The 44,984-nt window shown below is 55.2% G+C and carries 47 protein-coding genes, 2 pseudogenes and 1 riboswitch; of the genes and pseudogenes, 20 read left to right on the plus strand and 29 right to left on the minus strand.

What is annotated here, in order from left to right; genetic code table 11:
- The first annotated feature begins 61 nt into the window (after positions 1-61).
- Entirely contained in the window at positions 62-1,036 is a 975-nt protein-coding gene (locus tag ACSZO4_RS08270) for a LacI family DNA-binding transcriptional regulator (protein ID WP_437888449.1), read from the plus strand.
- Between the two features lie 9 nt (positions 1,037-1,045).
- Here ACSZO4_RS08270 and ACSZO4_RS08275 read toward each other — a convergent pair whose 3' ends face one another.
- The 13 genes from ACSZO4_RS08275 to ACSZO4_RS08335 all read right to left on the minus strand — a co-directional run bounded on the left by ACSZO4_RS08275 (position 1,046) and on the right by ACSZO4_RS08335 (position 14,088).
- Positions 1,046-1,867 (minus strand): cytochrome c1, encoded by an 822-nt coding sequence (locus tag ACSZO4_RS08275; protein WP_437888407.1) that lies wholly within the window; start codon positions 1,865-1,867, stop codon positions 1,046-1,048.
- 2 nt (positions 1,868-1,869) lie between these two features.
- Positions 1,870-3,060, minus strand: coding sequence for a cytochrome b (locus ACSZO4_RS08280; RefSeq protein ID WP_437888408.1), 1,191 nt, complete (start codon positions 3,058-3,060; stop codon positions 1,870-1,872).
- Between the two features lies 1 nt (position 3,061).
- Positions 3,062-3,628 carry a ubiquinol-cytochrome c reductase iron-sulfur subunit gene (gene petA / locus ACSZO4_RS08285; RefSeq protein WP_437888409.1) on the minus strand — a complete coding sequence of 189 codons (567 nt, stop codon included), beginning with the start codon at positions 3,626-3,628 and terminating at the stop codon, positions 3,062-3,064.
- 23 nt (positions 3,629-3,651) lie between these two features.
- A complete protein-coding gene (locus ACSZO4_RS08290; protein ID WP_437888410.1) occupies positions 3,652-4,092 on the minus strand; it encodes a pseudoazurin in 441 nt (146 codons plus the stop codon).
- Positions 4,093-4,106: 14 nt separating this feature from the next.
- Positions 4,107-4,946 (minus strand): ABC transporter ATP-binding protein, encoded by an 840-nt coding sequence (locus tag ACSZO4_RS08295; RefSeq protein ID WP_437888411.1) that lies wholly within the window; start codon positions 4,944-4,946, stop codon positions 4,107-4,109.
- Positions 4,943-6,007, minus strand: a complete 1,065-nt coding sequence (locus tag ACSZO4_RS08300) for a FecCD family ABC transporter permease (RefSeq protein ID WP_437888412.1) — start codon at positions 6,005-6,007, stop codon at positions 4,943-4,945. Before ACSZO4_RS08300 ends, ACSZO4_RS08295 begins: the two co-directional genes overlap by 4 nt.
- Positions 6,008-6,071: 64 nt before the next feature.
- On the minus strand, positions 6,072-7,073 hold the full coding sequence (locus ACSZO4_RS08305; protein ID WP_437888450.1) for an ABC transporter substrate-binding protein: 1,002 nt from the start codon (positions 7,071-7,073) through the stop codon (positions 6,072-6,074).
- A gap of 272 nt (positions 7,074-7,345) precedes the next feature.
- Positions 7,346-7,563, minus strand: a riboswitch (cobalamin riboswitch).
- A 230-nt stretch (positions 7,564-7,793) separates the two neighbouring features.
- Positions 7,794-9,131 carry an MATE family efflux transporter gene (locus tag ACSZO4_RS08310; protein WP_437888413.1) on the minus strand — a complete coding sequence of 446 codons (1,338 nt, stop codon included), beginning with the start codon at positions 9,129-9,131 and terminating at the stop codon, positions 7,794-7,796.
- 37 nt (positions 9,132-9,168) lie between these two features.
- Positions 9,169-10,587, minus strand: coding sequence for a multicopper oxidase family protein (locus ACSZO4_RS08315; protein WP_437888414.1), 1,419 nt, complete (start codon positions 10,585-10,587; stop codon positions 9,169-9,171).
- Between the two features lie 17 nt (positions 10,588-10,604).
- The gene (locus ACSZO4_RS08320; RefSeq protein ID WP_437888415.1) at positions 10,605-11,045 is read right to left on the minus strand and encodes a pseudoazurin; all 441 of its coding nucleotides are present in this window, start codon (positions 11,043-11,045) and stop codon (positions 10,605-10,607) included.
- A complete protein-coding gene (locus tag ACSZO4_RS08325; RefSeq protein WP_437888416.1) occupies positions 11,042-11,863 on the minus strand; it encodes an ABC transporter ATP-binding protein in 822 nt (273 codons plus the stop codon). Before ACSZO4_RS08325 ends, ACSZO4_RS08320 begins: the two co-directional genes overlap by 4 nt.
- The gene (locus ACSZO4_RS08330) at positions 11,860-12,915 is read right to left on the minus strand and encodes a FecCD family ABC transporter permease (RefSeq protein ID WP_437888417.1); all 1,056 of its coding nucleotides are present in this window, start codon (positions 12,913-12,915) and stop codon (positions 11,860-11,862) included. Before ACSZO4_RS08330 ends, ACSZO4_RS08325 begins: the two co-directional genes overlap by 4 nt.
- Positions 12,916-12,975: 60 nt before the next feature.
- Entirely contained in the window at positions 12,976-14,088 is a 1,113-nt protein-coding gene (locus ACSZO4_RS08335; protein WP_437888418.1) for an ABC transporter substrate-binding protein, read from the minus strand.
- Between the two features lie 420 nt (positions 14,089-14,508).
- Between ACSZO4_RS08335 and agp the strand changes: the two genes are divergently transcribed.
- Complete coding sequence (gene agp, locus ACSZO4_RS08340; RefSeq protein ID WP_437888419.1) at positions 14,509-15,750, plus strand: bifunctional glucose-1-phosphatase/inositol phosphatase; 1,242 nt, start codon at positions 14,509-14,511, stop codon at positions 15,748-15,750.
- A 40-nt stretch (positions 15,751-15,790) separates the two neighbouring features.
- On the opposite strand, the gene ACSZO4_RS08345 is transcribed toward agp, so the two are convergent.
- Both ACSZO4_RS08345 and wrbA read right to left on the minus strand, forming a co-directional pair.
- Positions 15,791-16,018, minus strand: a complete 228-nt coding sequence (locus ACSZO4_RS08345; RefSeq protein ID WP_437888420.1) for a YccJ family protein — start codon at positions 16,016-16,018, stop codon at positions 15,791-15,793.
- A gap of 20 nt (positions 16,019-16,038) precedes the next feature.
- Positions 16,039-16,635 carry an NAD(P)H:quinone oxidoreductase gene (wrbA, locus tag ACSZO4_RS08350; protein WP_437888421.1) on the minus strand — a complete coding sequence of 199 codons (597 nt, stop codon included), beginning with the start codon at positions 16,633-16,635 and terminating at the stop codon, positions 16,039-16,041.
- Positions 16,636-17,028: 393 nt separating this feature from the next.
- Between wrbA and ACSZO4_RS08355 the strand changes: the two genes are divergently transcribed.
- The 6 genes from ACSZO4_RS08355 to ACSZO4_RS08380 all read left to right on the plus strand — a co-directional run bounded on the left by ACSZO4_RS08355 (position 17,029) and on the right by ACSZO4_RS08380 (position 21,764).
- Positions 17,029-17,205: a general stress protein gene (locus ACSZO4_RS08355; protein ID WP_437888422.1), complete on the plus strand. Its 177-nt coding sequence runs from the start codon at positions 17,029-17,031 to the stop codon at positions 17,203-17,205.
- A gap of 333 nt (positions 17,206-17,538) precedes the next feature.
- Positions 17,539-18,201 (plus strand): DUF3313 domain-containing protein, encoded by a 663-nt coding sequence (locus ACSZO4_RS08360; RefSeq protein WP_437888423.1) that lies wholly within the window; start codon positions 17,539-17,541, stop codon positions 18,199-18,201.
- Positions 18,202-18,288: 87 nt separating this feature from the next.
- On the plus strand, positions 18,289-18,915 hold the full coding sequence (locus ACSZO4_RS08365) for a paraquat-inducible protein A (RefSeq protein WP_437888424.1): 627 nt from the start codon (positions 18,289-18,291) through the stop codon (positions 18,913-18,915).
- Positions 18,908-19,528: a paraquat-inducible protein A gene (locus ACSZO4_RS08370; protein WP_437888425.1), complete on the plus strand. Its 621-nt coding sequence runs from the start codon at positions 18,908-18,910 to the stop codon at positions 19,526-19,528. Before ACSZO4_RS08365 ends, ACSZO4_RS08370 begins: the two co-directional genes overlap by 8 nt.
- Entirely contained in the window at positions 19,525-21,156 is a 1,632-nt protein-coding gene (locus ACSZO4_RS08375) for an intermembrane transport protein PqiB (protein WP_437888426.1), read from the plus strand. Before ACSZO4_RS08370 ends, ACSZO4_RS08375 begins: the two co-directional genes overlap by 4 nt.
- A gap of 2 nt (positions 21,157-21,158) precedes the next feature.
- Entirely contained in the window at positions 21,159-21,764 is a 606-nt protein-coding gene (locus tag ACSZO4_RS08380) for a PqiC family protein (protein WP_437888427.1), read from the plus strand.
- Positions 21,765-21,819: 55 nt separating this feature from the next.
- Here the strand turns inward: ACSZO4_RS08380 and ACSZO4_RS08385 are convergent, their stop codons facing one another.
- Positions 21,820-22,437 (minus strand): TetR/AcrR family transcriptional regulator, encoded by a 618-nt coding sequence (locus ACSZO4_RS08385; protein ID WP_437888428.1) that lies wholly within the window; start codon positions 22,435-22,437, stop codon positions 21,820-21,822.
- A gap of 176 nt (positions 22,438-22,613) precedes the next feature.
- Here ACSZO4_RS08385 and ACSZO4_RS08390 point away from each other — a divergent pair, with 176 nt between their 5' ends.
- Positions 22,614-23,312 (plus strand): RluA family pseudouridine synthase, encoded by a 699-nt coding sequence (locus tag ACSZO4_RS08390; RefSeq protein WP_437888429.1) that lies wholly within the window; start codon positions 22,614-22,616, stop codon positions 23,310-23,312.
- Positions 23,313-23,336: 24 nt separating this feature from the next.
- On the opposite strand, the gene ACSZO4_RS08395 is transcribed toward ACSZO4_RS08390, so the two are convergent.
- The gene (locus tag ACSZO4_RS08395) at positions 23,337-23,876 is read right to left on the minus strand and encodes a DUF2058 domain-containing protein (RefSeq protein WP_437888430.1); all 540 of its coding nucleotides are present in this window, start codon (positions 23,874-23,876) and stop codon (positions 23,337-23,339) included.
- A 97-nt stretch (positions 23,877-23,973) separates the two neighbouring features.
- On the minus strand, positions 23,974-24,855 hold the full coding sequence (locus ACSZO4_RS08400) for a LysR family transcriptional regulator ArgP (RefSeq protein WP_437888431.1): 882 nt from the start codon (positions 24,853-24,855) through the stop codon (positions 23,974-23,976).
- Between the two features lie 101 nt (positions 24,856-24,956).
- Here ACSZO4_RS08400 and ACSZO4_RS08405 point away from each other — a divergent pair, with 101 nt between their 5' ends.
- Positions 24,957-25,778, plus strand: coding sequence for an arginase family protein (locus tag ACSZO4_RS08405; RefSeq protein ID WP_437888432.1), 822 nt, complete (start codon positions 24,957-24,959; stop codon positions 25,776-25,778).
- A gap of 52 nt (positions 25,779-25,830) precedes the next feature.
- Here the strand turns inward: ACSZO4_RS08405 and ACSZO4_RS08410 are convergent.
- Positions 25,831-26,085, minus strand: a pseudogene (locus tag ACSZO4_RS08410) (LysR family transcriptional regulator); the annotation flags it as partial.
- A 29-nt stretch (positions 26,086-26,114) separates the two neighbouring features.
- On the opposite strand from ACSZO4_RS08410, the gene ACSZO4_RS08415 reads away from it, so the two are divergent.
- Positions 26,115-26,378: a YciI family protein gene (locus tag ACSZO4_RS08415; RefSeq protein ID WP_437888433.1), complete on the plus strand. Its 264-nt coding sequence runs from the start codon at positions 26,115-26,117 to the stop codon at positions 26,376-26,378.
- A 151-nt stretch (positions 26,379-26,529) separates the two neighbouring features.
- Here the strand turns inward: ACSZO4_RS08415 and ACSZO4_RS08420 are convergent, their stop codons facing one another.
- From ACSZO4_RS08420 to ACSZO4_RS08430, 3 genes are all read right to left on the minus strand, one after another.
- Positions 26,530-27,198 (minus strand): DUF2931 family protein, encoded by a 669-nt coding sequence (locus tag ACSZO4_RS08420; RefSeq protein ID WP_437888434.1) that lies wholly within the window; start codon positions 27,196-27,198, stop codon positions 26,530-26,532.
- Between the two features lie 65 nt (positions 27,199-27,263).
- A complete protein-coding gene (locus ACSZO4_RS08425) occupies positions 27,264-27,926 on the minus strand; it encodes a DUF2931 family protein (protein WP_437888435.1) in 663 nt (220 codons plus the stop codon).
- Entirely contained in the window at positions 27,917-29,788 is a 1,872-nt protein-coding gene (locus ACSZO4_RS08430) for a phospholipase effector Tle1 domain-containing protein (protein WP_437888451.1), read from the minus strand. Before ACSZO4_RS08430 ends, ACSZO4_RS08425 begins: the two co-directional genes overlap by 10 nt.
- A gap of 353 nt (positions 29,789-30,141) precedes the next feature.
- On the opposite strand from ACSZO4_RS08430, the gene ACSZO4_RS08435 reads away from it, so the two are divergent.
- Both ACSZO4_RS08435 and ACSZO4_RS08440 read left to right on the plus strand, forming a co-directional pair.
- On the plus strand, positions 30,142-31,164 hold the full coding sequence (locus ACSZO4_RS08435; protein ID WP_437888436.1) for an aldo/keto reductase: 1,023 nt from the start codon (positions 30,142-30,144) through the stop codon (positions 31,162-31,164).
- 179 nt (positions 31,165-31,343) lie between these two features.
- A pseudogene (locus ACSZO4_RS08440) lies at positions 31,344-32,270 on the plus strand (DMT family transporter).
- A 3-nt stretch (positions 32,271-32,273) separates the two neighbouring features.
- Here the strand turns inward: ACSZO4_RS08440 and rutF are convergent.
- The 6 genes from rutF to rutA are packed head-to-tail and all read right to left on the minus strand — an operon-like array spanning position 32,274 to position 36,363.
- Positions 32,274-32,765 carry an NADH-dependent FMN reductase RutF gene (gene rutF / locus ACSZO4_RS08445; protein ID WP_437888437.1) on the minus strand — a complete coding sequence of 164 codons (492 nt, stop codon included), beginning with the start codon at positions 32,763-32,765 and terminating at the stop codon, positions 32,274-32,276.
- Positions 32,766-32,774: 9 nt separating this feature from the next.
- Positions 32,775-33,365 (minus strand): malonic semialdehyde reductase, encoded by a 591-nt coding sequence (locus ACSZO4_RS08450; RefSeq protein WP_437888438.1) that lies wholly within the window; start codon positions 33,363-33,365, stop codon positions 32,775-32,777.
- The gene (gene rutD / locus ACSZO4_RS08455; protein ID WP_437888452.1) at positions 33,362-34,174 is read right to left on the minus strand and encodes a pyrimidine utilization protein D; all 813 of its coding nucleotides are present in this window, start codon (positions 34,172-34,174) and stop codon (positions 33,362-33,364) included. The genes ACSZO4_RS08450 and rutD overlap by 4 nt, the downstream gene beginning before the upstream one ends.
- A gap of 7 nt (positions 34,175-34,181) precedes the next feature.
- Positions 34,182-34,568 (minus strand): pyrimidine utilization protein C, encoded by a 387-nt coding sequence (gene rutC, locus ACSZO4_RS08460; RefSeq protein WP_437888439.1) that lies wholly within the window; start codon positions 34,566-34,568, stop codon positions 34,182-34,184.
- Between the two features lie 11 nt (positions 34,569-34,579).
- Entirely contained in the window at positions 34,580-35,272 is a 693-nt protein-coding gene (rutB, locus tag ACSZO4_RS08465; RefSeq protein WP_437888440.1) for a pyrimidine utilization protein B, read from the minus strand.
- Positions 35,272-36,363 (minus strand): pyrimidine utilization protein A, encoded by a 1,092-nt coding sequence (gene rutA, locus ACSZO4_RS08470; protein ID WP_437888441.1) that lies wholly within the window; start codon positions 36,361-36,363, stop codon positions 35,272-35,274. The genes rutB and rutA overlap by 1 nt, the downstream gene beginning before the upstream one ends.
- Positions 36,364-36,642: 279 nt before the next feature.
- Here rutA and rutR point away from each other — a divergent pair, with 279 nt between their 5' ends.
- Entirely contained in the window at positions 36,643-37,281 is a 639-nt protein-coding gene (rutR, locus tag ACSZO4_RS08475) for an HTH-type transcriptional regulator RutR (protein ID WP_437888442.1), read from the plus strand.
- On the opposite strand, the gene ACSZO4_RS08480 is transcribed toward rutR, so the two are convergent.
- Positions 37,278-37,673, minus strand: coding sequence for a lysozyme inhibitor LprI family protein (locus ACSZO4_RS08480; RefSeq protein ID WP_437888443.1), 396 nt, complete (start codon positions 37,671-37,673; stop codon positions 37,278-37,280). The genes rutR and ACSZO4_RS08480 overlap by 4 nt on opposite strands.
- Positions 37,674-38,088: 415 nt before the next feature.
- On the opposite strand from ACSZO4_RS08480, the gene ACSZO4_RS08485 reads away from it, so the two are divergent.
- The 6 genes from ACSZO4_RS08485 (at position 38,089) to ACSZO4_RS08510 (ending at position 44,862) form a co-directional block, all read left to right on the plus strand.
- A complete protein-coding gene (locus tag ACSZO4_RS08485) occupies positions 38,089-39,072 on the plus strand; it encodes an autoinducer 2 ABC transporter substrate-binding protein (RefSeq protein WP_437888444.1) in 984 nt (327 codons plus the stop codon).
- 100 nt (positions 39,073-39,172) lie between these two features.
- Positions 39,173-40,672 carry a sugar ABC transporter ATP-binding protein gene (locus ACSZO4_RS08490; protein ID WP_437888453.1) on the plus strand — a complete coding sequence of 500 codons (1,500 nt, stop codon included), beginning with the start codon at positions 39,173-39,175 and terminating at the stop codon, positions 40,670-40,672.
- On the plus strand, positions 40,665-41,654 hold the full coding sequence (locus ACSZO4_RS08495) for an ABC transporter permease (protein ID WP_437888445.1): 990 nt from the start codon (positions 40,665-40,667) through the stop codon (positions 41,652-41,654). Before ACSZO4_RS08490 ends, ACSZO4_RS08495 begins: the two co-directional genes overlap by 8 nt.
- A gap of 1 nt (position 41,655) precedes the next feature.
- Entirely contained in the window at positions 41,656-42,609 is a 954-nt protein-coding gene (locus tag ACSZO4_RS08500) for an ABC transporter permease (protein WP_437888446.1), read from the plus strand.
- 16 nt (positions 42,610-42,625) lie between these two features.
- Complete coding sequence (locus ACSZO4_RS08505; RefSeq protein ID WP_437888447.1) at positions 42,626-44,263, plus strand: FGGY-family carbohydrate kinase; 1,638 nt, start codon at positions 42,626-42,628, stop codon at positions 44,261-44,263.
- On the plus strand, positions 44,260-44,862 hold the full coding sequence (locus ACSZO4_RS08510) for an SIS domain-containing protein (RefSeq protein WP_437888448.1): 603 nt from the start codon (positions 44,260-44,262) through the stop codon (positions 44,860-44,862). Before ACSZO4_RS08505 ends, ACSZO4_RS08510 begins: the two co-directional genes overlap by 4 nt.
- The last annotated feature ends 122 nt before the right edge of the window (positions 44,863-44,984 follow it).

Here is a 44,984-nt window from a genome sequence, read left to right on the forward strand (position 1 = left end):
TGCGGGCATCGTGAAAAATCTATGGCAAAGAAAGCCTTATGTTCTCATAACTGACGATTAAATCGCACCTTCCTTAGCCAATGTTTCCCGGGTCACGGTGACACGCGTTCTTAATGAACCGGATAAAGTCAAAGAAGAAACCCGGATCCGTGTTGAAGAAGCGATAAAAACGCTCAATTATACGCCCAATTTAAGCGCCCGCTCGCTGGTGAGTAAAAGCAGCGGCGTGATTGGCATGCTGGTGCCTGATAATATCTCCGGCTTCTTCGGATCGGTGATGAGCGCGGTGCACAAACAGGTCAATGCCAAAGGCAAAATGCTGATGGTGCTTGAGAGCACCGGGGCCAGCGAAGAAGAGAACGCCCTGCGTAAGTTAGATGAAATTAACTGCGATGGTTTTCTTCTTTATGTGCGCCACCTTTCCACGGAAAAAATCAAAACCTACACCCGTTCCAAGCCGGTGGTCTTGCTCGATGCCGCAGAGGCATCGGCCATTGCCGCCATCACCTTTGGCCATTACCAGGCCGCGTTTGACGCCACCCGGAAGCTGACTGACGCCGGGCATCGTCATATTGCTGTTGTTGGCGGTCCGGCATCGCGCCGCAGCGCCATCGCCCGTCTTAACGGCTGCGTCGACGCTATCCGACAGGTTAATGACGGCTGGGATCTGAGCTTTACCGCATCCGGCAGCTATGGTCAGGAGTTTGGCGAAGCCGCCACCCTTGAGCTGATCGGCCGCAAGCCGGAGATAACCGCCATAGTCTACTGCGGTGAACGCGCATGCTCAGGTGGGTTGCGTGGGCTAAGGACGCTGGGGAAAAATGCCCCGGAAGATATTTCGATTATCTCTTTCGACAGCTTCGGGCTGACGCAGTATCTGGCTCCCCATATCGACAGCGTGATTTATCCGGTCAAAGAGATGGCCGAATACGGCGTCAGCGAAGTGCTCAATCAGCTCTTTCATAAGGACTATGCCATCAGGCCCAAAGAGTTTGCCCACTATTTTATTGCCGGTGACTCGATAAGGCCCTGTTAAGGCCCGTTATCACTTTATTTCCCGCCGCCTGTACAGGCGCTTTGTTAACAGACACAGCGCCAGGAAAACCAGCAAATAGAGAAAGACATAACCCCCGGTTTGCTGGCGGTTTTCCCGCTCAGGATCCGCCGCCCAGCTTAAAAATGCCGTCACGTCTTTGGCGTACTGCGCTTCGGTTTGCGGCACAACGGGCTGCCCGTTCGCGCCTATTGGATAGCTGAACTCATTATCAGCCAGAGGGCGCGTCATGCTGGTTACCCCGCCGGGGAAAAAGCGGTTTTTCGTCATCTGCGGATCCTGATCGTCATACCCGGTGAGAACAGCATACACATAGTCGCTGCCCTGCTCGTTGTACGGGATAAACAGATCAAAGATAAACTGCGGGAAGCCGCGATCGTAGCTGCGCGCCCGGGTGATATAGGTCAGATCAACCGGCACAATGCCGTTATGCATAAATTTTGCCTGCTGAGGATTGGCAAAGGGCGGCAGCATCTTGTCACCCAGCCGTCCGCTGCGCTCCATCGGTTCACCCTCATCGTCGATATCGGCAAATACATAGCCGCTGGCTAATTCTCTGGCGGCTTCCATGCTGAGCTGCGGCCCGCCAGGACGGGTGAGGGAGCGAAAATCAAGGTACGCCATCCCATGGCAGGCGCGGCACTTTTCGCTGTAGATCTGCAAACCACGTCTGAGCTGGTCCTGGTCATATTTGCCGTTCACCCCGGCAAAGCTCCAGCTCTGGCGCTCGGGCGTGGCGGCCTGTTCAGCCGCCCTTGCGGTAAAGGCTGCGCTTAACAGGGACAGCGCGATAACAAAAAGAGATTTCAGCATGCTTAACTCTGTTTTTCCAGAAAACGGCGGCAGGGGAGCAGAAGCAAAAACCAGGCGAAATAGATAATTGTTGAGAGCTGCGACGCCGGGCGGATCCACCCCTGCTCATCAGAGCGCCCGCTCAGCCAGTCGATCAGATCCGGCCCGACCAGCGCCTTCGATCCCAGCCAGCCCAGAAAGAGGGCATTGAGCACCCACAGCAGAAAACAAATTTTGACGATGATGCTGTGGTGGCGAAAACGTGACGTTGAGGTGTCGAGCCAGGGCAGGAGATAGAACACCAGCACCGCGCCGCCCATCAGCGAGATGCCCAACAGTTCGCCAGGGAAACAGCGCAGAATGGAAAAGAGCGGCAGGAAATACCACTCCGGGGCGACGATTAACGGTGTGACGGTGGGATCTGCCGGAATGTAGTTATCCGCACTACTCAGGTAATTCGGCGCGAAGAACAGCAGCCAGCTGAACAGCATCAGGAAGAGGGTGATTTTGACGGCATCGTCATGGGTCATTTTATAGTCGAACAGCAGGCGGCATTTATCCTTCGCACTGAACTCCCTTTTCATCGCATCGGCATAGGCGTGGCGGACGGTGCGAATATGGACCACGGTCATCAGGATAATGATAAACGGCAGAATAAAATGCAGGACGTAAAAGCGGCCCAGCGTCGGCGTTCCCAGGGCGTAACCGCCAATCAGCAGGCTATGCAGGTCATCGCCGATAACGGGAACGGCGTGAGCGAATTCGGTTATCACCGTTGCCGCCCAGTAACTTTTTTGCCCCCAGATAAGGCTGTAACCCAAAAAGGCGGTCACCATCAGCAGCAGATAGAGGGTGACGCTTATCATCCACATTTTCAGATAAGGTTTACGATAGACCACGTAATACATGCTGCGCAGCATATGCAGATAGCAGGCGAAGAAAAACAGCGAAGCGCCAATCATATGCGCATCGCGGATAAGCTCCCCGTGTTTCACATTGCGCATAATGTGAATAATGGAGGCGTAAGCGGATTCCACGGTGGAGATATAAAACATCGCCAGGATGATCCCGCTGAGGGTTTGCACCAGCAGCATCAGTAATAACAGCGCTCCGGCGGAGAAAAGCCAGATCCCACGCACGGTTTTAGGCAACGGAAGACGCTGTAGCCAGCGGGTAACGGGCCGGGAGGTCAGCGGAGGGGAATTATCGACCATCTTAAACGTCCTTCACGCCAATGCGCAGTGTCTGGCCGTCCGGGTGAAAAGCATAATCCGGGATCGCCATATTTTCTTCCGCCGGTCCCCGGGTCACCCGGCCGGACAAATCAAACTCTGAGCCGTGGCAGGGGCACAGCCAGCCGCTTTTCTCGCCGGTCTGCTCATTAGGAATACAGCCCGCATGGGGGCAATAGCCGTAAACCACCAGCCACTGCTCATGACCGGGTTTTACCCGCTGCGCATCCGCCTGGGGCTGGATCCGGCTTACCCCGTCAAGGGCGTTGGCCAGTTTGATCTCCTGCTCGGTGCGATGACGAATAAACACCAGTTTTCCCCGCCAGACGCGACGCAGGGTTTCCCCAGGCGCGACATTGCCAAGGGGAATATCCATCGGCTCGCCGTCTGCCTGGGTTTGTTCATCCGGCCCGAGGGCGGCGACCAGGGGCCACATTGCCGCAGCCACGCCCGCGGCGCCGACAAATTTTGTCAACTTACATAAACATTCACGCCGCTGCTCATGGATAACCTCGGCCGCGTCGTCAGGGTTTTTACCGGGTCCGGTCATGATCACCGCCTCCTTGTGGCGATTTACTGGGCATCCATACGGGCAAAAATGGCTTTCAGGCGCTTATCGGCAACCCCTGGCGCTTTGAAATTACGGTAAGCATCGGTCAGTTTCGCATCGCCGACCTTAATCAGCATCACCATGCCCATGGCGTAATGCGGCGAACACTTGATGCCGTACAGTCCTGGCTTGTCATATTTGACTTCGATCTCTTCGTCGATTTTCCCGATAAAGCCCTGGTAGCCCTCCGGGGAGAGCTCCGCAATCGAGGCGGCGTTATGGCTGCGGTGGGTGCGAATAAATTTCACGCTGTCGCCGGGCTGGATATCCAGAAAGTCCGGCTCGTAAACCATTGGCCCGGCAGTGCCACGGTTTTTCATCAGGACTTCGTGTACCTGGGCAAAGGCAGGCGCGGTCAGCGCCAGCAGGCAAACCACTTTCAGCATCGTTAAAAGGTATTTCATGGTATTTCCCTTGATTAAGAAAAGACGTCTACCGGGCAACGGTAGCGAATAAAACAGCCTGCTTCGCCGGGAGAGGCATCGACAATCGCCTCCACCCCAAACCAGCGGCGAATGTTTTCCGTGGTGAAGAGCGCCCTGGGCGTACCGATGCTGACGATTTTCCCGTCCTGCATCGCAATAATGCGATCGCAAAACATCGCCGCATGATTCAGGTCATGCAGGGCGGCAATCACCGTCAGCTTTTGTTTTTTCACCAGGCTAAGCAGGCCAATCTGGTGCTGAATATCGAGGTGGTTGGTCGGCTCATCCATCAACAGCAGATCCGGTTGCTGGGCGAGGGCGCGGGCAATATGCAGGCGCTGGCGTTCGCCGCCGGAGAAGGTATGCCAGCAGCGTTCCCGCAGATGGCAGGCGGCGGTTTTCACAAAAATATCGCTGACCACCGCCTCATCCGTTGCGGACCAGGGCCGGAGCGCGCTGAGGTAAGGCGTGCGCCCTAACGCCACCGCCTGCCAGGCGGTCAGCCTTTCACTGGTATCGGCCTGTTGTTCAACCAGCGCCACTTTGCGGGCAAACTCCCGCCGCGACCAGTCGTTCAGCGCTTTACCCTCAAGGCTGATGGTGCCGCGTGTCGGTCTGGTCAGCCCGGCGATCAGCGAAATAAGTGACGTTTTCCCGGAGCCGTTTGGCCCGACAATACCGATAAACTCACCCTGATGGACGCGAAAGGAGACGTCATCAACAATGGTTTTCTGCCGGATATCCCGCCCGACACGGTGAACATCGACACACACCGGCGCATGGATCTGCGGGGAGATATCAGGCGACTGAAGCGAAGCCGGGTTGCGGGTCATTGGGTTTTGCTCCCACGAATAAGGATAAAGGAAAACGCGGGCGCGCCGACCAGCGCGGTGATCACCCCAATCGGCAGCACCTGCCCGCTGAGCAGAGTGCGGGAAACCACATCGGCGACGATCAGAAAAATGGCGCCGGCGAGGGCGCTGGCGGGCAACAGGCGCGCATGTTGATTGCCGACAATCAGCCGTGCCGCATGGGGGATAACCAGCCCCACAAAGCCAATGGCGCCGACGATCGACACCATAATGGCGGTCATGGCGGTGACGGCGCCAATCAGCACAATGCGGGTGCGTTTTACCGGAATACCCAGCGAGGCCGCCGAGTCGATACCAAAGGTAAAGGCATCAAGATGGCGGGCGTGCCAGAGGCAAATCATCACCCCCACAATGGCGGTGGGGACCGCCAGCGACACGTCCGGCCAGCGGATGCCGCTCAGGTTGCCTAACAGCCAGAACATGATCCCTCGCGCCTGCTCGGCGTTGGCCGATTTGGTAATAATGAGCGAGGTGAGGGCGTTAAACAGTTGAGAGCTGGCGATCCCGGCAAGAATAATATGGGTGGCGGACGCGCTGCGCTGGCCCCGTGCGGCCATCGCCAGCAGGGCCACAAATAAAAACGCGGTCAGGGCGCCAATAAATGCGCCAAAGGACATGGAGATGGCTCCTGCGCCCAGCCCCGTGAGGGCGACCAGCACCGCACCCGTTGAGGCACCGGCTGAGATCCCCAGCAGATAAGGCTCTGCCAGCGCATTTCGCAGCAGCGATTGCAGCACCACGCCGGAGACGGCCAGGCAGGCACCGCAGCAGGCGGAAACAATCGCCCTGGTCAGGCGGTAATTCCAGATAATCCCCGCATCCAGGGGATCCACCTGATAGCCGGAGTCGAAGAACGCGTTGCTCAGGGTTTTCACGACCACCCGCCAGGGGATCACCGTTTCGCCGATGGAAATCCCCGCCACGATCGCGCAGCACAGCAGCACGCTTACCCACAACGCATGGGCGAAAAATCTTGCCATCAGGGGCGTACTTGATACGCGAAGCCGGGTGAGTTCACTCATGCAAAACCTGATTTCCGTGATTAAAAATACCGGAACGGGCGCATGGCACGTTCCGGCGTAAGGGTTAGTGGCTGGCTTTCTCTTTTGCCAGTCCGGATTCCACCAGCGCATCAGCCAGTTTTTCCAGTCCATCGATAGTGCGGATCCCGGCATTCATGGTCTGCACATCGATAACGGTCAGATGATTTTCCTTCACCGCGGGCAGCAGTCGGGTCACCGGATCGGTCTTTAAATAGTCCATCTTCACTTTCCAGTCATCTGCCGGGAAACGGCGGCGGGACATCTCCCCGAGCACAATCACCGAAGGATTGGCCTTCGCGATGGTTTCCCAGCCGACGGTGGGCCACTCTTCAGAGGAATCAATAATGTTTTTGACCCCAAGGGTAGAGGCAATCCAGGCGGCAGGGCCGAGTTTTCCGGCGACATAAGGGTCAAGTTGCAGGTCAGCGCTGGAGAACCAGAACACCGCTGAGACATCTGGCGGGAGCTTATCCAGACGCTGACGGGCTTTTTCTTCGCGGGCTTTCAGGCTGGCAATCAGCGCATCGCCTTTTTCCTGCACGTCGAAGATATTCGCCAGATCGGCCACTTCCTGATACACCAGTTCAATGTTAAACATGCCTTTACGCACGCCATCGCCGCCGTCGGCGTTGTCTTTCGCGCAATCTGCCGGGGCGGTATAGACCGGCACCTTCAGCTCGCTGAACTGCTCATAAGAGGCAACCGTACCCGCCGGGCCTATCTGCCACTCAAACTGGCTGGCGACCAGATCCGGTTTTTTCGCCACAATGCCTTCGAAGCTGGGGATGTTCTGCGCGATGACCGGGACTTTTTCATTGGCCTCTTTAAAGGGGGCCAGCACCGGGCCGAACCACAGTGCGGTACCCGCTACCCGGTCAGCAAGCCCGAGGGCGTAGAGAATTTCGGTGCTGTTTTGCCCGACGGTCACCACCTGACGCGGCGCCTGGGTGAAGGTGATATCGCGACCGCAGTTTTTGATGGTCAGGGGGTAGTGGGGTTGTGCCGCCTGTACGCTGACGCCTGCCAGCAGGGCGGCTGCGCCCATCAGGGTTAACACTGCGCGACGGGCATATTTATTCGCGCTGGTGGTGGTCATTTTCTTCATCATGTTCCTCTGAAAACTGGCGCAGACAGCTGCGCTCCCTTTAATCCATTCCGGGGACAGACACATGACAAGGCATGACATTTACTACACAAAGGTAAGCAGGCCGGGATAACGCAGACAGAGCCCCGGAAGAGAAAACCTGAAACACAATCTGTAACGCGGTAGTAACCAATGCCAGACTCAGTCATCCTACGGACCATCCCGCCCGATAAGTGAAAACAATGTCGATAGCAGGTCTCCTGGCTCGCGGTAACTCGAACATCGGCCTTCCCATTAATTAACTTAACAGTGACCTGCAATTAACAAGGTTAATTGCCTCTGACGTTCAATATCCGCTTACAGTTGCGGGGGCAGCTATGGCATAAGAGAATGTAGACTCCGCACCATATTCCATCTGACAGTTAAAAAACCATCAAATATTGCTATCTGAGAGCGGACTCTATCGGCAATATATTTTTCCGTCAACCATCTAAAAAAGCTGGTCAGGAACAATTTAAAATCACTGGCCTTGTTATTTTGTGATTATAAATCAATTGGTTATATTGTTTTATTGTGTTTGTAATTATTAGTCTGTATATCAACTCAGTGATTCAAATGAGAATTGTTTGATATTTATCAATATTATTGTCTGCTTTATCTTAAGGACCAGACCTGGGGTAATTATTCAACCTGCGGTGGATCAATCATTTTGCTCATTCCCGGCAGCCATAACAGCAAAAACAAAGACCGCCCGCAGCTGAATAAAATATAACTGAGCCACAAGCCATTATTGCCGTAAGGGCCGATAAGCCCCCAACTGACGAGCAGCCATAACGCCAGCGAAAGCAGCATGGAATTACGTACCGGGCGCGTCCAGGTGATACCGGTAAATATGCCGTAAAACACCAGACCGACGCTGGCGCACAGCGGAAATAGCGTCAGCCAGGGCGCATACCTGAGACTGAGCGCAATGACCTCCGGTTGCCGGGTAAACAAACCGATGACTGGTGAAGCAAAAAACGCCCAGACCAGGGCAATCAGCAGCGGAACCCACAGGCAGGAAATTACCGAACATTTCACCGTTCGCGCGAGTAATTGTTTGTCCTTCGCCCCGCGGGCCTGGCCGCTGAAGACGCTGGAGGCATTGGCGAAGCCATCGAACAGGTAACACATCAGATAGTGGATCTGAAACAGGATCATATTGGCGGCGAGCACGTCGTTGCCCTGTGACGCGCCGATAGCAACAAACTGGTTGGTCACCACCAGCAGGCACACCGTTCTTATCATCAGGTCGCTGTTAACCAGAAACATCTGGCGAAATGCGGAGCCATCAAAAAGGTCGCGATACCCGCCGCGAATATGGGTCAACAGGCCTGAGCGAAGTACCAGCCAGAGGCCCATTAGCGTGCCGAGGATCTGGGCCAGCAGGGTGGCGCAGGCCACCCCGCGTACACCGGCGGAAAAAAACCGCACCAGCAGCACCGCCAGCCCGATATTGAGCAGGTTAATCACAATCTGATTGCACAGCACGCTGCGGGTCAGCCGTTTTCCCATCAGCCAGCCGAGCAGAACATAGTTAGCCAGGGTAAAGGGCGCGCCCCAAATCAGAATGAAAAAGTAGTCATGGGCGTAACGCTTTACCGTCTCGCTGGGGGAAAGCAGCGCCATCGCCGCGCTGAACAGCGGTTTTTGCAGAAGGATAAATATCACCCCCAGCACGCAGGCCACCAGCAATGGGCGCAGAAGCGCCATCAGCAGCGCCGGGGATCCATGCCGCGACTGGGCGCTCCAGGCGGTGGTGCTGACCCGTAAAAAACCAAACAGCCAGTAGAGGGTATTGAAAATCACCGCCCCCACCGCGACGCCGCCGATTAGCGCCGGGTCGGTAAAATGCCCGACCAGCGCGGTATCCACCGCCCCAAGAAGCGGGGTGGTCAGCGTTGAGAGCATAAAGGGCACAACCAGCAGCAGGTATTGCCGGTAGCTTAAAACAGAGGTGGGTATTGCCGATGCGCTCATAAATCAACGTTATTAAATAATAGGTTATATAAAAGTGTCAGACGACCATCAGGTTGCCCATCATACCCAGTTCTTCATGTTCCAGAATATGGCAATGGTACATGCGCATGCCGGGAGAGTCCTGACGCATCAGCAATTTTATGCTTTCACCGGGGAGGACATTCACCGTATCGTGCCAGCCGACAACCTCAGGAGTTGTGCGCGTTTCGCCGTACAGTGACTCGATTAGCTGAAACTGCCCACCGTGAATATGCATCGGGTGATCCATCGGCGTGGCGTTGATAAAGGTCCACTCATCGGTCTGCCCGACCAGACTATGGATGTCCATCCGCGCAAGATCGAAGCTTTCACCGTTAAGCCAGAAACCGCGACCAGGACGACCGCCATGGTTTTCCATCAGCTTGCCCATATGCTCCATCAGCATGATTTCATGCTTTTGCCCGTCAAAAACCAGCGGCGTAATAGGGCGCAGCGTTTCCGGCAGGCTCACTTGCCGGGCTCCCTGAAGGGCAACGCTTGCAATGGCGACAGGCTTTGTGGGGGCGGCACTGTGCATTTTATGCCGATCGTAGGGCAGCAGCATGAGCGGATGCTGACCATCCTGGCCTTCAATCACCACTTCTGCTCGTTGGCCTGGGGCCAGCAGCAGACTCTGTTTTGCAAGCCCAGGGCTTGCCTGTAAGCCGCCGTCGCTGCCCACCTGGCGGAGTGAGGCGCCGGGGATCGCAAGTTGCAGATAGCGGGCGGAACAGCAGTTCCAGACTCGCACCCGCACGGCGCCATGCAGGGTGATGTGCGGCATTAGCGCACCGTTAATCAGCACCTGCCGGCCTTCACGTCCGTCGAGCCATTCATGGAATGTATGCGGCGTGACCCTGCCGTCGGCATTAAGGGAGATATCGCTTATCACCCAGTGCTGTTCCGGCAAAGAGGCGAGCGGATCCTGACGGCTGCGCACGATTAAGGGACCGGCCAGACCGTGGCTCACTTGCTCAACCACCCCGGTCAGTGGGTGAGGGTGATACCAGTAAGTCCCGGCGCAATCCTCAGGTAAACGAAAACGGTATGTCCGGGTTTCGCCCGGTTTGACGGGCATCTCCGGGCCGCCATCCTGATCGGAGGGGACCGGCAGGCCGTGCCAGTGGACGGTGGTATCGGCGCTAAGCTGGTTGGTGAAAGCAATGTCCACCTCCATACCTTCTTCCAGCTCAATCAATGGCCCCAGCATGCCGCCGTTATAGCCATACAGATCGGCGCTGAGGATATTCCCCACCCTGGCCTGTTGCCCGGACTGCGCGGTAAGGGACGCCCTGAAAGTACCTGGCTGCTGGCTTTGATTCGCCAGCCGACGCAGCTCTGGCAACGGTTGCTGCCCGGAGCCTGCCCCGGCAAAGGCCCATGAGCTTGCCAGCAGCCCCAGCGTACCCTGTAAAAAGTGACGACGTGTTACCTTCATGGCATCCCTGATTGCGCTTATTTGTCGATGTCGGCCAGGTATTTGTCGAGGCGATCGCCCTTCATAACCAGCTTCGGTTTAAGCTTTTTGGCTTTCGCTTCCACGGCCTCCAGGTTGCTGGCTTTCCCCACTTGCACCAGACCAATCATCGACATCATTAAATGCGGCGGGCAGTAGTAGAGATAAATACCTTCTTTATCCAGGGTGACGGTCCACTTTTCATCCAGTTTACTTTTCCACGCGCCTGCGCCTTCCGGGACGACGTAGCTCTGCACGTAATGGCTGCTGTTTTCTGGAACAAAGGTAACGGTATCGCCGACGGCGGCTTTCACCACCGGCGGCTCAAAGACCATTCCGCCGTCTTTGCCGTAGTTGAGCATTTTGACCTCATGGTCAACGGCCATGGCGGCGGGGGCTGCGAAACTGAGCGCCAGAGTCAGCGCAAGGGAGAATTTCATGCTTCTTTCCTTAGAGGGATGTTTATCATCAGAGGGTGGTGGCGGCTAAGCGGCTGGATCATCGGTAATCCGCCGTTGTCATAGACAATTTCCAGCGTCACGCCGTAAGTGTGAGAGAGCAATTCAGGGGTAATGATGGCCTGGGGCGCGCCCGTGGCCTGTAACGTCCCCTGGGAGAACACCAGCAGATTATCAGCATACTGGCAGGCCAGATTCAGGTCGTGCAGAACGACAACGGTCACCAGATCCCGTTCGCGGGTTTGCTCCCGGACCAGATCCAGCATCGCAATCTGGTGATGCAGATCGAGCGCGCTGACCGGCTCATCAAGCAGCATCATTCTGGCGTTGCGCATCAGAACCTGAGCGAAGAGCACCATCTGGCGCTGCCCGCCGCTGAGGCTGCCAACGTCCCGGTGCGCCAGAGGGGCAATTCCCGCCGCGTGCAGGCAGTTCATCGCCTCAGCCAGCAGGTTTGGGTCGATATGCAACGTCAGGGTTTCCAGCCCGCCGAGGACGACGATTTCCAGCACGCTCAGCGAGACATCAAGCCCGGTATCCTGCGGCATATAGGCAATAGCCTGCCGCCACTGCTGTATAACCCGGGAGCGATGACGCCCCGCGCCCAGGGTTTTCTCCTGCCAGCCAATATGCCCGGATTGTAAGGGTAAATCGGCAAACAGGGAGCGCAGCAGGGTCGATTTCCCGGTGCCGTTTGGCCCGATAATCACATGCACCTGACCGCTGGCGAGCGTGGTGCTGATGCCCTGCATAATGGTCTTAGTGCCATGGGCAATGCTCAGGTTGTTGAGCGTTATCATTGCGCGCGTCTCCGTGGGGAGAAAATCAGCCACAGCAGGAAGGGCACGCCAACGATGGCGGTGACGATCCCCACCGGAAACAAGGCTCCCGGAATAATGGATTTTGACATCACCGAGGCGGCGGAAAGCATCAGAGCGCCGCTGAGCATCGACATGGGTAAATAAAAGCGCTGATCTTCACCGACGCTGACCCGCGCCAGGTGCGGCGCCACCAAGCCAATAAAACCGATAACGCCGACAAAGCTGGTGGCCGTTGCGGTCATGACCGCCACAATCACCAGCACTTTGATGCGCAGATGACGAACATTCACCCCCAGACTTGCCGCCCGCATTTCACCCATCCGCAGTGCGGCCAGCTTCCACGAGTCAAGCCACAACAGAATGCAGCAGACAAGGGTGACAAGGGTGGTGATGCCGAGCGTCGGCCAGGTGGTTTTGGTCAGACTGCCGAACAGCCAGAATAAAATTTGCTGCGACAGCTCCGGGGAGGCAATGAACTGAATCAACGAAATCAGTGACTGGAACAAAAAGAGCAGAGCGATACCGCCGAGGATGATTGACTCAATATTGGTGCGACGCATGGAGGCCAGAAAGAACAAAAAGGCGGCGGCAACCATCGAAAAGACAAAGGCCCCGAGCGGGACGGCAATCATCTCGTGTAAGCCCAGACCGCCGACGGCGAGCATGGCGGCGGCGCCAAAGCCAGCGGCTGCCGCCATCCCTAAGGTATAGGGGCTGGCCATCGGGTTATTTAACAGCGTTTGCATCTGGGCGCCGCCCGCGCCGAGCGACGCACCGACCGCCAGCGCCATCAGGGCAATCGGCAGCCGCAGGCCGCGCACAATGGAATCGGTCATTGAATCGCGATCGCCATAATTGAGAATAGAACGCACAACTTCACCGGGTGAAAGCAGGGAAGGGCCGGTGGCCACGTCCAGGACAAAGGTCAGCAGCGTCAGTAGGAAAAAGAACAGCAGCCATTGCCATCGACGCCGCTCGCGCAGGCGAAAACGGGCAATGGCCTCCTGATGTTCGGTAACAGGCACAGTCATAGGGATATCCAAAAAACGGGAGCACCAGGCTCCCGTTAAGCGAAAGAAATAATGGCAGACTTATTTGACCGAAATCGCGAAGGTACCCTGTGGTTTCACCGGCAGGTATTTAGCGTAATAGCCGAGGTAATTGGCAACCGGATCCATTTTGCTGAACTGCTGCGGATACAGCGCTTTGGCAATGTACTGCACCATCGCGAAATCAGACAGAGTACGGGATGCTCCCTGATACACGCCAAACAGCTGATGGTTTTTAACCGCCGGTAATGCATCCCAGCCCTGGCGGGTGGCGAAGGCGGCAAGCTTAGTGCGCGCTTCTTCGGCATTCACGCCCTGGCCCATAGGCAGTGCGCTGGCTGATTTGTTGTTTTCACGCCCGGAGATGAAAATCGCATCTGGCCTTGAAGCCAGCACTTGTTCCGGGTTAATCGGCCCCCACCACTCAACAAAGGGGGCGGCGATATTATCGCCACCGGCAGCGGTGATCATCGCGCCCCACATGTTTTTGCCGTAGGTGAAGGAGTATTCGCCTGGACCTTTGTTACCGAACTCAACGTAGACTTTAGGTTTTGGCTTTTTCGCGGCGGCAACGCCATCGGAGACTTCTTTCAGGGCATTAGCATAGAAATCGGCCAGCTCGTTGGCGCGTTTTTCCTGACCGGTCAGGGTGCCAAGCAGGCGCGTAGATGCCGTATGGCGGGCCACGGTCTGCTCGTTATAATCAACAACAACAACCGGGATCCCTTCTTCTTCCAGACGATCGGCATCCAGACCCAGCGCTTTGTATTGCCAGTCAGCAAGGATAACCAGATCGGGCTTCAGGCTGAGGACTTTTTCGACCGAGAAGGTCTGCGCTTCCACTTCGCCAACGTCCTGAATGGTTTTCAGCGACGGGCGATGTTTAGTATGCATTTCCCAGTTTGCCGGTACCCATCCTTCCCAGGCTTCGCGCGACAGGCCGACCACCGAGTCAAAGGCTTTCTCAGTGCCGATCGCCATATAATCTTCAAAATAAAAACCCAGCACCACGCGCTTTGTGGGCAGATCGACCTTTACTTCACGACCAATAACATCGGTGATGGTTTTCACTTCCGCCCAGGCGTTAATACTGCCAAAAGCACTCAGGGCCAGGGTACAGAATCCCAGCGTTCTGACGAGTTGACGACTATCCATTTTTACTCCAAATGTAAAATATATGTTTCTAAGTAATACATTATAATTCCATTGATAATCATAATCGTTTTTATCTAATCTATTCAATCCCACTATTTGTAGGGGGATGACAAAAGGGTTTTAAACAAAAACTCCGGCTTTCAGCGAGCGCAAAGCGCGTGTTTACAGGGATATTGTGCGGAAGCGGAGAAAAAAAGCCCTTTACTCATAGAGTGAGTACTATGCACTGCACAAGATTTCTGGTGACTGGTTTTTAAGTGACGAGTGGCAGTTAAAAGGGCATTACTTTCGCCATAATGATGTCTCTTCTGCTTTGTGTTGGTGACGGGGCGGTCTGTCACTTCTGTGCTTCGGTTCGCGGTAAAATTTCTCCCATCTGCCACACTTTCTGGTTACTGACATCAGGATGAGGAAAGCAGAATGAAACATTCATTATGGACTGTAGCTCTTGCCGCCACGTTGCCGTTCGCACCTGTTACGCTGGCGCAAAGCACACCGCAAGGATATCAGCTCGAACAGGTGCTGATCATGAGTCGACATAATCTGCGCGCACCCCTGGCCAATAACGGCAGCGTGCTGGAGCAATCCACCCCAAGGCTTTGGCCTGAGTGGACGGTACCCTGTGGGCAACTGACCACCAAAGGGGGCATTTTAGAGGTGTATATGGGCCATTATATGCGTGAATGGCTCGCCGAAAATAAACTCTTAACCTCAGGTGAGTGCCCGGCGCCGGGTGCGGTCTATGCTTACGCCAACAGCCTGCAGCGGACGGTGGCGACCGCGCAATTCTTTATCACCGGGGCTTTTCCAGGCTGCGATGTGCCGGTTCATCATCAGGAAAAAATGGGCACCATGGATCCGACCTTCAATCCGGTTATTACCGACGGTTCGGCCGCCTTCAGTGAGCAGGCGGTAAAAGCGATGGAGACCCGGCGTCAGCAGGATGAACTGAGCGAAAGTTACCGCCTGCTGGAAAAAATCACCCAGTTTGAGCGTTCGCCCTCCTGCAAAGAGAAACAGGTGTGTGATTTAGCCAGCGGCAAAGACAGCTTCAGCGCGAAAGTGCAGCAGGAGCCGGGAGTTTCCGGGCCGCTGAAGGTGGGTAATTCACTGGTGGATGCTTTTACCCTCCAGTATTACGAAGGTTTTTCGCCGGATAATGTCGCCTGGGGGGAGATTAACTCTGACCAGCAGTGGCGTCTGTTGTCGAAGCTGAAAAACGGCTATCAGGACGCGCTTTTTACCTCGCCTGCGGTCGCGCAAAATGTGGCGAAACCGCTGGTGCGCTACATCGACAAAACCCTGGTCAGTGACGCCGCGAATTCGGCGAGAGTCACCCTGATGGTTGGGCATGACTCAAACATTGCCTCATTGCTGACGGCGCTGGATTTTGCGCCTTATCAGCTCCACGATCAGTATGAACGGACGCCGATTGGCGGGAAAATTGTTTTCCAGCGCTGGAATGATTCCGTGGCCAAACGGGAACTGATGAAAATTGAATATGTTTATCAGAGCAGTAATCAACTGCGTAATGCGGATGTGCTGACGTTGAAAGCGCCACCCCAGCGCGTAACGCTGGCGCTGAAAGGCTGTCCTGTTGATGACAATGGCTTTTGCCCGCTGGAAACCTTCAACGCGGTGATGAACGCGGCGGCAAAATAACATTATTGCCCCCGCATCCAGCCTGCGGGGGCGTATTCACTCAGACGTTTTGTCGCTCGATGGTTTGTTCGCCCCAGAACAGGGCGTCTTTGTCGGTTCGCGCAAAGGCGCGTATCAGCACCTCGTCATTGCCTTCTTCCCAGATTTTTTCGGCAATCGCTTCGTTAAAGTTGGCGAGTTCAAAAATCGCTTCGGCAATCTCGGGTGATGTGTTGCGTAAGCTGGCCCATTCGCCCACCCGGTGGGCTTTTGCTTCTTGCGTTAACATTGCTCTTCTCCTCCAGGATCTTAGCCATTAAGTTTGACTGCCAGCCCGGCGACATATTCCCCCTGATAGTGGGCAATCGCCAGCTCCTGCTGACTTGGCTGACGTGAGCCATCGCCCCCGGCAATGGTGGTGGCCCCGTAGGGCGTTCCGCCGCGGACTTCTGAAATATCAAACAGTTCCTGCGCGGCATAGCCAATAGGCACAATTACCATTCCATGATGGGCAAGGGTCGTCCAGGTGGAGGAAATCGTCTGTTCCTGGCCGCCGCCGGTACCCGTGGAGCTAAAGACGCTGGCGAGTTTGCCGTACAGCGCGCCGGAGGCCCACAGCCCACCTGTTTGATCGAGAAAGGTGCGCATTTGCCCGGCCATGTTGCCAAAGCGGGTCGGCGTGCCGAAGATAATGGCGTCGTAATCGGCCAGCTCCTGCGGCGTGGCAACCGGGGCGGTATGTGTTTTCCCGCCAGCTTTCGCGAATGCTTCGGGGGACATGGTTTCAGGCACGCGCTTAATCACGACCTCGGCTTTGTCCACTTTGTTTGCCCCTTCCGCGATAGCCTTTGCCATGGTTTCGATATGTCCATACATGGAATAGTAAAGCACCAGCACTTTAGCCATTTGTTTCACTCCTCGCTGTCATCTCGCCCGGCGGCATATTGCCGCATTCATTTAAGCGTATGCCCTGGTTCAGGGAGTGCAAATCAGAGCACCATTTCTTTGATTAATAACATGTTATTTTCGGCTTTTCCGGCAGTTGCAAATTGACACATTTTTAGCGCCGCGTTTTTCTCAAAGCTTAAGAGCGGCTTATCAGTTGGCGGGTGTAAAAATCATCACTTTGCCTGATTACCTGTTGCAGAATATTACGATCCACTGGCCGACTGGTTTGTCTTCACTATGCTTAGATCCACGTGACGCCGACAACGGCCCGACCATGGCGACACGCGGTGAAAGACTCTTCTTTTACTGAATGCAGTATGATGACTAATGTTTCAGCAACCGGAGGTCCGAATGGCAAACCATCGTGGTGGTTCAGGTAATTTCGCTGAAGACCGTGAAAGAGCATCAGAAGCAGGTCGTAAAGGTGGCCAGCGCAGCGGGGGGAATTTTAAAAATGACCCTCAACGTGCCTCAGAAGCGGGTAAGAAAGGGGGCAAAAGCAGCCACGGTAGCAGCCGCAACAGCTAGTGTGACCCGCCGCCTTATCAATAACCGTCAGCCAGCCGCCGGGTAAACCCGGCGGTTTTTTTCGTGATTAAACGCTGGCGACTCCTCATGATTTTATCCTGCCGTTTTGTCCGATAATTCAATAATTTCCTCCTGAAATCTTCAGGCCAATGGCCGATGTTGTCTGCTCATTTATCCTCAGATCAAAATAGTTTCAGCAAACAATTACGTTGACAGTTTTTGATAATACGATCAAAACTAAACCGTACAGTTCACATGTAGTGTAATCAAGATAACTATTCCCGAGGGCATAAATGTGAAAACAGCCCTTCACCATAACGCAAGGATTTTTATATGAAGAGGGTCAGGCAAATCAGCGGGCCGATAGTATTCGGCATCACAATACTGTTGGCCGGGTGTTCCGGGAATCAGCCCGTGCGCTACAGCGGTATCGACTCCGCCGCGAAGCTCAGGGTAAATACGGACGAAAGTGCGGACAACATTCCTTACCGCTATTCACCGCAGGTGGACTGGCGAAAGTATCACCGCATCATTATTGATCCGGTGAATATCTATCAGGGTAAGGACGGTCAGTTTGATGATATGGTGCAGTCGGATCGCCAACAGCTCGCCAGCTACATGCAGGAGCAGTTTACAAAAGCGCTGAGCCCAACGTTTAAGACGGTTACTGAACCTTCCGCAGACACCTTGCGCCTGAAGCTGACCCTCACCGGCGCAGATACTACGCCACCGGTGGTGGGTACGTTCACTAAGTTCGATCTGGCGGGCGGCCCTTATAACATTGTGCAGTCGATACGCGGAGGTAAAGGGCTGCTCAGCGGATCGGTGGACTATGCGGTGGAGATTTACGACGCCAACAGCCACGAACTGCTAAAAGCCTACGTTGCCCACGAGTACCCGAATGCCATGAACGTCTCCGCCAGTATTGGTTCGCTCAGTGCCGCCAAAGTCGGTATTGATAAAGGCGCGCAAGCGCTGGCGCAGATGCTGCAATAACCCCGATCCCAGTCTGTACAGCCGGAACCTGTTACCGGGGGATGGCTGTGACGGGGCACTCAGTATGCTTACAGGCGGTCCGGCGTTATGAAGACATTTTTGCATCTTACCCTCTGCCCGCACTGCGACAGTGTCTACCAGACATTGCCTGCGAAGGCGGGTGAAACCGCACTATGTTCTCGCTGTTATGCCGTGTTGTGGCGCGGCCATGGGCGCGTATCCACGTTTCTATTGCCCCTGACGCTGACGGCAGGCATCACCCTGGCGATGGCCTGCTTTTTACCGGTCATGTCAGTCGGCTTTCACGGTATAGCAAACGAAATCACGCTATGGGATGCGGCATGGGCACCGGCATCCACAGAGCGCAACGCCGTGATGGCTATCTGTACCGCTTGCTTGCTGGTGGCCGCGCCTTTTATGCAGATAGCTCTCACCGGATGGCTGCTGCTGTTTGCCCATTTTGCGCGTCCGGCCCCTGCTTTTATCTTCAGCATGAGGGCGCTCAAATGGCTGCATCCCTGGAGTATGGTTGAAGTGGGCGTACTGGGGTTTTTAGTGGCGGGCATAAAACTCTCTGCAATGCTGGATGTCGATGTGGGGCCAGGCGGCTGGGCGCTGGCGGTCTCCTGCATGCTGATTATCTGGGTCAATAATCATGACCTGCACCCACTCTGGGATCTGCTGACGATGGACGAGATAGGCGAGAGTGAATAGCACGCCTTTCGCCCGGCAGATGCAGCTGTGCAGATGTTCCCTCTGCGACCTGGTCTGTGAGGATAACAATAGCGAGGCGCTGCGCGTGAAATGTCCTCGCTGTCAGACGCCGTTGCCCGACCACTCCCCAGACCGATCGCATCTGAGCGCTGCGCTGCTGGTTGCTTCCATGGTGCTTTATGTTCCCGCCAACCTCTTTCCGGTGATGTACACCACCCTGGCCGGGCAGGGCAGCGAAAGCACCATTCTTTCCGGCGTTCTGGCCTTCTGGCGCAGCGGGTCGTGGGGGATTGCGAGTGTTATCTTTATTGCCAGCGTGGTGATCCCTTGTCTCAAATTCTTATCACTCAGCCTGTTGCTGCTCGCCTCTGCCAGAAAGAGTCGCTGGGCCAGGCGTGAGCGCGCCCGGCTCTACCGGATAACCGAGTGGATTGGCTGCTGGTCAATGCTGGATGTGGTGGTGGTCGCGGTGGTGAGCAGACTGCTGAAGTTTCATGCCATGAGCGAAGCCGAGCCACGCAGTGGGATCATTTTTTTCGCTCTGGTTGTCATCCTGACCATGCTCAGCGCACTGAGCTTTGAACCAAAAACAATATGGGAAGATAAATCATGACGCGTCCTCTTTCAGGTACTCCTCTCTTTTACCCTGGGCGTTGGCGCAATGCATTAATCTGGCTGGTCCCGATCATTGCGCTGATTGTCGCGATGTCGATGGTGCTCCAGGCCCGCTTATCCGTTGGGCCTGAGGTCATTATTGCTTTTCGCAGCGCGGCCGGTCTCGAAGCAGGAAAAACGACGGTTAAATATAAAGATGTCGCCGTCGGGCTGGTAAAAGAGATCACCATTAGCCCGGATAATACCCAGGTGCTGGTGCGGGTTACGCTTGCCAAAAGTGCGCAGAACCTGGCGCGGGCCGACACCCGTTTCTGGGTGGTCAGGCCGCGAGTCGGCGTCAGTGGGGTCAGCGGCATTGATACGCTGTTATCCGGCGCCTATATCGGGGTCGACAGGGGACGACTGGCGGGACATAAATACCGGTTCACCGGGCTGGAAACCCCGCCGGCGATTGAGAACGACATGGCAGGCAGCCAGTTTATGCTTGAGACGGATGACCTTGGCTCGCTGGATATCAACTCACCCGTTTACTATCGCCGTATTCCGGTAGGGCGGGTGACCTCATACCAGCTGCGAAAAGATGGCCGGGGGATAGATATCCAGGTGTTTGTTGCCGCACCTTACGATCGTCTCGTCACCGCCGACTCGCGTTTCTGGAATGTCAGCGGCATGGATCTCAGCGTGGGTAGCGAGGGTTTCCAGCTTAAAACCCAGACGGTTGCCGCCATCCTGGCCGGAGGGATTGCGTTTTCAGCGCCGGATAACCCAACGCAGGGCGTATTTTATAAACGAACGAGCTACCGCCTGGCCGCCGATCAGGAAAGCGCGATGGCACCGGCAGATGGCCCGCCTGTACGCTTTCAACTGCGCTTTGAACACGGCTTACATGGCCTGAATATCGGCGCGCCGGTCGAGTTTTCCAGTGTGAAGATTGGGCGTGTTGTCTCGGTTGATCTTGACTATAACTCCGGAGGATATCGCTTTCCGACCCTTGTCGGTATTGACGTCTATCCCTCCAGAATGGGGAATGTGCTGGAGAAACTGCCGAAGCCAACAGGCGATACGGATCTGAACACGGCCATTTTCACGCGCGATATGATAGAGCACGGATTGCGGGCGCAGGCCACGCCCAGCAGCCTCTTGACCGGCCAGCTGTACATCTCCCTTGATTTCATTCCTGATGCACCTAAGGTGACGTTTGATGCGACAAAGCGCCCCGTTGAGCTCCCGACGATGAATGGAGGGCTTAATATTCTTCAGGATCAGCTGACAGGTATTGCCAGAAAAATCAATAAAATGCCGCTGGAGGCTATCGGGAAAAACATGAATGCCACGCTGGGCGAACTGAATAAAACCCTGTGGATGCTCAATACCCAGTCGCTGCCTGTCGCCAACCGCCTGATGCAGCAAACCCAGCAAACGACCCAGGATGCCCAGGCGTTACTGGCCGAGGATTCCCCCCTGATGATTAACCTGATCCAGTCCTTGCAGGAGGCCACCAGAACGCTGCGGGCGGTACGCAGCCTGACCACTCAATTGGATCGCCATCCTGAATCGTTGCTGCGAGGGCGCGGCGCAGATTCAGCGTCAGACGATGCCGGTTCACTCTCTGCAAAAGGAAACTGACCGTGAAATATATCTCAGGTCTTATCGCTGGTTTCACGTTACTGCTCGCGGGCTGCTCTTCTCCTCAGGTGCGCTACCACACGCTGGTCAACCCTGAACCGGTAACCTCTTCCGTCCCACCTGCGGATTTTGTGATTGAACTCCTGCCGGTCGGCGTGCCGGCGCAGCTCGATAGCCAACAGATTGTTATCCGACAAAGCGACAGCCGTGTCGTCGTCCTGGAAAACGACCGCTGGTTAAGCCCGCTGGGCGATGAGTTACAAACCGCGCTGTCCACCGGCATCACACAGCGGCTTAATACCATCGATGTGGCAGGGCTGGCGCGGGATAACAACAAACCGGTGGTGCGTATTGTGCTACAAATACGCCGTTTTGATAGCTGGCCGGGCAAAGCGGTCAGCCTCGATGCTGACTGGAGTCTTTCCAGCCAGTCTGCGCAAAAGCGCATCCGGCTGGTGTGCAAAACGCATCTGTCACAGCCGCTGGCAGGGGAGGATGTGCAGTTGTTTTCGGCCTGGCAGCGGCTGGTGGATAAGCTGGCAAGCCAGATAGGACATACCGCGACGGACTGGTTCGCCACCAACAGTGAGGTATGCCACCGCGAGTAACAACACTCTGCGTCTGGCTATGCGGGGACGGGAGGAGGAACAAAGCCGGTTTCCGCTACTTCTTAGCTGCGCCATCGAGGAAAAAGCGCACGCCATGATCCACCATCTGCCGGACCTTTTCCTGCGAAAATTCGGGCATATCCCGCAGGAAAAACAGAACTTCAGTTTCCGCTTTCAGCAACGAGGTCAATTGTATTGCGCGTAGCATGGGATCAGCTAGCTCCAGCTCACCACGTTGCATTGCGTTATCCATTTCCTGCGCCAGCGCCTCCATGCTTTGCCTGATGCCGGACTCACGAAAAAGATGTCCGATATCAGAATGACCTGCTTCTCCCATCACCACGCGATAGATTTGTAGTGCCTGGTTATCGCATGTCACCACCCGGAGCATATCTTCGCCAAACCGGGTGAGCTTTTCCTCAAGCGTTCGATGCTGTGCTTCCGGGGCGGTCAGCCCGCTGGCTGCCTCGGTAAGAAATCTGGCACTGTAATTACGCACCACGGTTTCAAACAATTCCTCTTTTGAGGAAAAATATTTATACAGGGTTGCTTTGGAGCCTCCCGCACGTCTGGCTACTTCATCCATTGAGGCGCGCTCGTAGCCTATCTCGAGAAACACCTCGGCTGCTGCGGCAACGATTGCCTGGCGTCGTTCTTCCGTCAGTACCTTCATGCTGAACCCTTACGTCATTTAACAGTGAGACCATTGAAAACTACACCGTACGGTATTGTTGCCATTATGCCACAGCCGCCAGGCTAAGGGCAGTCGTACCCGTGGGCGAACGGCCGATTCGCCACGCTGTTGAAAATTGGGTATGATCCGCAGCCACTTTCTCCCCGGGCAGCCTGATGTCTACGATTATCGATAATTTTATTGCCCCGCCGTGCCATGCGCAGATAGCGATCCTTTATCAGGATGAGCACCTGGTGCTGATCAATAAACCTGCCGGGCTGCTTAGCCTGTCGGGCAAGAATCCGCAGAATCTCGATTCGGTACATCACCGTCTGGTACAGATATTCCCCGGCTGCACCCTGGTGCATCGCCTTGATTTCGGGACGTCCGGGCAGATGGTGATTGCCCGCAATAAGGCTATCAATGTGGCTCTTTGCCAGCAGTTCAGTGAGCGCACGATCGCCAAAGTCTACAGCGCACTGTTATGCGGGCACCTGGATGAGAACGAAGGGGTGATAGACGCCGCCATCGCCAAAGATCCGGCGCTGTTCCCGCGGATGTTGATAAGCGACATAAAGGGTAAGCCCGCCCGTTCCCGTTATCGGGTTGTTGAGCGCTTTTATCGTGAGGGGGAAGACCAGAGGATGCTGCCGGTAACGCGGGTTGAGCTTACCCCGGAGACCGGGCGAACCCATCAACTGCGCATTCACTGCCAGCATCTGGGCCACCCAATTTTAGGCTGTGACCTGTACGGTGGACGTCTGTTGCCAGGCTTTGAACAGACGCCGCGTTTAATGCTGCACGCCAGCGAGTTGCATTTTGTACACCCCGTAAGCCTTGAGTGGATAGCTGCCCGTAACGACAGCCCGTTCTGAAAGCGGGCTGTTTGTCACCGTTGATTACCACATCAAATCATCAGGGATTTTAAAATCGGCGTATGGATCGTCTTCATCCTGCTCTTCCTGACTCAGGGCGCTGTTTAAGACGATGCTGTTCGCATCGCGCTGGGCAATTTTATCGGCCACGATCGCCGGGATAATCGCGTATTCATTTTCGCCATTGCTCTCATTAACCAAACGGGCAATAGCCAGACGACCATTGATCAACTGCGTCTGAGTCAGCTTATCCACATTGATTTTTTTAATTAAATTATTATCGGTGAAGTTAAAACCAATATCGCCTCTGGCTATGGTGATCCTGTTCATTTCGATCAGCTGTTTCACCTGCGCTTTATATTCTTTCGAGAGCGTCGCCTGTTTTTGCTGCTCGCTTAGCTCTTTGTCACGCTCAATTTGCGCTTTTTTATTTTCTTCCACTGCCGCTCTGGCTTCACGTGCCTGAACGCGTGATTTTTTGGCTGTTCTCTGCACTTTGGCCATTTTTTTGCTGGTCACTAAGCCAGCCTGAAGCATCTGTTCCTGCAAGGTGAGTTTTGCCATTTTGGTCTCTGAGCCTGTTGTAAAAATTTGGGGGATTATAACTGTTATTTTCCGGGCTGTACCAGAGCAGGCTCTGCAGGCGCAGGCGGCCGGGCGTTTACGCTCGCAACTCTTTACGTGCCGCAAACTGTACGCATTCACTAAGCTGCTCCAGTAATGCCAGTTTCAGGCTCCAGCGATGCCAGTACAGCGGGGTGTCAACAGAGTAGCCTTCGGCAATCTCAACGAGTACGCCCTGTGCGCATAAGGGGGCGGAGAGGTGTTCAGGAAGCATACCCCAGCCTAATCCCCGTGCCACCGCATGCAGATAGGCGGAGGTAGAGGGAATAAACTGCACTGGCGGGGCTATATCGGATGCGGTGAAATGGCGCAGGAATTTATTCTGTAAATCATCCTTATGGTTGAACATAATCACTGGCGCATGTTTTAGCGTCTCTTCGCTCACGCCGGCAGTGAAGTATTCGTTGTAATAGCCAACGGACGCCCAGGCTTTATATTGCATCGTTCCCAGATAGTCGACTTTGCACCCCTGAAGCAGCGTCGGGTCGGCGCTCACTGCCGCCATGACTTCGCCGGTCTGGAGCAGGGCGGCGGAATAGTCCTGATCTTCAATACGCACGTCGACCACAATGTCGTGCTCCCTGAAAGCCTTGTTGATAGCGGTTAAAAACCAGCCGTCAACGGAGTCGGCATTGACCGCCACCACCGCTTTCCCCTGATGCTTTTTCTCCTGAACGGCAAAAAAATCACTCTCCAGAAGCTCCACTTTTTCCGCATAGCGATACAGCTCTGTCCCGGATTGCGTTGCCCGGCATGGGCTGCCGCGGATAATCAATATTTGCCCAATGGCTTCTTCGAGCACCCGAATTCTCTGGCTGACCGCAGAAGGGGTGATATGCAAACGCCTGGAGGCCATCTCAAAGCTGCCGCTACGAATAATTTCGACAAAGGTCTCTAAAAAGGAGTAGTTTAATTTCATGTTAAGTTTAACTTACGCATCTGAATTTTAATTAATTTGCCTTACGTCTGCGTTTTCCTCAACCTGTATCTCACCCATTTCGGCTTACAGAGGCTAACGCTTTGACCACTACACTAACCTGTTTTCAGGGGCGGGCTGGCGATCACAACGATCTCGCCATTCCCGGCGCGCGTTCACTGGCAAACCACCTTGGCAAACTGACCGGGTTACAGCCTGTTTTGATTGGCGAGGCGCAACCGGCGCTAAATACCGGCTGGCAAACGGAGCTATCCGCTGCCATGCCGGCACTAAAAATGATGCAGGCGCAATTCGATGAGATCTTTGCCCGGGGGGAATCTTCGCTGGCTGCCACCAGCCGATGTGCAGTCTCGCTGGCAACCTTGCCTGCGGTGGTGAAACATCGGCCCGATGCCTGCATTCTGTGGTTTGATTCTCATGCCGATCTCAATACGCCTGATTCATCGTCGACGGGATATTTAGGCGGAATGGCGCTGTCCGGCCCTGCGGGTTTATGGGATTCCGGTCTGGGCAGCGGCGTGGCGCTGGCGTCAGTTATCCTTGTCGGGCAACGAGACCTGGATGGCTTTGAAAAAACGCTGATTGATGAGCGCAGGCTGGCCTTTATCCCGTTGACCGGAGACTACCTTGCACAGCTACGCGCGCAGATTAATGGCCGCCCGGTGTATATCCATCTTGATTGCGACGTTCTGGAGCCCGGTATTGTGCCGACCGATTACCGGCATCCGGGCGGAATGAGCCTTGCGGATCTGGAGCAGGCATGTCGGGTGCTGGCACAATCAGAGGTCATTGGCTTGGAAATCGCTGAGTTTGAAAACTGCTGGGACTCGCAATCCGAACCGGTATCGCCAGCGGCATTAATCAATGCGCTGATGCCGGTTATCAATAATATCCTCGGCGAGTAAAGATCCTGGCTCAGGATCATGTTGCAGGACGCTATCCTGAGCCATTTCGCTTTTATTGCCGCGTTTGCTGGAGCAGAAAATCAATTAATGCCTTCACTCTTTTGCTCCTGCCCGCGTTTTTAGGGTAATAGAGATAAACAGGTGGGTATGTCTTCCAGTACTTTTCCATCAGCGGAATAAATGTCTCTTTGTCTGGCTGTAAGTTGTAAACAGGTTCGAATAACCTGCCGATGCCCAGTCCGTTACGTATTCTATCGGCCATAACGTCAATATCGTTACTGATAAGCTGACCCGGCATCTCCATTGTTCATTATCAATATTACGGTAAACAATACTGTGTCGCCTGAGCAGCATGAATCCCTGTTTATTCAGCATGCACAATGGTTTAAACATCATTTCGCCACCGGAACATTTGTGCTGCTCGGGCCTTATTCCGACCAGCAACGTGCCGGGCTTGTTATTGCCAATGTTGAGCATCAGGATGAGCTTACCGCTATTCTTCGCGAGGATGCTTATTACCCCGACCTGGCCACCTACGAGGTGCGTGAATTTATCCCCAAAATGATTGCGGAAAATCTGCATCAGTTGCAGAAAGCATAAAAAATACAGCCGGTGGTATATGGTCACTAAAGAATGGATCATCAGAACCATTGTGCACCGGGCAACCCAACCACCACTGTCCTGACGCATAAAACTGAGGGATCCCGACAAAAGAATGTGAACAGCCTGAGGATCCCTTTTCGTGCTGCAATTACCAATTACCGTAGGGGTATGTTTTCCCTTTAATAAAGTCCTCAGTCATTTTCCCGTACTCATAGCCGTCAGAAAATCGTGTTATTCCTTTGCAAAACGCTAATTTATCCCCGGACAGGGTCTTTAAGACTGATGGCGTCACGCGATAATTAGGCTCACCCCGACTGACGCCGTTTAGCCAGACAGCCACTTTTCCTCCCGGAGCCAGACCAATTTGCAGCGCGTTATGATAATACTGGTTATTCCCCGGAGCATTCCTGGACACGCTGGGTTTGCGCATTTTCTCCACGATGGCGTCAGACAAGGTCAGGCGGGTTTCATAGACTCTTTTATCAATCACCGAGTCCCAGCAAAAAATAATATGTCTGGGGGGATGTTTAACGTGATTCCAGTGGCCGTTGAGTGCCCGTGAGCGATCGTCCCACCCGCCGATAACACCGTACAGCGCCTTCGTGCTGTCCAGCGTATTAAACCGATAATCAATACCGCCAGAATCAAGGATTGCGACAAACGTTACCACCGCAGGCAGCGCCTGAGGCGTGAAAAAATTAAACCTCCACTCTGTTGGCTCACTGTTTTTGACTGCGGCAACGTTGGGCTGGCCTGCCCCCTGGCAGGCGGTCAACATCATTACCGAAAGCAGCCCGGTCAGTCGTATTATTTCCATATTTTATTCCCGTCCATATCGTAAACTGTCCGCTGCCAGTGTTTATCGGCGGCGGTTGGTGAACGCTACCAATTACCGTAGGGGTATGTTTTCCCTTTAATAAAGTCCTCAGTCATTTTCCCGTACTCATAGCCGTCAGAAAATCGTGTTATTCCTTTGCAAAACGCTAATTTATCCCCGGACAGGGTCTTTAAGACTGACGGTGTCACGCGATAATTAGGCTGTTCACCGATACCTCGTAGCCAGACAGCCACTTTCCCTCCTGGAGCCAGGCCAATTTGCATATTGTCGTAATACCCGACATTACCCTGATAGTCCTTATATACGCTGGGTTTGCGCATTTTCTCCACAACGGCGTCAGACAAGGTCAGGCGGGTTTCATAGACTCTTTTATCAATCACCGAGTCCCAGCAAAAAATAATATGTCTGGGGGGATGTTTAACGTGATTCCAGTGCCCGCCAGGCGCTCGTTCGATATCATTCCAGTTGCCGATGACTTTATCCAGGTCCGGGGTGCTGTCCAGCGTATTAAACCGATAATCAATACCGCCAGAATCAAGGATTGCGACAAACGTTACCACCGCAGGCAGCGCCTGAGGCGTGAAAAAATTAAACCTCCACTCTGTTGGCCCACTGTTTTTGACTGCGGCAACGTTAGGCTGACCAGCCCCCTGGCAGGCGGTCAACATCATTACCGAAAGCAGCCCGGTCAGTCGTATTATTTCCATATTTTATTCCCGTCCATATCGTAAACTGTCCGCTGCCAGTGTTCGTCAGGGCGGTTGGTGAAGGTCACAAGCTTCGCTGGTTTGACCGCGCCGGTAACCATTCCCTGACCGTCTCTTATCACGCTGTTCCAGTTGGCTGAGCAGTGGAGATATTTTTCCGCCAGAGTATAAATTTCAGGGGTGGTAAATCCGGTCATCGACTGACCGCCGCGGGCGGCGCGCCCCATCATAATCGCTTTTTCACACAGGCTGTTTAGCTCCGCTCGCAGTGACAGATGGTCATCTTTAGGCAAAATAGGATCGAATACCACGCCAGCATCCTGAGCGGCATCGATCATCACCCGTAGCACCACCTTTGACCAGTCGTTACGCGTCGGTCGCTCCATGATCAGCGCCGCACCACTGCGTTTTTGCAGCGTACCGTAACGATCGGCAGGCATTCTGTCGTCGTGCCAGGCATTGATTTCAATTTCCACGGCCTTAAGCACCGGGGCAATTGTCGGGCAGGTATCCATCACCGCAAGCTGCTCGCTGGTTTGCTGATAAACACGAGTAGCGGTATCGGGGGTCGAAAGAGGCACGGTTTCAAACTGCGGGCGGGTCAGAAACCAGGCTTCATGCTCGTCGGGGTTGTAGCCGCCGCCAATATCAGAGTGCACGCCGGGCAGAGCCAGCTCCGGCCATGCCGGTTTCACGCTGTTCAGCGCGAAGTTAAACCGGCATTCGTGCTGGGCGGTGATATGAAACACCTTCTCCGCCACGCCTGGACGCAGCGCAATATTGACCTCACCGGTATCGGCGCTGTGCGGGTTGAGGCCGTTAATCGGAGTGCCAATGGCCGCCACGGTATCAAATATCCCCAGAAAACGGGTTTTACCGCCGGGCGTACCGGAAAACTCGACGCCGTTCAGCCCGGACTTAATGGCCGCAATAATGGCGTTGTCCTGACCGGATACCCGGTTGACAAAATGCCGTGCAGCCGCCGCTCCGCGACTGAACCCGAAAATATCAAACTGCAATTCTTTGACGAGTCCCACATCGGTTTCGGATGGCCTGGCTAAATAGTCTCTGATAGCGGCAACCATTGCCGCGACCGCTTTGTCGGTTTTTCTTACCACACCGGTATTCCCCTTGCCGGTAGCCATTCCGTAAACACTGTCGCCCTCATCGGTTTCCGTGCCGATCCCCTCGATATAAATCGCATTCTGACCCTGATCACTATTAACGGGAAAACCTGTGGCATACAGCGTATGAAGCCAGTGTATATTGGTGTAATAGCCAAGATGGCTTCCTGCTGCGGTGCCGCTGTAGCCGCGTTTTAGCTCAATACACTGGAAATAGGCTGACATCGCATCGGCATTATCCATCCCAAAATGCTCACCGGTGCAGGCATTAATACTGGCAGTGGTATTATCCGCATTGTTGCCGGTGCCATCGAAAAAGACCCCGATGGTCAGGGTCAGCTCGCGCTTTTTTTTCCTGGTCGCCTGTGCATGTTGTTCCGGCTCGTCTTCACGCCGGGCGCTCTGCGCGAACTGCGTGACGCCAGCGGCAGGAGCGAAAAGGGGGCTTGCCGCTGAAGCTGACTCTTTTTGATAGCAGTCTGTAATGGAAGGGATTAGCTGTGAGCGACAAGGGCAACCACTGATGCTGTCCAGCGTCCCGGCCAACCTGCGCCCTTCATCCCACACATCATAAACCCCACCTTGAATTCTATAAATTCCGGGATGCTTACCACAGGACACCAGATCGCCCTCACGGGCACCGGCTACGCCATACCAGATAAATGTCGGATCGCCCGTCAGGATCCGCCCCCCACAGGTCGTTTTGTCCCCAAGACGAAGAAAATATCCTATTGCCATCATCAATATCCTTATTTAAAAAGCTGTCAGAGAGTACTATTTCTGAACAAACTATTTTTCTGGCCTTCCCCTGAGGGCTACTGCATTTCTGGGGAAAATTAGTTGGTGTACTGTATGCCCATATCAAATCCCTTTTTTGACTATGGATTAAGTTCGTATAGTAACCAGATGGCACCACTTAACCAAAATTTAATGTCAACATCGGATGGGCCAAACCTGGCAGATAACAACAAGTATCTTTGGGAGGCTTGAGTGGAGCGCTTCCTCAGAACCTTCAAAGTGCAGGGTTCCCGGTGACCCCTAAAATGACTGGCATTAGCTCATTCAATTTTGAATGAAGGGGGCGACACAGGATGCAGTATCTCTCACTGGGTAAAAGTGATTTAACGGTTTCCCGTATTTGCATGGGGTGTATGGGGTTTGGCGATCCGGCGACGGGGCAGCATAGCTGGACGCTGGATGAAACACGCAGCCGGGAGATTATTCGCTACTCCCTGGAGCAGGGCATTAATTTCTTTGATACCGCCATCGTCTACCAGAATGGCTCAAGCGAGCGATATATTGGGCAGGCGTTGCGCGATATGGCCAGGCGCGAGGATGTTGTCGTGGCGACTAAATTCCTGCCGCGCACGCCGGGGCAGATTGCCAGAGGCATCAGCGGGAAGCAGGCGATTGCCCGCTCACTCGACCAGAGCCTGAAGAATCTGGGCATGGACTACATTGACCTTTATATCTGCCACATCTGGGATTACAACACCCCCGTTATCGAGATGCTTGAAGCCCTGCATGAGGCCATTCAGGCCGGTAAAATCCGCGCGACCGGTATTTCAAACTGCTATGCATGGCAGCTTGCCAAAGCGAATGCGCTGGCCGAGCGTGAAGGTCTGACCCCCTTTGTTTCCGTTCAGAGTCATTACAATCTGATTATGCGTGAAGACGAGCGCGAACTCTTCGGTTTGTGCGCCGAAGAAGGAATGGCGATGACACCCTACAGTGCCTTAGCCAGCGGCCGCCTTTCCCGCCAGGGTAACCCGCAAACCCAACGTGCGACCCAGGATGATTATGCCAAAGGGAAGTACAACACCACCGCCGCGCAGGATCAGGTGATTATTGACCGGGTGGCGGAACTTGCCCGTCGCTATCAGGTTTCAATGACCGAAATTTCGCTCGCCTGGCTGCTGAAAAAAGTCACTGCGCCAGTGGTGGGGGCTACGCAAAAACAACATATTGACGGTGCGGTAAATGCGCTGAAATTAGAGCTCAAGGACGAGGATATTCGCTACCTTGAAACCTGCTATCAACCGCATTTTCTTTCAGGAGTCATGGCGCAAAATACACCCCGTACTAAGGATCAAAAACAGGTCTGGACGCGTTGAGCAAGCGATTTGCATTAACAGGAAAAGGAGAAGTGAACGGTGTGGATTAACTTACGCTCTGTTGCAGAATGCATGATGTTTATTTATCGATGAAAGCCCATGTCTGAACCCCTATGTTGGGACTTGAACAAATACGCGTGAAAAAGCACACTAGTGGTTTACGTTAACCGGTTTGCAACATGCGCGCCTCTCGTTTCAAATTCTCAATCTCTCCTCAGGAATCCCTGCTGATCCTCATTACCATGTTCTGGGGCGGCACTTTTCTGGCGGTGCAATATGCCGTCACCCTCAGCGGGCCTTTCTTTTTTGTCGGTCTGCGCTTTGCGACCGCTGCACTGGCGGTGGCGCTGCTATCGCTTAATGTACTGCGTGGCATCACCTGGCTTGAGGTCAAAGCCGGGGTGGCGATTGGCGTCTCCATTGCACTGGGTTACAGCCTGCAAACCTGGGGACTTCAGTTTATTCCCAGCAGCAAATCAGCCTTTATTACCGCCATGTATGTGCCGCTGGTGCCGCTGTTGCAGTGGCTGTGTCTTGGCAGGATCCCAGGCTTAATGCCCTGCGTGGGGATTGTGCTGGCATTTATCGGCCTGATTTTACTTGCCGGCCCCGGCGGTAACCTGCTGGCGCTGGGGGAAGGTGAACTGATTACCCTGGCAGGCGCAGTGGCCATTGCCGCAGAGATCATTTTGATCAGCGCCTAGGCAGGGAAGGTCGATGTCCGCCGGGTCACCGTTGTGCAACTGCTTACGGCCTCGCTGGTGGCCTTTGCCGCCATGGCCCCGGCCGGGGAGTCAGTTCCTGAACTCTCGCCAGCGCTCTTAATGGTCGGGGCCGGGTTGGGTATTTTTAGCGCCATTATCCAGGTCACCATGAACTGGGCGCAGCGTAGCGTATCGCCAACCCGGGCGACGGTCATCTATACCGGGGAACCGGTATGGGCAGGCATTTTTGGCCGTCTGGCTGGAGAGCGTCTGCCGATGCTTGCGATCGTAGGCGGCGTCTTTATCGTCGTCGGGGTGCTGGTGAGCGAACTTAAGCTCAAGAGGCGTAAGAAAGCGGCGCTGGAGTCAGCGCCGCAGGAGTCTGCCGGGCAGGAGTCCTGACGCTTAACAGGCCGGGCGCGGCAGGGTGTGGTAGTTGCGGTTAAACCACATCAGGCCGTCCGGCGCCGGAAGATGGGCGATATCCTCGATGGTGCAAAACAGAATATCGTGGGTGCCGACGCTCACCACCTGACTGATACGGCAATCGAAGGATGCCAGCGCGCCCGTAAGCCGCGGGCATCCGGTTTCTCCGCTTTGCCAGTCCGCCGCCGCGAAGCGGTCTGCCATCGGGGTCTTACCCCCAAACAGCGTGGATAAACTTTCCTGACCCGCCGCCAGCGTGTTGACGCATAACGCCTGATTCTGACTGAATACCGGCCATACCGACGCCGAACGGTTCAGGCACACCAGCAACGTCGGCGGTGAGTCGGTTACGCTACAGACGGCGCTGGCGGTAAACCCCGCCTGACCTGCCGGGCCATCGGTGGTGATGATATTCACCGCTGCCCCGATGCAGGACATGGCATCGCGAAAATGTTGTTGGCTGATGGCCATCACGACCTCCTAAAGCAACTGACAGGCATCGTCAAACGCCAGGCGCGGCAGACGAGCAAAAAGTTTACTTTCATCGCCATAACCAATATTGACCAGCAGCGTGCTGCGATAGCCGCTGTCGGCAAAGAAGGCGGCATCAACGACCTGGCGATCAAAGCCAGACATCGGGCCGGTGTCGAGCCCCAGCGCGCGGCAGGCAAACAGCAGATAGGCCGCCTGCATGGCGCTGTTGCGAAACGCCGTCTCCTCGGCAAGTGACGCGCTTGAGGTAAACCAGCTACGGGCATCGCCATGAGGAAAAAGCTCCGGCAGGCGGTCGTAGAACTGCGGATCCCAGCCAACGATGGCGGTGACCGGGGCGCTCATGGTCTTTTCCAGATTGCCGCCGGAGAGGGCCGGGCGCAGTTTTTCTTTCCCTTCAGCCGTGCGAATAAACACAAAACGGGCCGGGCTACAGTTAGCCGATGTCGGCCCCATCTTCAGCAGGTCGTAAATTTCGCGCAGGGTGGCATCACTGACCGGTTTTGCCTGCCAGCCGTTGTGGGTGCGTGCGGTAGTAAACAGGGCATCCAGCGCCCCCTGATTCACGGCTTCACTCATAAACACTCCTTTTGCATCGCTGCCGTCGCCGGCAGCAAAGTGGCCAGCCTGTCGAGCAGCAGGCCATTAAACTCATCGCTTTGCGTCACATTGCAGGCATGGCCGCCGCGGGCCATCACCGCCAGTTCGCTATCGGGCAATACCTGTTGTAACTGCTGCGAGCAGGTCCAGGGCACCAGCATGTCATCCTGCGAACAGACGATCAGTACCGGGCAGGCAATCTGGCTGGCGGTGGCGCTGAAATCGGCATTTTTAAGAGCCTGCAAACGCCGATGCAGATTGTGTTCGCCCTGAAAATGGGCGAGCGACAGCGCCTCTTCGGCTTCCATCCGTGGCGCATGGGCCGATAACCAGTCAGCCGGATAGAGAAACAGCGGCTGGGCCTGAACCCAGGCCTGCGGGCCGCCCGCCAGCAGCAGTCGTTCACGGATCTGGAAGCAGCGCCGGGTGTGGACGTCCATCGTCAGCCAGCCGTTAACCAGAACAAGGGCGCTCAACGCCTGGGGATAATCCAGCGCGAGCTGCATTCCTACCAGCGCGCCAAGCGCATGGCCTACCACACAGAAGCGCTCAATACCTGCCTGTTGCAGGGCGCTGAGCAGTTCGCTTGCCATATCGCTTATCTGGTAGTTATCCGGCAGGGACGCCGGATTGTTGCCCGTGCCGCACTGGTCGTAACTGACCACCTGAAACTGTGCCGACAGCGCGGCCATTTGCGCCAGCCAGTAGCTGCCGGTGCCCCCCAGTCCGGCAATCATCACCACAACGGGTGCGCCGGGAAAAGGAGGCGGGGTGATGGCAAGTTTCATCATGGCCTCACTTAGCGATATGGGCGACGGTGGCGATTTCGACCAGGGCTTCCGGTTTTACCAGTCCGCACTGAATGCAGAAGCGGGCCGGTTTATCGCCGGGGAAAAATTCTGCATACACTTCGTTAATCGCGGCGTAGTTTTTCCAGTCGGTGATAAAGATGCTGTTGAATGTCACATCCTCCATCGTACCGCCCGCAGTCTCGATAACGCTGCGAATGGTCTCGAGCACGTGGCGCGTTTGCGCCTTTGGGTCATCGGGGTACACCACATTGTTTTGCTTATCAAAAGGCAGGGTGCCGGAGACATAAACAACACCGTCCGCCAGCGTACCGGGAACGAAAGGGGCGATAGGGGTGGTGGTGCCTGGCGGAATAATGACCTGTTTTGGCATGGGTGTGCTCCTTAAGCGATTTTGGCAATGGTTTGCGGGGCGAGGGCGGCGCAGAAGTTGTCAACGTCGCTGACCCAGCCAAAGAATGTTTCGATATTAAATAATGCCGCCTGCTGGGCGAATGCCGGGCCCGCCTGGTGAGTGGCATCTGCCAGTACAACGCCGAAATATTCGAGGAAGAAGCCATCGCGCAGGGTGGACTCCACGCAGACGTTGGTGGCGATACCGGTAAACACCAGATGACGGATCCCCCGGCTGCGCAGAATGCTGTCCAGCGGGGTATTGAAAAAGCCGCTGTAGCGCGGTTTGGGCAGCACGATATCGCCCTCCTGCGGCACCAGCTCATCCACCAGCTGGTAGTCCCAGCCCCCTTTTGCCAGCAGCGTTCCCTGAAGTTCCGGGCGTTTACGCATGGTTTTCAGCGCATTGGATTTATGCCAGTTGGGGGAACCCGGTCCGCCCGCTTCTACATACTGGTTATCCCAGCCGTTCTGGAACCAGATAATCAACATGCCGCTGGCCCGAGCGGCGGCAACGGCTGTCTTAATCTTCTCAATCACCGGCGCGGTGGCTGAGACATCAAAGCCCGCGAGGTCGAGGTATCCCCCTTTGGTGGCATAGGCATTTTGCATATCCACCACAATCAGCGCACTTTGTGCCGGGGTGAAGGAAATAGCCTCAGGGCGTGCATCTAAAGTTTTCATCAGGCCACCTCCTGGGCAGGCAGTGCGACATGCTGACGGCACTGCATCAGCGGCTGGATACGTTCGCCGAAATCTTCCACACCCTGGAGGAAGTCATCAAAAGTCAGAAGCACGCCATCGGTGCCAGGCACGGTCGCCACTTCATCGAGCAGGCGGGCCACGGTGGCATAAGAGCCAACCAGGGTGCCCATATTGATATTTACCGCCGAGGTAGGATCGGCCATCTGGCGCACGTTGGTGTCGCTGCCGGAACGGGTATCTTTCTGGCTCTGCTCGGTCAGCCAGGCCAGCGCTTCGTCATCCGCACCTGCCTTGTAGTGTTCCCATTTAGCGCGCGCGGCCTCATCGGTCTCATCGGCAATCACCATAAACAGCACGTAAGAACCGACCTCACGACCGGTTTTCTCTGCCGCTTCGCACATCCGCGCCGCCGTTGGCGCAAAAGCTGTAGGGGTGTTAACACCTTTGCCGAAACAGAAATTGTAATCGGCATATTTTGCGGAGAACGCCATGCCGGCATCACTCTGCCCGGCGCAGATCACTTTCATCGGCGTGGAGGGCTGCGGGCTGACCCGGCAATCATTCATGGTGAAGAACTCACCTTTGAAATCGCTCTTGCCGCTGCCCCACAGGTCGCGCAGCACCTGTACATATTCGGTCAGATAGTCATAGCGACGGGCAAAGTAGTCATCCCCTGGCCACATCCCCATCTGCTCATATTCTGGTTTTTGCCAACCGGTCACCAGATTGACGCCAAAGCGGCCGCCGGAGATGGAATCAATGGTGGAGGCCATGCGGGCAACAATTGCCGGAGGCAGGGTCAGGGTGGCCGCCGTGGCATAGATCTGAATGCGTGAGGTCACCGCCGCAAGCCCTGCCATCAGGGTGAAGGACTCCAGGTTGTGATCCCAGAATTCGGTTTTACCGCCGAAGCCGCGGAGCTTGATCATCGACAGAGCAAAGTCGAAGTTGTAATGCTCCGCCTTTTGCACAATGGCCTTGTTCAGCTCAAAGGTCGGTTTGTACTGCGGGGCATGGGTGGAAATCAGCCAGCCGTTGTTACCAATAGGAACGAAAACACCAATTTTCATCTCGTACCTCGCGTTGTCAGGTGAAGGGGGCGCGGTGCGGCTTAATGCCGAATTCTCTACGCCTCGCATCAAGGGTTTTGCAAAGGAGATGCCAGTTTTGAAAAATGCAGTGTTGTCAGTGTGTTAAATAAAGGTTGGCAACTTGAGTGTGAAAAAAGTGGACTAAATGGTCAAAAATAGTGCACAAAAAACAGGCATCTCTGCGCCATCGCTGTGCAGGGGGTCGAGCCATCGACGGCCATTTGCTATGCTTGAGGCAAATCAGTCAGGAGAAGCAGAATGACGCAGGGCACGGCGAAAAAAACGGGAAAACGCACACAGGCGGTGATTGAGAAACGCGAGACCATTCTTGCCGCTGCCCTGGAGACCTTCTCTCTGTATGGTATTCACGGAACCAGGATTGAGAAGGTGGCGGAGCGGGCCGGAGTCTCTAAAACCAATCTCCTCTATTACTACCCCTCAAAAGAAGCGCTGTACCTTGCCGTGTTGCAGGAGATCCTCGATATCTGGCTGGCGCCGCTGAAAGCCTTTCGTGAAGATCTCTCCCCGCTGGTGGCGATTGGCGAATACATCCGTCTGAAGCTGGAAGTGTCCAGGGATAATCCGCAGGCTTCCCGGCTGTTCTGCATGGAGATGTTACAGGGCGCGCCGGTGCTTAACGCGCAATTAAGCGGGGCGCTGAAAACGCTGGTGGAAGAGAAGTCGGCCATTATTGCCGGATGGGTTGCCAGCGGCAAACTGGCCCCGGTGGATCCCCATCATCTGATTTTTATGATTTGGGCCGCCACCCAGCATTACGCCGATTTTGCCTCTCAGGTGGAGGCGGTGACGGGTAAAAATTTGCAGGATGAGGCCTTTTTTGCCGGCACGGTAGACAACGTACAGCGGATGATTATCGAGGGTATTCGCCCCCGTTAATTTGCCGCGGGCAGCGGGCAACTGAGATCGCCTTCCTCACAGTGCAGGAAAGAGGCGAGCCAGGCTTCCCGCTCGCGGGTTTTACCTCCAATGCACTCACTGTAGATCATCGGCTGGACACTGCCGCCTTCGGTAGCGGAGGCAATAAATTCACAGTCGGCATCACGCAAACTGATCCATGCCCGTTGCGCTTTTTTCAGCAGATCGCGCTGGGCTGGATCGGCCCGTTTTATCACCTGCTGCCAGGTCTGGTTGAGTTTTTTATCTGCGGCCTGGGTTTCCTGGGCGGCGCACATATTCAGCGTCAACTGGGTCATGGGATTTTTACACTCATCGGCCTGCGCAGCGCTGCATAAAAACAGGGCTGCTATCGCCATCAGACGAAATTTCATTATTCACTCCTTTATCGCAATGCCCTGAATTATACCCAAAATAACTCGGCTTGCATGTCGGCGACCTGGCGATAGATCTGTCGGTTTCCTGCTTTTCCTTTTCTCGTTTCAGTTCTCATATTTGCAATCTTCTTGACGTCCGCAGACCCGCCAGGGTCGGCGTAAAAATCAGAAAACAAAGAATAATGTTAATTAAATGAAAATAAATTGTGTGTGTTTTGGTGTTGTTGCAACATTTATTGCGACGGTACTTTATGGTCTGGTCTTCTTTGTTACCTGAGTTTAACCAAATAAATCATAAAAATTAACGTAAATGGGCTTTTATCACATTTCACTAACTTGAGTTATTTAACCTCTTCCCTTCGTTGTTAACCTCAGGGCGCGACTTTCCTCTGTCCTCAAGAAAGGTACAACTATGAAATTTAAACTCGCCGTACTCAGTGCAGCTCTTCTTTCTGTTTCCCTGTTTTCCGCTCAGTCGATGGCTGCAGAAAAATATGAAATTGCCATCGTGGCCAAAGTCACCGGTATTCCATGGTTTAACCGTATGGAGACTGGCGTGAATGAGGCTGCGAAAAAACTCAACGTTAATGCTTATCAGACCGGGGCGTCCACACCGGATCCGGCGCAGCAGGTGAAGGTGATTGAAGATCTTATCGCCAAAAATGTGAACGCCATTATCGTGGTGCCCAACGACGCCAAAGTACTTGAGCCGGTGCTGAAAAAGGCCCGTGACAAAGGCATCGTGGTGCTGACGCATGAATCCCCGGACCAGCAGATAGGGCAGTGGGATATCGAAACCATCGACAGTGAAAAATATGCTCAGGCTAACGTTGATGAACTGGCTAAAAGTATGGGCGGCAAGGGCGGTTACGCGATTTATGTCGGTTCCCTGACCGTGCCGCTGCATAACGCCTGGGCCGATTACGCCATCAAGTATCAAAAGGAGAAATACCCCCAGATGTTTGAGGTCACATCGCGACTGCCGGTGGCGGAAAGCATCGACAAATCCTATGCCACAACCCTCGACTTAATGAAAACCTACCCGCAGATGACCGGGGTAATTGGCTTTGGATCCCTTGGCCCGATTGGCGCAGGCCAGGCGGTACAGAAAAAACGCGCGAAAGACAAACTGGCGGTGGTGGGCATTGCGATGCCGGCCCAGGCGGCACCTTATTTGATGCGCGGAGACATTAAAAAAGCGCTGCTGTGGGATCCGCGCGACGCCGGTTACGCCCTGGTCACCGTTGCCGATCAGCTGTTGCAGGGCAAAGAGGTCACTGCGGATCTGGCCATCGACGGACTGGGTAAAGCTGATGTTGATATGGACAAGAAAGTGATCCGCTTTAACAAGATCCTCGAAGTCACCAAAGATAACGCGCAATCACTTGGCTTCTGATGTTTTTCAGGCCACACCAGGGAACCCGAAACCGGCCATCTGGTCGGTGTTCGGGGCAGCAGTAGCAGGCCCGGATGCGGGCGTAGCAGAGGGATTGTCGATGACAGAAACCACCGCATTTATCACTCTTGAGAATATCAGCAAACGATTCCCGGGCGTGCTGGCGCTGGATAACGTGAATCTCACTCTGCAAAGGGGAGACGTTCACTGTCTGGCGGGGCAAAACGGCTGCGGAAAAAGCACGATTATCAAGGTTATCTCCGGCGTTTATCACCCGGAAAAAGGCGGAAACATTGCGCTGGACGGTAAACTTTTTCACCAGCTGACGCCGCAGCTTTCCGCTCACTATGGCATCCAGGTTATCTATCAGGATCTGTCGCTGTTCGGTAATTTCAGCGTGGCGGAAAATATTGCCATCCACCGTTATTTGCCGGGAGGCGATATTCGGGTTAACCGCCGGGCGATGCGCGCCCAGGCGCTGGCGGCGATGGCGCGTATCGGGGTCCAGCTTGACCCGGAGAAAAGAGTGGAAAAACTCTCCATTGCCGATCGCCAACTGGTGGCGATTTGCCGGGCGATTGCCGCTGATGCGCGGCTGGTCATTATGGACGAACCCACCGCATCCCTGACCCGTCACGAAGTGAATGGCCTGCTGCGGGTAGTGAATGAACTTAAGGCGGCGGGCATCTGCGTTGTTTTTGTCAGTCATCGTCTGGATGAGGTGATGGAGGTCGCCGATCGGATAAGCGTAATGCGCGACGGTAAACTGGTGGGCACCTGGCAGGCGAGCGAGCTCGACAGCCACGAGCTGGCTTACCTGATGACCGGCCAGCGTTTTCATTACAGCCCGCTGCCGGAAAAAGCGCCGGTCGACGAGGTGCCGATGCTGGAACTACGTCAGCTCAGCCGCAAAGGTAAATACCGCAACATCAACCTTTCCCTGCACCGCGGCGAGATTATCTCGATTGTCGGGCTGCTGGGCGCCGGGCGAACCGAGCTTTGTATGAGCCTGTTTGGCATGACCCGTCCGCAAGCCGGGGAGATTGTCATCAACGGCAAGCCGGTACGGCTGCGTAATAACCATGACGCTATTCGTCACGGCATTGGCTACGTATCGGAAGACCGCCTGACTCAGGGGCTGATTATGGAACAGTCCATTTATGACAACACGATTGTGACGATCTTCGACAAACTGCACACCCGCGCGGGGCTTCTCGATCATCAAAAAGCCGGTCAACGAGTGGATGATTTGATCAGCGAGCTGAACATCAAAGTGTCGGATGTCCATCTGCCGGTAAAAACGCTCTCCGGCGGCAATGCGCAGCGTATCGCCATTGCTAAATGGGTCGCGACGAACCCGCGTATTCTGATTCTCGATTCTCCGACCGTCGGGGTCGATATTGCCAACAAAGAGGGTATTTACCAGATAGCCCGTCAGCTGGCAGAGCAGGGGATGGCGGTACTGATGATCTGCGATGAAATAGCGGAGGCTTACTACAACAGCCATCGGGTACTGGTGATGCGCCGTGGTGAGCTGGTGGCGGAATTCAACCCGCACCGCAGCACCGAACAAGAGATTGCAGAGGTGGTGAATGCGTAACGCAACCCTTTCCCGGCTGATCGGGCAACATGAATTCTGGCTTGGCCTGCTGGTGGTCGCGCTGGCGGTCGGTTTAAGCGTGCGAACCGACGAGTTTCTTACCCTGGGCAACCTCACGGACGTTGCCACCAGCTATGCCATTCTTGGCATTCTGGCCTGCGGCCTCTTTGTGGTGTTGATCTCCGGCGGTATCGACATCTCTTTTCCGGCGATGACGGCGATTGCCCAGTATGTGATGGCCAGTTGGGTGATTGCTCAGGGCGGTAACTTCGCGCTGGCGCTGCTGCTCGCTATGGCGGTAGGACTGGTACTGGGGCTTATCAACGGCCTGCTGGTCTACAGGCTGCGCGTTCCGGCGATCATCATCACTATCGCCACGCTCAACCTTTACTACGGCCTGTTGGTCTATACCACCAAAGGAACCTGGCTGTATGGTTTTCCGGACTGGTTTATGAACGGTATTAACTGGTTCTCCTTTACCGCCGCCGACGGCTACGACTATGGCCTGACGCTGCCGCTATTGTGCCTCGGCGCGACGATCCTGTTCACTGCGGTGCTGATGAATCATACCCGTCCCGGACGGCAGATCTATGCCATGGGCGGTAATCGCGACGCCGCCTCCCGGCTGGGGCTGAATATGCTCAGGCTGCATTTTTATGTCTATGGCTACATGGGCATCCTCGCTGGCGTTGCGGCGGTGGTGCAGGCGCAAATCACCCAGTCGGTGGCCCCTAACTCGCTGCTGGGTTTCGAACTGACGGTGCTGGCCGCGGTGGTGCTTGGCGGAACCAGCATGACCGGCGGACGGGGAACCCTGACCGGCACCCTGCTGGGGGTTGTCCTGCTGGCGTTCCTGCAAAATGGATTAACGCTGCTGGGGGTCTCTTCTTACTGGCATATGGTACTGAGCGGCACCATCATTCTGGTGAGCATCAGCGCCACCGCCTGGAACGAAAAACGCAAACTGGCAAGGGAGCTTTAAGATGAAATCGATAGCCAGAATATTCCCCGGCGATGCCATTATCCGCCTGCAGTGCGTCATCGTTGTGATGGTGGCGCTGGTCTTCGCCTTACTGCTCGGTGGGCGTTTTTTCAGCGTGGCGAATTTTCAGTCCATCGGCTCACAATTGCCCGTACTCGGCATGCTGGCCCTGGGGATGGGGATAACCATGCTGACCGGAGGCATTAATCTGTCGATCATTGCTGGCGCGAATGCCTGTTCGCTGGTGATGGCGGCGGTACTGGTGAGCCACCCGGATAATCCGCTGTTTCTCGTGCTGGCGCTGCTGGCCGGGCTGTTGGTGGCGGTAATCATCGGTACGCTTAACGGCGCGTTAATTTCCTGGGTGGGGGTATCGCCCATCCTTGCGACCCTCGGCACCATGACCGTCATCTCCGGGCTCAATATCCTGCTCTCCAACGGCACGGTGATTTCAGGTTTTCCGGCGGCGATTCAGTTTTTAGGCAACGCAACAGTGCTGGGTATCCCGGTGGCGCTACTGCTGTTTATGCTGGTCGCGGTCCTCTTATGGGCGCTGCTGGAACATACGACTCTTGGGCGTAGCCTCTATCTGGTGGGCTCCAATGAGCAGGCGACCCGCTACAGCGGGGTCAATACCGTGCGGGTGCAGATTTCGGTGTATGTGATTTCGGCGCTACTGGGCTGGGCCGCCGCTGTTCTGATGATGGCGAAATTCAACTCGGCGAAAGCGGGTTACGGCGAGTCTTATCTGCTGGTCACCATTCTGGCGGCGGTGCTTGGCGGCATCAACCCGGACGGCGGTTTTGGCCGTGTGCTGGGCCTGGTGCTGGCGCTGGTGGTGCTGCAGATGCTGGAGAGCGGCTTCAATCTGCTCGGTATCAGCAGCTATCTGACGATGGCCCTCTGGGGAGCGGTGCTGATCCTCTTTATTGCATTACAAAATCGTAAAGCCTGATTTCAGGAGAAAAATAATGGCGAGCTACTTTATTGGTGTGGATGTAGGAACCGGCAGCGCCCGCGCTGGCGTGTTTGATTTGACAGGGCGGATGGTCAGTCAGGCGAGCCGGGCTATTGAGATCTATCGCCCGCAGGCGGACTTTGTCGAGCAGTCCTCAGAGAACATCTGGCAATCGGTATGCAATGCGGTCCGCGATGCGGTGAATCAGGCGGACATCAATCCGATTCAGGTCAAGGGGCTGGGTTTTGATGCCACCTGTTCACTGGTGGTGCTGGATAAAGAGGGAAAGCCGCTTACCATCAGCCCTTCCGGGCGCAGTGAGCAAAATATCATTGTCTGGATGGATCACCGGGCCATCTCCCAGGCCGATCGTATTAATGCCACACACCACCGGGTACTGGACTATGTGGGCAACATTATTTCGCCTGAGATGCAGACGCCGAAACTGCTATGGCTGAAACAGCATATCCCGAACACATGGGCTAATGCGGCATACTTTTTTGATCTGCCGGATTTCCTCACCTGGCGGGCAACTGACGACGACACGCGATCGCTGTGTTCGACGGTCTGCAAGTGGACCTATATGGGGCACGAAGATAAGTGGGACGCCAGCTATTTTCGCCAGATTGGGCTGGAGGATTTGCTGGAACACGATGCTGAGAAAATCGGCCGCTACGTGAAAACGATGGGGGAGCCACTGGGGCGCGGTTTAACCAAACGCGCAGCGACTGAGATGGGGTTAATGCCGGGTACGGCGGTGAGCGTCTCGATCATTGATGCCCACGCCGGGACGCTGGGCAACCTGGGAGCCTGCGGCGTCTCCGGAGAGGTGGCGGATTTTGACCGCCGTATTGCGCTGATTGGCGGCACCTCTACCGGGCATATGGCGATTTCTTCCGAGGCGCGTTTTATCAGCGGCGTGTGGGGGCCATACTACTCGGCGGTGCTGCCGGACTACTGGCTTAATGAGGGCGGACAGTCGGCGACCGGCGCCTTAATCGACCATATTATTCAGTCCCATCCCTGCTATGAATCCCTGCTTGCTCAGGCGAAAGCGCAGGGACAAACCATTTATGAAGCTCTGAACGCACTGCTGCGCAAAATGGCCGGCGAGCCGGAGAATATCGCTTTTCTGACCCGGGATGTGCATATTTTGCCCTATTTCCACGGCAACCGTTCCCCGCGCGCCAACCCGACCCTCACCGGCGTGATAAGCGGGCTTAAATTGTCACGTACCCCGGAGGATATGGCGCTGCAGTATCTGGCAACCATCCAGGCCATAGCGCTGGGCACCCGGCATATCATCGAGACCATGAACAAAAGCGGCTACAAAATTGATACGGTGATGGCGAGCGGCGGCGGCACCAAGAACCCGATTTTTGTCCAGGAGCATGCCAACGCCACCGGCTGCGCCATGCTGCTGCCGGAAGAAAGCGAAGCGATGTTGCTGGGCGGCGCGATGATGGGTACGGTGGCCGCCGGGGTGTTTGAGACCTTCCCGGAAGCGATGGCCGCGATGAGCCGCATTGGTAAAACGGTAACGCCGCAGACCAACAGCATTAAGCACTACTACGATCGTAAATACAGCGTCTTCCACGAAATGTATCAGGATCATATGAAGTATCGCACCATGATGCAGGAGGCGGGATGAGCAACCACTGGCAACAGGCCTGTGCCGCCTGGCAGATTTACAGTAACGAAATGGCGGCGTTGAGCGGGCACCTTAATGATGAGCTATGGGCCTCGCTGCTGGCGGCATTACGCGGCTGCGAGGGCAAGATTGCGGTCACCGGCGTCGGAACCTCAGGTATTGCGGCGCGTAAAATCGCTCATATGCTGGCCTGCGTTGAGCGTCCGGCCATCTATCTCAATGCCACCGATGCCGCGCACGGGGATTTGGGCTTTCTGGATGACAGAGATTTGCTGATTATGCTCTCACGCGGCGGCAATTCCGATGAGCTGACGCGCCTTCTGCCGGGGCTTGCGGCGAAAGGCGTCAAGCTGATTAGCGTGACGGAAAATCCCGACTCGGCGATTGCGCAAGCGGCAAATCTGGTGATTTCTACGGGCGTAAAGCGCGAGATAGACCCCCTGAATATGCTGGCGACCACCTCTATTGTACTGGCGCTGGCGATTTTCGATGCCGTCTGCGTCTGTCTGATGGAAGAGAGCGGGTATTCAAAGGAAACGCTGCTGAAAGTGCATCCCGGAGGGGATGTCGGTTTAACCCTGAGAGGAAAAACGCCCTGAGGCGCGCTGTTAAGGGATAAACGCCCGGATTATCTCCGGGCGCTGCAGACTGATGACAAACCCTAAAAAGAGCACGGACGATCCCCTCGCCCCTTCGGGGAGAGGGTTAGGGTGAGGGGAAA

Origin of the sequence: Phytobacter sp. V91 (genome assembly GCF_965644225.1) — a bacterium.
In the GTDB taxonomy this organism is placed as follows: Bacteria; Pseudomonadota; Gammaproteobacteria; order Enterobacterales; family Enterobacteriaceae; genus CBFFRJ01.

Excerpts from the sequence above, each read along its gene's own strand:
- ACSZO4_RS08335 (WP_437888418.1), bottom strand. The coding sequence starts at position 14,088 with ATGGATAGTCGTCAACTCGTCAGAACGCTGGGATTCTGTACCCTGGCC.
- ACSZO4_RS08325 (WP_437888416.1), bottom strand. The coding sequence starts at position 11,863 with ATGATAACGCTCAACAACCTGAGCATTGCCCATGGCACTAAGACCATT.
- rutA (WP_437888441.1), bottom strand. The coding sequence starts at position 36,363 with ATGAAAATTGGTGTTTTCGTTCCTATTGGTAACAACGGCTGGCTGATT.
- ACSZO4_RS08355 (WP_437888422.1), top strand. The coding sequence starts at position 17,029 with ATGGCAAACCATCGTGGTGGTTCAGGTAATTTCGCTGAAGACCGTGAA.
- rutB (WP_437888440.1), bottom strand. The coding sequence starts at position 35,272 with ATGAAAACTTTAGATGCACGCCCTGAGGCTATTTCCTTCACCCCGGCA.
- ACSZO4_RS08300 (WP_437888412.1), bottom strand. The coding sequence starts at position 6,007 with ATGAGTGAACTCACCCGGCTTCGCGTATCAAGTACGCCCCTGATGGCA.
- ACSZO4_RS08275 (WP_437888407.1), bottom strand. The coding sequence starts at position 1,867 with ATGCTGAAATCTCTTTTTGTTATCGCGCTGTCCCTGTTAAGCGCAGCC.
- ACSZO4_RS08295 (WP_437888411.1), bottom strand. The coding sequence starts at position 4,946 with ATGACCCGCAACCCGGCTTCGCTTCAGTCGCCTGATATCTCCCCGCAG.
- ACSZO4_RS08510 (WP_437888448.1), top strand. The coding sequence starts at position 44,260 with ATGAGCAACCACTGGCAACAGGCCTGTGCCGCCTGGCAGATTTACAGT.
- rutD (WP_437888452.1), bottom strand. The coding sequence starts at position 34,174 with ATGAAACTTGCCATCACCCCGCCTCCTTTTCCCGGCGCACCCGTTGTG.
- rutC (WP_437888439.1), bottom strand. The coding sequence starts at position 34,568 with ATGCCAAAACAGGTCATTATTCCGCCAGGCACCACCACCCCTATCGCC.
- ACSZO4_RS08485 (WP_437888444.1), top strand. The coding sequence starts at position 38,089 with ATGAAATTTAAACTCGCCGTACTCAGTGCAGCTCTTCTTTCTGTTTCC.
- ACSZO4_RS08320 (WP_437888415.1), bottom strand. The coding sequence starts at position 11,045 with ATGAAATTCTCCCTTGCGCTGACTCTGGCGCTCAGTTTCGCAGCCCCC.
- ACSZO4_RS08360 (WP_437888423.1), top strand. The coding sequence starts at position 17,539 with ATGAAGAGGGTCAGGCAAATCAGCGGGCCGATAGTATTCGGCATCACA.
- ACSZO4_RS08505 (WP_437888447.1), top strand. The coding sequence starts at position 42,626 with ATGGCGAGCTACTTTATTGGTGTGGATGTAGGAACCGGCAGCGCCCGC.
- ACSZO4_RS08315 (WP_437888414.1), bottom strand. The coding sequence starts at position 10,587 with ATGAAGGTAACACGTCGTCACTTTTTACAGGGTACGCTGGGGCTGCTG.
- ACSZO4_RS08385 (WP_437888428.1), bottom strand. The coding sequence starts at position 22,437 with ATGAAGGTACTGACGGAAGAACGACGCCAGGCAATCGTTGCCGCAGCA.
- rutF (WP_437888437.1), bottom strand. The coding sequence starts at position 32,765 with ATGGCCATCAGCCAACAACATTTTCGCGATGCCATGTCCTGCATCGGG.
- ACSZO4_RS08400 (WP_437888431.1), bottom strand. The coding sequence starts at position 24,855 with ATGAAATTAAACTACTCCTTTTTAGAGACCTTTGTCGAAATTATTCGT.
- ACSZO4_RS08290 (WP_437888410.1), bottom strand. The coding sequence starts at position 4,092 with ATGAAATACCTTTTAACGATGCTGAAAGTGGTTTGCCTGCTGGCGCTG.
- ACSZO4_RS08375 (WP_437888426.1), top strand. The coding sequence starts at position 19,525 with ATGACGCGTCCTCTTTCAGGTACTCCTCTCTTTTACCCTGGGCGTTGG.
- agp (WP_437888419.1), top strand. The coding sequence starts at position 14,509 with ATGAAACATTCATTATGGACTGTAGCTCTTGCCGCCACGTTGCCGTTC.
- wrbA (WP_437888421.1), bottom strand. The coding sequence starts at position 16,635 with ATGGCTAAAGTGCTGGTGCTTTACTATTCCATGTATGGACATATCGAA.
- ACSZO4_RS08450 (WP_437888438.1), bottom strand. The coding sequence starts at position 33,365 with ATGAGTGAAGCCGTGAATCAGGGGGCGCTGGATGCCCTGTTTACTACC.
- ACSZO4_RS08365 (WP_437888424.1), top strand. The coding sequence starts at position 18,289 with ATGAAGACATTTTTGCATCTTACCCTCTGCCCGCACTGCGACAGTGTC.
- ACSZO4_RS08280 (WP_437888408.1), bottom strand. The coding sequence starts at position 3,060 with ATGGTCGATAATTCCCCTCCGCTGACCTCCCGGCCCGTTACCCGCTGG.
- ACSZO4_RS08500 (WP_437888446.1), top strand. The coding sequence starts at position 41,656 with ATGAAATCGATAGCCAGAATATTCCCCGGCGATGCCATTATCCGCCTG.
- ACSZO4_RS08495 (WP_437888445.1), top strand. The coding sequence starts at position 40,665 with ATGCGTAACGCAACCCTTTCCCGGCTGATCGGGCAACATGAATTCTGG.
- ACSZO4_RS08420 (WP_437888434.1), bottom strand. The coding sequence starts at position 27,198 with ATGGAAATAATACGACTGACCGGGCTGCTTTCGGTAATGATGTTGACC.
- ACSZO4_RS08425 (WP_437888435.1), bottom strand. The coding sequence starts at position 27,926 with ATGGAAATAATACGACTGACCGGGCTGCTTTCGGTAATGATGTTGACC.
- petA (WP_437888409.1), bottom strand. The coding sequence starts at position 3,628 with ATGACCGGACCCGGTAAAAACCCTGACGACGCGGCCGAGGTTATCCAT.
- ACSZO4_RS08435 (WP_437888436.1), top strand. The coding sequence starts at position 30,142 with ATGCAGTATCTCTCACTGGGTAAAAGTGATTTAACGGTTTCCCGTATT.
- ACSZO4_RS08330 (WP_437888417.1), bottom strand. The coding sequence starts at position 12,915 with ATGACTGTGCCTGTTACCGAACATCAGGAGGCCATTGCCCGTTTTCGC.
- ACSZO4_RS08430 (WP_437888451.1), bottom strand. The coding sequence starts at position 29,788 with ATGGCAATAGGATATTTTCTTCGTCTTGGGGACAAAACGACCTGTGGG.
- ACSZO4_RS08395 (WP_437888430.1), bottom strand. The coding sequence starts at position 23,876 with ATGGCAAAACTCACCTTGCAGGAACAGATGCTTCAGGCTGGCTTAGTG.
- ACSZO4_RS08305 (WP_437888450.1), bottom strand. The coding sequence starts at position 7,073 with ATGGGCGCAGCCGCCCTGCTGGCAGGCGTCAGCGTACAGGCGGCACAA.
- ACSZO4_RS08480 (WP_437888443.1), bottom strand. The coding sequence starts at position 37,673 with ATGAAATTTCGTCTGATGGCGATAGCAGCCCTGTTTTTATGCAGCGCT.
- rutR (WP_437888442.1), top strand. The coding sequence starts at position 36,643 with ATGACGCAGGGCACGGCGAAAAAAACGGGAAAACGCACACAGGCGGTG.
- ACSZO4_RS08390 (WP_437888429.1), top strand. The coding sequence starts at position 22,614 with ATGTCTACGATTATCGATAATTTTATTGCCCCGCCGTGCCATGCGCAG.
- ACSZO4_RS08490 (WP_437888453.1), top strand. The coding sequence starts at position 39,173 with ATGACAGAAACCACCGCATTTATCACTCTTGAGAATATCAGCAAACGA.
- ACSZO4_RS08345 (WP_437888420.1), bottom strand. The coding sequence starts at position 16,018 with ATGTTAACGCAAGAAGCAAAAGCCCACCGGGTGGGCGAATGGGCCAGC.
- ACSZO4_RS08310 (WP_437888413.1), bottom strand. The coding sequence starts at position 9,131 with ATGAGCGCATCGGCAATACCCACCTCTGTTTTAAGCTACCGGCAATAC.